Annotated in this window: 40 protein-coding genes (1 of these 40 running past the window's edge); 30 read left to right on the top strand and 10 right to left on the bottom strand. The window is 57.4% G+C overall.

Translation table 11 applies throughout. The features are described from left to right. A partial coding sequence (locus OKC40_RS03990; RefSeq protein ID WP_270794163.1) for an ISAs1 family transposase occupies window positions 1-428 on the bottom strand: 428 nt, incomplete at its 3' end. A 695-nt stretch (window positions 429-1,123) separates the two neighbouring features. Between OKC40_RS03990 and OKC40_RS03985 the strand changes: the two genes are divergently transcribed. From OKC40_RS03985 to OKC40_RS03965, 5 genes are all read left to right on the top strand, one after another. Next, the gene (locus OKC40_RS03985) at window positions 1,124-1,309 is read left to right on the top strand and encodes a hypothetical protein (protein ID WP_270794162.1); all 186 of its coding nucleotides are present in this window, start codon (window positions 1,124-1,126) and stop codon (window positions 1,307-1,309) included. A gap of 6 nt (window positions 1,310-1,315) precedes the next feature. After that, window positions 1,316-2,194, top strand: coding sequence for a GTP pyrophosphokinase (locus OKC40_RS03980; RefSeq protein WP_270794160.1), 879 nt, complete (start codon window positions 1,316-1,318; stop codon window positions 2,192-2,194). 128 nt (window positions 2,195-2,322) lie between these two features. Continuing rightward, the gene (locus OKC40_RS03975) at window positions 2,323-2,787 is read left to right on the top strand and encodes a hypothetical protein (protein ID WP_182937622.1); all 465 of its coding nucleotides are present in this window, start codon (window positions 2,323-2,325) and stop codon (window positions 2,785-2,787) included. 336 nt (window positions 2,788-3,123) lie between these two features. Beyond that, entirely contained in the window at window positions 3,124-4,506 is a 1,383-nt protein-coding gene (locus OKC40_RS03970) for a leucine-rich repeat-containing protein kinase family protein (RefSeq protein WP_270794158.1), read from the top strand. 281 nt (window positions 4,507-4,787) lie between these two features. Continuing rightward, entirely contained in the window at window positions 4,788-5,435 is a 648-nt protein-coding gene (locus OKC40_RS03965; protein ID WP_182937620.1) for a thiopurine S-methyltransferase, read from the top strand. Between the two features lie 320 nt (window positions 5,436-5,755). Here the strand turns inward: OKC40_RS03965 and OKC40_RS03960 are convergent, their stop codons facing one another. Continuing rightward, window positions 5,756-8,542, bottom strand: a complete 2,787-nt coding sequence (locus OKC40_RS03960; protein ID WP_182937619.1) for an insulinase family protein — start codon at window positions 8,540-8,542, stop codon at window positions 5,756-5,758. 162 nt (window positions 8,543-8,704) lie between these two features. On the opposite strand from OKC40_RS03960, the gene sixA reads away from it, so the two are divergent. From sixA to OKC40_RS03945, 3 genes are all read left to right on the top strand, one after another. After that, the gene (gene sixA / locus OKC40_RS03955; protein WP_111808517.1) at window positions 8,705-9,172 is read left to right on the top strand and encodes a phosphohistidine phosphatase SixA; all 468 of its coding nucleotides are present in this window, start codon (window positions 8,705-8,707) and stop codon (window positions 9,170-9,172) included. A 133-nt stretch (window positions 9,173-9,305) separates the two neighbouring features. After that, window positions 9,306-9,512, top strand: coding sequence for a DUF1107 domain-containing protein (locus tag OKC40_RS03950; RefSeq protein ID WP_005336998.1), 207 nt, complete (start codon window positions 9,306-9,308; stop codon window positions 9,510-9,512). A 164-nt stretch (window positions 9,513-9,676) separates the two neighbouring features. Then, window positions 9,677-10,594: a DMT family transporter gene (locus OKC40_RS03945; RefSeq protein ID WP_182937618.1), complete on the top strand. Its 918-nt coding sequence runs from the start codon at window positions 9,677-9,679 to the stop codon at window positions 10,592-10,594. 171 nt (window positions 10,595-10,765) lie between these two features. On the opposite strand, the gene OKC40_RS03940 is transcribed toward OKC40_RS03945, so the two are convergent. Beyond that, entirely contained in the window at window positions 10,766-11,251 is a 486-nt protein-coding gene (locus OKC40_RS03940) for a cell division inhibitor (protein WP_270794157.1), read from the bottom strand. A 229-nt stretch (window positions 11,252-11,480) separates the two neighbouring features. Between OKC40_RS03940 and OKC40_RS03935 the strand changes: the two genes are divergently transcribed. Together OKC40_RS03935 and OKC40_RS03930 are read left to right on the top strand one after the other, a co-directional pair. Next, entirely contained in the window at window positions 11,481-11,678 is a 198-nt protein-coding gene (locus OKC40_RS03935; protein WP_042062288.1) for a DUF4250 domain-containing protein, read from the top strand. Between the two features lie 375 nt (window positions 11,679-12,053). Continuing rightward, window positions 12,054-14,528 carry a glycogen/starch/alpha-glucan phosphorylase gene (locus tag OKC40_RS03930; RefSeq protein ID WP_182937616.1) on the top strand — a complete coding sequence of 825 codons (2,475 nt, stop codon included), beginning with the start codon at window positions 12,054-12,056 and terminating at the stop codon, window positions 14,526-14,528. A gap of 66 nt (window positions 14,529-14,594) precedes the next feature. On the opposite strand, the gene OKC40_RS03925 is transcribed toward OKC40_RS03930, so the two are convergent. Together OKC40_RS03925 and trxC are read right to left on the bottom strand one after the other, a co-directional pair. Continuing rightward, entirely contained in the window at window positions 14,595-15,977 is a 1,383-nt protein-coding gene (locus tag OKC40_RS03925) for an SLC13 family permease (RefSeq protein ID WP_042063238.1), read from the bottom strand. Window positions 15,978-16,138: 161 nt separating this feature from the next. Continuing rightward, the gene (gene trxC / locus OKC40_RS03920) at window positions 16,139-16,573 is read right to left on the bottom strand and encodes a thioredoxin TrxC (protein WP_270794155.1); all 435 of its coding nucleotides are present in this window, start codon (window positions 16,571-16,573) and stop codon (window positions 16,139-16,141) included. Between the two features lie 188 nt (window positions 16,574-16,761). Between trxC and OKC40_RS03915 the strand changes: the two genes are divergently transcribed. The 4 genes from OKC40_RS03915 (at window position 16,762) to OKC40_RS03900 (ending at window position 23,859) form a co-directional block, all read left to right on the top strand. Continuing rightward, window positions 16,762-19,566, top strand: a complete 2,805-nt coding sequence (locus tag OKC40_RS03915) for a hybrid sensor histidine kinase/response regulator (RefSeq protein ID WP_270794154.1) — start codon at window positions 16,762-16,764, stop codon at window positions 19,564-19,566. 168 nt (window positions 19,567-19,734) lie between these two features. Continuing rightward, complete coding sequence (locus OKC40_RS03910) at window positions 19,735-21,471, top strand: ABC transporter transmembrane domain-containing protein (RefSeq protein WP_270794152.1); 1,737 nt, start codon at window positions 19,735-19,737, stop codon at window positions 21,469-21,471. Further along, window positions 21,468-23,219 (top strand): ABC transporter transmembrane domain-containing protein, encoded by a 1,752-nt coding sequence (locus OKC40_RS03905; protein WP_270794151.1) that lies wholly within the window; start codon window positions 21,468-21,470, stop codon window positions 23,217-23,219. Before OKC40_RS03910 ends, OKC40_RS03905 begins: the two co-directional genes overlap by 4 nt. 166 nt (window positions 23,220-23,385) lie before the next feature. Then, window positions 23,386-23,859 (top strand): DUF4442 domain-containing protein, encoded by a 474-nt coding sequence (locus OKC40_RS03900; protein ID WP_019446113.1) that lies wholly within the window; start codon window positions 23,386-23,388, stop codon window positions 23,857-23,859. Between the two features lie 33 nt (window positions 23,860-23,892). Here OKC40_RS03900 and ybcJ read toward each other — a convergent pair whose 3' ends face one another. Further along, on the bottom strand, window positions 23,893-24,126 hold the full coding sequence (ybcJ, locus tag OKC40_RS03895; RefSeq protein ID WP_005361116.1) for a ribosome-associated protein YbcJ: 234 nt from the start codon (window positions 24,124-24,126) through the stop codon (window positions 23,893-23,895). Between the two features lie 260 nt (window positions 24,127-24,386). Here ybcJ and OKC40_RS03890 point away from each other — a divergent pair, with 260 nt between their 5' ends. From OKC40_RS03890 to pdxY, 3 genes are all read left to right on the top strand, one after another. Further along, a complete protein-coding gene (locus OKC40_RS03890; RefSeq protein WP_005333596.1) occupies window positions 24,387-24,950 on the top strand; it encodes a VC2662 family protein in 564 nt (187 codons plus the stop codon). 83 nt (window positions 24,951-25,033) lie between these two features. Further along, window positions 25,034-25,810, top strand: a complete 777-nt coding sequence (locus tag OKC40_RS03885) for a DUF429 domain-containing protein (protein WP_270794150.1) — start codon at window positions 25,034-25,036, stop codon at window positions 25,808-25,810. Between the two features lie 173 nt (window positions 25,811-25,983). After that, window positions 25,984-26,847, top strand: a complete 864-nt coding sequence (pdxY, locus tag OKC40_RS03880) for a pyridoxal kinase PdxY (protein WP_042657930.1) — start codon at window positions 25,984-25,986, stop codon at window positions 26,845-26,847. A 74-nt stretch (window positions 26,848-26,921) separates the two neighbouring features. On the opposite strand, the gene OKC40_RS03875 is transcribed toward pdxY, so the two are convergent. Continuing rightward, complete coding sequence (locus OKC40_RS03875; protein ID WP_182937607.1) at window positions 26,922-27,314, bottom strand: NUDIX hydrolase; 393 nt, start codon at window positions 27,312-27,314, stop codon at window positions 26,922-26,924. Window positions 27,315-27,652: 338 nt separating this feature from the next. On the opposite strand from OKC40_RS03875, the gene OKC40_RS03870 reads away from it, so the two are divergent. The 4 genes from OKC40_RS03870 to OKC40_RS03855 all read left to right on the top strand — a co-directional run bounded on the left by OKC40_RS03870 (window position 27,653) and on the right by OKC40_RS03855 (window position 30,000). Continuing rightward, window positions 27,653-28,498 carry a DUF5718 family protein gene (locus tag OKC40_RS03870; protein ID WP_182937606.1) on the top strand — a complete coding sequence of 282 codons (846 nt, stop codon included), beginning with the start codon at window positions 27,653-27,655 and terminating at the stop codon, window positions 28,496-28,498. Between the two features lie 151 nt (window positions 28,499-28,649). Next, the gene (locus tag OKC40_RS03865; protein ID WP_042063251.1) at window positions 28,650-28,982 is read left to right on the top strand and encodes a YnfA family protein; all 333 of its coding nucleotides are present in this window, start codon (window positions 28,650-28,652) and stop codon (window positions 28,980-28,982) included. Between the two features lie 52 nt (window positions 28,983-29,034). Then, on the top strand, window positions 29,035-29,475 hold the full coding sequence (locus OKC40_RS03860) for an acetyltransferase (protein ID WP_270794148.1): 441 nt from the start codon (window positions 29,035-29,037) through the stop codon (window positions 29,473-29,475). Window positions 29,476-29,589: 114 nt separating this feature from the next. Continuing rightward, complete coding sequence (locus OKC40_RS03855; RefSeq protein WP_182937604.1) at window positions 29,590-30,000, top strand: GNAT family N-acetyltransferase; 411 nt, start codon at window positions 29,590-29,592, stop codon at window positions 29,998-30,000. 177 nt (window positions 30,001-30,177) lie between these two features. On the opposite strand, the gene OKC40_RS03850 is transcribed toward OKC40_RS03855, so the two are convergent. The 3 genes from OKC40_RS03850 to OKC40_RS03840 form a co-directional block, all read right to left on the bottom strand. Beyond that, a complete protein-coding gene (locus OKC40_RS03850) occupies window positions 30,178-30,498 on the bottom strand; it encodes a DUF4377 domain-containing protein (protein WP_182937603.1) in 321 nt (106 codons plus the stop codon). Window positions 30,499-30,591: 93 nt separating this feature from the next. Beyond that, complete coding sequence (locus OKC40_RS03845; RefSeq protein ID WP_042059419.1) at window positions 30,592-31,878, bottom strand: citrate synthase; 1,287 nt, start codon at window positions 31,876-31,878, stop codon at window positions 30,592-30,594. 177 nt (window positions 31,879-32,055) lie between these two features. After that, window positions 32,056-32,256, bottom strand: a complete 201-nt coding sequence (locus tag OKC40_RS03840; protein WP_124929313.1) for a hypothetical protein — start codon at window positions 32,254-32,256, stop codon at window positions 32,056-32,058. Between the two features lie 64 nt (window positions 32,257-32,320). On the opposite strand from OKC40_RS03840, the gene sdhC reads away from it, so the two are divergent. From sdhC to OKC40_RS03795, 9 genes are all read left to right on the top strand, one after another. After that, a complete protein-coding gene (sdhC, locus tag OKC40_RS03835; protein ID WP_182937602.1) occupies window positions 32,321-32,698 on the top strand; it encodes a succinate dehydrogenase cytochrome b556 subunit in 378 nt (125 codons plus the stop codon). Further along, a complete protein-coding gene (gene sdhD / locus OKC40_RS03830) occupies window positions 32,692-33,036 on the top strand; it encodes a succinate dehydrogenase, hydrophobic membrane anchor protein (RefSeq protein ID WP_005333558.1) in 345 nt (114 codons plus the stop codon). Before sdhC ends, sdhD begins: the two co-directional genes overlap by 7 nt. Window position 33,037: 1 nt before the next feature. Further along, entirely contained in the window at window positions 33,038-34,804 is a 1,767-nt protein-coding gene (gene sdhA / locus OKC40_RS03825; protein ID WP_042059423.1) for a succinate dehydrogenase flavoprotein subunit, read from the top strand. Between the two features lie 16 nt (window positions 34,805-34,820). Then, window positions 34,821-35,537, top strand: coding sequence for a succinate dehydrogenase iron-sulfur subunit (locus OKC40_RS03820; protein WP_005333549.1), 717 nt, complete (start codon window positions 34,821-34,823; stop codon window positions 35,535-35,537). A gap of 115 nt (window positions 35,538-35,652) precedes the next feature. Then, window positions 35,653-38,460 carry a 2-oxoglutarate dehydrogenase E1 component gene (gene sucA, locus OKC40_RS03815; protein WP_270693918.1) on the top strand — a complete coding sequence of 936 codons (2,808 nt, stop codon included), beginning with the start codon at window positions 35,653-35,655 and terminating at the stop codon, window positions 38,458-38,460. Between the two features lie 35 nt (window positions 38,461-38,495). Beyond that, entirely contained in the window at window positions 38,496-39,686 is a 1,191-nt protein-coding gene (odhB, locus tag OKC40_RS03810) for a 2-oxoglutarate dehydrogenase complex dihydrolipoyllysine-residue succinyltransferase (protein ID WP_270693919.1), read from the top strand. A 175-nt stretch (window positions 39,687-39,861) separates the two neighbouring features. Continuing rightward, window positions 39,862-41,028 (top strand): ADP-forming succinate--CoA ligase subunit beta, encoded by a 1,167-nt coding sequence (sucC, locus tag OKC40_RS03805; RefSeq protein ID WP_042059430.1) that lies wholly within the window; start codon window positions 39,862-39,864, stop codon window positions 41,026-41,028. Further along, complete coding sequence (sucD, locus tag OKC40_RS03800; RefSeq protein ID WP_005333542.1) at window positions 41,028-41,900, top strand: succinate--CoA ligase subunit alpha; 873 nt, start codon at window positions 41,028-41,030, stop codon at window positions 41,898-41,900. The genes sucC and sucD overlap by 1 nt, the downstream gene beginning before the upstream one ends. 200 nt (window positions 41,901-42,100) lie before the next feature. Beyond that, a protein-coding gene (locus tag OKC40_RS03795) for a 5'-nucleotidase (protein ID WP_270794145.1) crosses the window boundary here: on the top strand, window positions 42,101-42,121 show its beginning. It continues 915 nt past the right edge of the window; 21 of the gene's 936 nt are visible here — the first part of the coding sequence; its start codon is at window positions 42,101-42,103; its stop codon lies off the right edge, out of view.

Genomic DNA, 42,121 nt, shown 5'->3' with positions numbered 1-42,121 from the left:
TTAGGGGTTGCTTTCTGGCTTAACACCAGCCCATTTTCGGTATCGTAAGCCGTGACCAACTGAAGCGCATCCTTGGCATTTCCCCGAAAGGAGCCGCGTAACACCTTGCCATCAAAGGCAATGATGGGTTTGCCCTGATGAGTGCGCTGTTCATTGACCCAGCACAGCAACGCTTCAAGCAAGGTATCGATGACAATGCAGCGCAGAATGCGGGCAACAGTGTGACGCCGCGGGATGCCGTTGGCAAAGGGGCGATGCTGACGGAGCCAATCGATCTTTGAATCGCCATAGGTTTCGATGTCATTCCAGCCCTCGGCACCACTCATGATGGCACTGATGACAAGGAACATGACATCAACCAGGTTATGTTTACGATTGATCTCAGAGCGAGTTTCTTCGACAAGGGTAAGGTGTTCAATCAACGTCATAGCGCGTGCCTCCTGCATGGAGACGCGATTAGATCACAGACGATCTGCCTGTTCAAATTTCATTAACAAAGTGCGATCCCGCCCTGCGATCTGAGTGGGTTGCGGGTCAAGACGGGGAGGTGGAACGCTCCCAACCTGTTGACCCCAACAACCAGCAATAAGAAAGACGCCTTAGGGCGTCTTTTCTTTTTTCATATCTGAAACCTTCTGAGGTTTGGTCGAATTTTATACTTGTTAATTGGTTTGTTGATCTCGCTCAGGAAACTATCATCTCACTCTTTTTCTTATCTGCCTTGCTCGCTAGGATAGTCGTTTGGAGATGTCCTCTTTAGAGTTATCTATGAGTCAGGCCAGAGCTACTGAGTGGATAAAAGGCTACAAGCAGAGTCAAAGTGTTTCAAACTAACGGCAACCTGATTGATATTTTTCTGTGCTTGAGGCTCTAACGAAAGAATCTATGGATAAGGCTAATAATATTATGGGCAGTTTACAGAGATTATACAGGCTCAAGACAACCAAAGCTCGTAGACATATCCGTCGTAGCTGAGGGTTATGAGCAGGAAGACTCAAGAAAAATACAGCCATATGAAACTGTGAATGAGAGCTGGGTTCCGTATGTTTTAGACTGGCAACATGCTGCACCCCGTCAAGCCAGCTTACGCAAGGTGTTATACGATTTAAGCGAGGAATAAACGTTGTCGAAAGAACAATTAATAAAAGAATATGATGAGAAAATAGGACTCTACACGCAGTTTTTGATATCTGTGGAGTCTCTTGTTTCTCGTTTATTGAGTGCTTCTGAAATTACACCTCACTCGATAAGTGCGAGAGTTAAAGATCGTGCTAGTTTAGTTAAAAAAATTCAGAAAAAAGATAAGTGAAAATCATTGTCAGAGTTGACTGATATTGTAGGCATCAGACTGATAAGTCATTATTCTGGCGAGGTTGATAAAATCGCAAGTATAATTGAGCAGGAGTTTAGTGTTGATAGAGATAATTCTATTGGTAAGCGAACTAGTCTAGATCCCGACAGATTTGGTTATCTATCATTACATTATGTTGTGAGTTTATCTGATAGTCGCTCAGGGTTAATTGAATACAGGAAATTTTCAGGGTTAAAATTTGAAGTGCAAATACGCTCGATACTTCAGCACACATGGGCTGAGATAGAACATGATATCGGCTATAAATCTAAAACTGAAATCCCTAAACCTGTACGCCGAAAATTTTCCCAACTAGCTGGTTTATTAGAGTTGGCCGATGACCAATTTATTCAAATTAGAAATGAATTAAATAATTACGAAGCTGATATCAAAAATGTTATTGTCAACTCGCCTCAGAGTGTAGATATCGACAGTGTTACAGTTCTCAACTACTTCAATACTAATACAGCTATAAATGATCTAGATAATAAAATTGCGAAAACATTAAATGTTGATTTAAAAGAATTGAACAAAGAACACTCATCTCGACATATTAAGTATCTTAATTACTTTAAAATTGATAGTTTTTCAGAATTAGATGAGTATATTAATAGATATAGTGAATATATTTTACAGAGGGCTGAAGATATTGGTGCATCTTACAAAGATAGTGATGCAGTAAGTCGAGGTATTTCTGTGTTTTATTTATATCAAGTTTTAGCCTCAAAGTTAGGGTCAGAGCATGAAATATTTGAATTCCTTAACTTTATGGGGTTGTCATTGGAGGAGAGAAGAGAAGACTTTGCCAAGTATTTATATGACTTTGGTCAAAAAATAAAATAACAAAATGTTTGAGGTTAATTAGCTATAGGGGGGTGCCGTTCGTTTTCTCTGATTTTGAAGGTTGTTTGCGACATTTCTAGGAGTTGGTTACTGACATCTTAAAGGGCTGAAAGAAATATGGTGAGATTATGAGAGGTTCATTGAAAGCTGAGGTTTTATATTCATTCTTATTAGGTTCAGTGCCAGTGATTTTAGCGAGAAATCAACCTGGTTTTTCTGCAATAAAAGCACTTGCGAGCTTGGATCCTGGGGATGTTGTTTTTAATTATTTCTTATATCTCCTATGCATACACCTTGTGATTTGGTTTGTAAATGTTCAGGTGCTAAAAACAAATCAGAGTTTATCAAATGTTTTTAAAAAATTACACGGTTTAACATACAATCTCGGTTTTGCTATTCATGGTATATATCGAGCATTAGCTGGGGCTGTACCGGTAGCGATGTTCTTTGAACTAGAAAAACACGGATTAACTCAAGGTTGGCAGAGAGTTACAATATTAAGTGTTGTTTTAGCTATATCTTGTTTGTTTGCAAGCGTAGTCTTGTCTAAGACTACTGAATATACTGCTCCAAGAATCTCATTTTTTGGATAGTAATATTTCTAACAATGGGCCAAAGTAGATTCATGTTATTCAATGCCGTAGCCATAATGTGCAATAAAATTGCACCGCTATTTTTGAGCCTTATACCCCGCACAAACTCCGCTCAGCAAACGGCGCAATGCGCTGCGCTTATTGCACCCTACGTGTTTCGTCAATTCGATGGGGTGGCGGTGCTGAGCGCCATGACCCGTCACCAAGGCAACAAAAGGAACGATCTCTGCCCCGAATTCTTTATAATGCCCCCCTTTAAAACCGCTGGACGCTGGTCCGGCGCGCGCTGATGGCTGGCTACGTCATCAGGCAGATCATCAGGATTGAGAAACGGTTATGCATACTCTGGAACAGTTGCGCGCAGGTGAACTGTGCGGTGCCCGCCATCTGAAGCTTTGTGAAAACCTGGCGGTTTTCCCACCCGAGATCCTGAGCCTGAAAGAGACGCTGGAGGTGCTGGATCTCACCGGTAACCAGTTAAGCACGCTCCCTGACGAGCTGGCCGGGTTTGGCAAACTGCGCATCATCTTCTGCTCCGAGAACCGCTTTACCGAGCTGCCCGAGGTGCTGGGGCGCTGCCCGGCGCTTACTATGGTGGGCTTTAAGGCCAACCGGATTGCCACCGTCTCGGCCAAGTCGCTGCCAGCGAGGTTGCGCTGGTTGATCCTGACCGACAACGCGGTGCAGCAGTTGCCCGATGAATTGGGCCAGTGCGACGCCCTGCAAAAGCTGATGCTGGCGGGCAACCGCCTGCGCGCGCTGCCCGCGAGCCTTGCCAACTGTCGCAATCTGGAGCTGCTGCGCATCGCCGCCAACCGCATCGAACGTTTCCCCGAGTGGCTGCTGTCGCTGCCGCGCCTTTCATGGCTTGCCTACTCCGGCAACCCCTTTAGTGAAGGGGAGGAGGTGCGGGCCATCGATGATGCCCATGTCGCGCCCATTGCCTGGGAGATGCTGGCGCTGGGCGAGCTGCTGGGGCAGGGGGCATCCGGTGTTATCCATCGCGCCACTATTTTTGATGACATGGCTGATAAAAGCGCCGATGAGGTGAGTCAGACGGGCGACAGAGCTGATGGCAGTCAGGTGGCGGTCAAGCTGTTCAAGGGGGCGGTAACCAGCGATGGCTTGCCCCGCTGCGAGATGGCGGCATCGCTGGCGGCGGGCACTCATCCCAACCTTATCAAGGTGATGGGCAAGGTGGCGGATCACCCCTCCGGCATTGCGGCGCTGGTGATGGAGCTGATCGACCCGGCCTTTGCCAATCTGGCCGGGCCGCCGAGCCTGGACTCCTGCACCCGGGATGTCTATCCCGAGGGGCTGCGTCTCTGTGTACCGGATGCGCTGGCGATGGCCCATGGCATCGCCTCGGTGGCGGGCCACCTGCACCGCACGGGCATCATGCACGGGGATCTCTACGGTCACAATATCCTGTTTGCCCGTGGCTCTGACGCACCGGCTCGCGCCCTGCTGGGGGATTTTGGTGCGGCGTCCTTATATGACCGCAGCGACCGCGAGCGGGCCGTGGGCCTTGAGCGACTGGAAGTGCGCGCCTTTGGCTGCCTGCTGGAAGAGCTGTTGGCCCATTGCGATACGCAAGACTCATCGCTCGATGGGTTGCATCAGCTCAAAGCGGCCTGTCTCTCGGAGCTCCCCGCCGAACGTCCCGATTTTGCTTATATCGACCGTCAGCTGGCGGCCGCTCGCGCCACGCTGTCGTGACCTTGTTGGCGTTGGCAGGCACGGTTTGGCCTGTCAACGCCATTCCTTTTATTCATTCATCGCCATACACCCATGACGTTTTTGCATGGATTGGTGTGCTTCTGTTCGTCATCAACGCACCCGATAGCCCATTGCGGCAGCGAGGTGCGCTGCAAGGGGACGTCCCGTCATTCGCCCGATAACAGGCAGGGGCTGCGCGGCAAAAAGGGGAGGGCAGAGGGTTGCGCGGTGCCGGTTAAGTTGTGATATTGATGCATCTTTAGTACAGAAGGGTAATAACGATGGAAGCTGCGTTTTGGCATCAGCGTTGGGAAGAGAACCGGATTGGCTTTCATCAGACGGACTTCAACCACTGGCTGCAATCCTGGTGGTCGGCCCAGCAAGCGGACGAGCCGGTGCTGGTTCCCCTGTGCGGCAAGTCCCGCGACATGCTCTGGCTCAGTGGTCAGGGTCATCCGGTCGATGGTTTCGAGCTATCGAGCCTTGCTGTCAGCCAGTTCTTCAGTGAAAACCAGCTCGCTGCAACCGTCAGTGAAGTGGGCCCTTATCAGTGCCATCAAGTGGATAGCCTGCGCATTTTTCAGGGGGATTTTTTCGCCGCCCCCAGCTTGGGTCGCCGTTACCGGCTGGTCTATGACCGTGCGGCGCTGATCGCCCTGCCGACGGCGATGCGCCGCCAGTATGCGGCCCTGATCAGTTCGCTGGTCGAGACCGGTGGCCAGATCCTGCTGGTGACCCTCGAATATCAGCCGGAGCAGCAGACTCAGCCCCCCTTCTCGGTGGGGGAGATGGAGGTGCGAGCCCTGTTTGAACGGGACTTTCGTATCGAGGTGCTGGGGCGCGCCGCCGAGGTGGATCACCCGCGGGTGTTGTCGGGTCAGCTCTCCTACTTCGATGAGGTTGCGTACCGACTGGTTCGCCGTGGCTAACGGGCGGCTAAAGGGTGATCTGCGCCGACAAATCGTCGGGCCGTGCGCTCTTCGCTACCTCCTTTGACATAGATCAACGTGACTGTCGGGGGGAGTGCCTAATATGAGGCTGTTTCTCAATCACTGTTGGCATTGCAAAGCGAGTATCGGGTCCGTCCCGCTTGCTGATCAGCAACTCAGTGTCTGATTTTCACGCTCATGTTCACTTTTGGCGGCTTTGGTCGCAATTGTTATGGTTTTTCCAGCCGACCCTGATGGGTCGGCTTTTTATTGCCTGCGATTTACCGTGGTAGGGAAAAACGGGGAATAGCGAGGCCTGATCAGGCCTCGAAGGTGGCGGCATTGAGCCGAAATGCCCGTGGATCATCGATAAACTGGCCGGTGATCCGCTCGTCATGTTCGTGCCCCAAACCGTAGCTGCAGAGGATCAGCCGATCGGAGGTGCGCGAGCGCAGTTGGGTGATAAAGCGCACCAGATCGGCGCGACTAAGCTTGCCCACCTCGTCGCAGACCCGTTCCCGTTGATCAAACCCCAGATCCTTGTTGCCGATGCTGACCCACAACCGCTGGCCGCGACTGCGCAGGTTGGCATCCCGCTCGCTCAGCTGGGCTTGCAGCCCGGCCTTGCTCTCCTGCCACTGCTGCTCGGTAAATTCAAGCATGGCGAGCGGGAAGAGATCGATAAACTCCTCCACCGCATCGAGCAGGATCTGCGGCCCCGCCACCGGTGACTGGATATAGAAGATCAGGCCCGGGTGGCGATTGAGGGGCAGGTTGCCGGCACCCACCACATAACCCAGTTGCTGGCGGGTGCGCAGCTCGTGGAAGAAGGTGGAGGACATGATGTGGTTCGCCAGGGTAAAGCAGGCGAGATCCCGCGCCCGGGTGGTGCGGGACTGGTAGTAGACCAGCAGTGCCGAGTCTTCGTGATCGCAACCCTGCTCGCGAATAAGGGTGCCCCTGTCCTGAATGGAGATGAGCGGGCGGCGGGTTTCGCCGCTCGGCTTGCTGCTGGTGCCATGGATATCGCTCAGGTGTCGCTCCATCAGGGCTGCCAGCTCCAGCGCTTCGGCGGCAGTCCAGTCGCCATGCACCAGCGCCTCGACATGCACCTCGCCAAACAGCTTGGCGACGAAGGCGGGCATCTCTGAGAGCTCCACCGTGCGCAGGTGGCGCAGCAGCTGTTCGAACGGCGGGTTGTTCGGCTGCAACAGGCTGGTGAGCTGGTTAAATAGCTGGGAGATGGGCCGCGCCTTGGACTGGTTGTCCCAGTTGCGAATGAGCTGCTCCTTGATTTCGCTAAAGCGGCCCGGATCCGGATATCCCAGGGTGCGGTTGCCGAGGATCATGTCGAGCAAGAGCGGCTGCTTGTCGGCAAAGCCGCTCAGGTTGATGGTAAAGCCCCCCTGATGGGCATAGATCTGGTAGCCCAGTCCCGCCAGCTCCGCCGGATAGGTGAGGGCGTTGAGGTGATCGGCCAAGAGCTCCACGGCGAGGCGCGCCATGGCGATATTGCGCGGATTTTTTACCGCATGTTCGCTGTCGATGGAGATATAGAGATTGCCCTTGGGCACGCTGAACAGGTGCTCATGGAGGTGCCAGAGGCGAAAACCCGGGCGATCGATAAGGCATGCAGGCATGTCGGCAGCAAGCTCGGGCGTGCGCGGATCGAGCCGGTTGCTGATAAAAGGGTTGGGCTTGGGCAGCGCCAGCACCGGATCCGGTTCGCTCTGCTGCCAGCGAATTTTCTCGGCCTCGGTGATGGTCGCCACGCTGTAGGGGGTCTGATACCAGCGGGCCAGCCGATCGGTCGCCACTTCCGGCGCGGTGATGGTGATGCGCAGGTTGTGCGGGGTGAGCTTGGCGAGGAAGCGGCGGATCAGCCCCTCGTCGTATTCGCGCATCATGTAGTCGCCGTAGAGCAGATCCTCAGGCTTGTAGCTAAAGAGGTTGAGCACCAGCCCCGACACCGTATCGAGGGGGCGGCCGCGCTCCTGAAAGCGGAACGCTGATTCGAGCACGGTCCGTTTTTCGTCATAGCGCCAGCTCTGCAGCCCTTCGCGGCCAATCAGTTTCAGATAGCCAAACAGGGCGGCGAGGATGTCATCCACATGTTCAAGGCCCAGAGGAGTGAGGCCGAAGTTGACGCCAAAATCCTTGAAGTTGGCGCCGCTGATGCCACCGCCCGCCGAGAGCTGGTTGACCCAGCCTTTCGCCTTGAGCAGGGAGAGCAGGCTGCCATCCCCCTCGTAGCCAATCAGATGGCTCAGGAAGGTGAGGGGCTTTTTGTCGTAAAACTCGTCCACATTGGGCAAGGGGAAGCTCAGCGACAGCTTGCGGGTCTCCTTGACCGGATTGATGTGGATGCGCACGCCGAGATCATCGAGCCGGTAGAGCGGCATGGTGAGAGTCGGGGTTCCCAAATTGCGATTCAAAATGGGAGCAAAATAGCGACAGCACCACTGCAACTGGGTATCGATGGATTCCGGCGAGATCATCACCAGCGCCATGCGATCCGCGCTGTAGTGGCTTTCGTAAAACCGGATAAGGTCGGAGCGCAGATCCCGTCCCGGCAGATCGGCCAGGGTATCGAGGTTGCCCACCGAGAATTTTGAGAAGGGGTGCGCCGGATTGACCGTCTCTTTATGCACCTGATAGCTGCGGCGCATGTCGTCCTGCAGCTTGAGACGATACTCGGAGTCGACTGCGTTGCGCTCCTTGTCCACCCACTCCGGATCAAACGTGGGGCAGATAAAGAACTGGGCGAAGCGATCCAGCCCCGCTTCGAAGAAGCCGTTGTCGATCTCGAAGAAGAAGTTGGTGAATTCCGTACCGGTCCAGGCATTGTTGCTGCCGCCATGACGGCTCATAAATTGCTGGTATTCACCTGGCTTGGGGTAAGTGGCGGTGCCGAGAAACAGCATGTGTTCCAGAAAATGGGCCATCCCCTGGCGGTCGGCAGGATCGTCAAAATGGCCGGTATTGACCGCCAGAGAAGCGGCGGATTTGTCGGTTTCGGGATCACAAATCAACAAGACCCTGAGCCGGTTGGCCAGCTCCAGAAAATGGTATTGCCGATGGTCATTGGGACTGGCATATGGGCTCATTGGCGTGTGACTCACGTTGGATTTATTTGAATTTAAACATGATTATCGACCCCGCTATCCCGTCAGGCAAACCCTTTTCTGAGAGGTAGCGCAATTGTTTCCACACCCGTAGCGGGGTAAGATCCCCCGGCTATCAAAACAGGCCCGTTGGGCGAGGTTGTAATGAAGATCTATATCATGCGTCATGGCCAGGCTGGCATGAATGCGAAAACAGATGAACAGCGTCCATTGACCGAGCAGGGTATTGAAGAGTCTATCCAGATGGCCCGCTGGCTGGCGCCTCAGCTGATTGGCCCGCTGGATCGGGTGATCCACAGCAACTATCTGCGGGCACGCCAGACCTGGCAAGCCATATGCAGTGAATTACCTGACGCAGCAGCCGTTGAAGAGAGTGGCGACATTACCCCTTATGGTGATCCCGCTTTCGTGGCCAGCTACCTCACCACTCTGGCTGAGCAACATGACCAGATCCTGATGGTCAGCCATCTGCCGCTGGTGGGTTATCTGGTGCAAAGCCTCTGCCCGGCCGCAGGAGCACCCATGTTCGCCACCTCAGGCATCGCCTGTATCGAGTGGCACCATGGCAAAGGAGCCTTGCTCTGGCTCGAAGGGCCGCATACAATAGGCTAAAAGTTAATAAAAAGTTATAGATTGAATTTTTTGGGAAGAGATGGGCGAGTTTTCCGGATTTTTATAAATATTTTACGGAATTAATTCGCAGAAGCTGCTGTCATACGGATACAACTGCAAGAGGTTGCAAACGATGAGAGTGTTCAAGAAGTACCTGCCACTGATGGTGGCAAAGCATGTCAAAACCTTCTTTAAAGGTCGGATTTACATCCATGGTCGGGGGCGGTTTGATTTCCAATCCGGTTTGTTGCTGATGCCGAATCCGGCGGATATTCCCCACCGCCAGACAGTCACCGAGGTCAACGAGCTGATCTCCAGACTGCACATGGATGCCGCGTGATGCGCTTCTGAACGTGTTTCTGCACTGATATGCCCGCACTTTTGCGGGCATATTTGTTTCTGGCCACGGGCTTTCGCGCGATGCACGGCCAGCTCCGCACCTTTGTTTATCTCCCGTCGCCCCCTATACTGGCTCGCTGTTGTCTCTTCGGTCTGGATCGTCTCATGCCCCTTGCCTTTCTGTTTCCCTTCTCCTGCATTGCCATCTGGGCTGGCAATGGCATCGTCAGCAAACTGGCGGTCGGCGTGTTGTCCCCCGCGGCCTTGGCCTGGTCACGTTGGGTGGTGGCAGCGTTGGTATTAAGCCCGTTTCTGGTCCGTCGGGTATGGCGTGTACGCGCTCGTCTTCGTGCTGGTCTTTGGCAGATCGCCATGCTGGCGCTGCTGGGCATGGTGCTCAACCAGACTTTTGGTTACTACGCGGCGCAAACCATGGGGGCCACCGAGATGGGGTTGATGATGGGGCTGACGCCACTGTTGACGGTGTTGCTCAGCATCTGGCTGCTGCGCGAGCGGCCCACCTGGGGTGCCGTGCTGGGGGCGCTGCTCTCCATCTTTGGCTTGTCTATCTTGCTGGGGCAGGGGGATCCGACCCGGCTGTTTACCCAGGGTATTCATATCGGCTCGGTCTACATGCTGCTCTCGGCGGGCACTTATGCCCTCTACAGCGTGCTGCTCAAGAAGTGGGATCTGGGGCTCGACAACTGGTCGCTGCTCTACGGTCAGGTGCTCTGCAGCGTGGTGATCCTGACCCCCTTTTTTCTGCTGGTGGATGGTCAGCTGCCCGAGGGGCGGGCGCTCTGGCTGATCTTTTATGCGGGGATCCCCGCGTCGGCACTCTGTCCCTGGCTCTGGATGCAGGGGATCACCCTGCTCGGCGCCAACCGTACCGCCATCTTTATGAACCTGTTGCCGGTGATGACGGCTGGCCTTGCCATCACCCTGCTGGGCGAGCGGCTGACCAGCTATCACCTGATCGGGGGCGGTCTGACTCTGCTGGGTGTCTTGCTGGCACAGCTGCTGGTGCGTCCGGTGGTGGTAGGTCGCCGCCGGGTGACGATGGCGCCCTGTCCCGAAGAGTAAGCTTGCGCGAACGCGTAAGTTGGCCCAATGGCCCGCTGGTCGCCAATGAAAAAGCGCCTGCAGCAATGCAGGCGCTTTTTCATGTTGTTTGTTTTTTCAGGGATTTTACTGAGTAATGATGGCAATGGCTTTGTCGTTGCAGCCATGTCCAACAATGGGCCAAATTTTAACTTAGTGATTGAGATAGATATCCTGCTCTGCATAGGCCTGCAGCGGCGTGCTGGGGTTAGCGCGTTTCGCGCCAAAGAAGCGGGTCAGTACACCGGATTGTTGCCCCAGACGCTGCAGCTTGACGTGATCCAGCTCGATCTGCTCGGGTAGCCAGGTAAACACAGCGGCGCAGTGACCATTGCCCAGGCTGCGTTCCAGGGTTTGCTGCCAGTTCTTGATTTTGGGGCTGTGCACTACCAGCACTCTGTTGGGATCGATGCCTCGCTCTTCCAGGTGGCTTGCTGTGGGGCGTCCCGGCGGGGCGATCAACAAGATCCAGCCGGTATGAGAGTCACCTAACTTGCTCAGCTCGCTGAGAAACTGATCCTCAGCCTGGATAGTCACACCATAATGAGCCGACTCTGCCTTGCAGGCGGTTCTGGTTGGCCAGGGGTTGCTCATGGCACGATTCATCGCAAAGGGCAGTGAGTGCAGGGGCTGGTTCATATACGGTTTCCTGTATGAATATCCAAGCTGTATGCGCATACAGTAGTTCTATCCTGAGGCAGTGACAAGGTGTTTTTGCTGAAAAATGTGATGGTGTTGGCATGAGCCATTAATAACATCATGTTTTTAAACGTTATTTAATATAAAACTGGCTGGGTGTTTTTCGTACTATGGACAAACCTTGTGTAACCGCCCATGGTTATACAGGTCATTTAAAGGAGGTGCCGCCATGGATATCAGTACCTTGCAGCGTCTGGATGCCAACATCTTGTTGGGCATCATCAATGAGAAGCTAAGGCTTGAGTGTGACGGGCTGGAGGAGTTGCTGGCCTATTACGATATGAGTGAAGAGCAGTTGGCAGGGCGTCTGGATCAGATTGGGTACCATTACGATCCATTGAGCAATCAGTTCAAGGCACATCGCTGAGGGTGCAATGATTGCTTCATATTTATACTGTAATTTTTCAGGCGCATTGAAACCGGTTTCAATGCGCCGTCTTGTTGCCTATTTTCAGGGATTTTCAAGGCTTGGCAATCTCTGAAAACCTATTCATATCATAATATTTTCATTTGTCTGTTAAGGTGTTGATAATAAAGGGGATATTTGTTTTTCTGTAATCAGTTAAAGGAAAGGGTTTTCAAGCTTTCAAGGCTGTTTTTATCGGTTAAAGTGTGACTTGTGTTAACTTTTAATTCTGCCGCTTTAGTTAGTATTCTCACGCCGGTACATATTTTGAGATAACAACAGCGCCGGTCCCGCAAGCGGGATAACAATTTTATTTGTAACGAAGGAATATGGTTTATGGCTACCAAGAAGAAGACAGACCAGGATCTCCAACTGGATAAAGATCAGCTCAAGGCGAGTATCGTGCGTCACCTGCGTTCTACCTTGGGAACAAGCGAACAGAAAGCCTCTCCCGAAGCGTGGTGGAAAGCCACTGCGGCGGCCGTCAATGAACAGGTGTACGAGCGCCTGACCCGCACTCAGCAGACTCATTTCAAGAAAGATACTCGTGCGATTCACTATCTCTCTGCTGAATTCCTGATGGGACGATTGACCTCCAACAACCTGCACAACCTCTCCCTCTACAAGACTTGCGAAGAGGCGCTTGGCGAACTCGGTCTGGAACTGACCGACCTGTGCGAACAAGAGCCCGACATGGCACTCGGCAACGGCGGCCTGGGTCGTCTGGCTGCCTGCTTTATCGACTCGCTAGCCACCCTGAACTATCCGGCGGTTGGTTACGGTATCCACTACGAACATGGTCTGTTCCGTCAGGAGATCCAGGATGGCCGCCAGATCGAGCGCCCGGACTCCTGGCGTGAATATGGCAACCCCTGGGAGATCTGCCGTCCCGAGTCGGTGCAAGAAGTGCCGCTCTACGGCTACGTCGAGACTGTGTTTGGTGACAATGGTGGCCTGAAGAAGGTATGGCACGCCGGTCGCAAGATCAAAGGGGTGCCTTGGGATATTCCGGTGGTCGGTTTTGGTGGCCACACCGTCAACATCCTGCGTCTGTGGGAATCCCGTGCCTCCGAGTTTTTCGATTGGGACGTGTTCAACGCCGGTGGTTACATCGACTCCCAGGCTGAAAAAGCCCAGGCCGAGACCATCTCCAAGGTGCTCTATCCGAACGATGAGACCGATGCAGGTAAAGAGCTGCGGCTGATCCAGCAGTACTTCTTCTGTGCTTGCTCCATCAAGGACATCATGCGCCGCTACAAGCGGGTCCATGGTGCCGATTTCAGCAACTTTGCCGCGCAAATTGCCATTCAGCTCAACGATACTCACCCGACTGTCGCCATCCCCGAATTGATGCGGGTGTTGGTGGACGAGGAAGATCTGAACTGGGATGCCGCCTGGGCCATCTGCTATCACGTCTTCTCCTACACCAACCACACCCTGCTGCCGGAAGCGCTGGAGAAGTGGTCGGTCAGTCTGTTCGAGAAAGTGCTGCCTCGCCATCTGGAAGTGATTTACGAGATCAACGCCCGCTTCCTGAGCGAGCTGGTCGAGCCCAAGTGGCCGGGCAACGATGCCATCAAGGCCAAGCTCTCCATCATCGAAGAGGGAGATGTACGCAAGGTTCGCATGGGTAATCTGTGCGTGATCGGTTCGTCCAAAGTGAACGGTGTGGCGGAAATCCACTCCAAGCTGGTGAAGGAAGATCTCTTCCCCGAGTATGCCGAGCTGTGGCCGGAAAAAATGTGCAACGTGACCAACGGGGTGACTCCGCGTCGCTGGCTGCTGGCCTGCAACCCCGAGTTGGCTGGCCTCTACAACGAAGTGGTGGGCAAGGAGTGGCCGTTGCAACTGGACAAACTGCGTGGCGTGGTGAAATTTGCCGACGACAAGGCGTTCCAGCAGCAGTTCATGACCATCAAGCGTCACAACAAAGAGAAGCTGGTCAAGGTCATCAAGGACGAAACCGGTATCGATGTCAGTGCCGAGGCGATCTTTGACGTTCAGATCAAGCGTCTACACGAGTACAAGCGTCAGCAGCTGAACCTCATTCACATCATGGCGCTCTATCGTCGTCTGCTGGCCAACCCGGACTATGACATGCATCCGCGCGTGTTCATCTTCGGCTCCAAAGCGGCGCCCGGTTACAAGCTGGCTAAAGACATCATCTACGCCATCAACAAGCTGGCGGATCGGGTCAATAACGACGCCCGTATCCAGGGCAAGCTGAAAGTGGTGTTCATGCCGAACTACCGCGTGAGCCTGGCTGAGAAGCTGATCCCGGCGGCCGATGTATCCGAGCAGATCTCCACTGCAGGTTACGAAGCATCAGGTACCGGCAACATGAAGATGGCGCTCAACGGTGCGATCACCATCGGGACGCTGGATGGCGCCAATATCGAGATCGCTGAAGAGGCGGGTGCCGAAAACTGTGCCATCTTCGGTCTGAACGTGGACGAAGTGAAGTCGCTGAAGGCGCGCGGTTACAACCCGTACGACTTCTACTATGCCAACTCCGAGCTCAAAGCCGTGCTGGACTGGTTTGATACCGACTACTTCACTCCGGGTCGTCCGGGTGAGCTGGCCTCTATCAAGCGCTCCTTGCTGGAAGGGGGAGACCCTTACCTGACTTTGGCGGACTTCCAGTCCTACTCGGATGCACACAAGCTGATTGATACCTGGTATCGGGATCCGGCGCTGTGGGCGAAGAAGGCCATCATCAACTCGGCCACCATGGGCAAGTTCAACTCCGACCGCTCCATTCAGGACTATGTGGATCGGATCTGGGCGCTGAAGCCCTGCAACATCGGCTAATCAGATGCAGAAATGAAAAAACCCCCGCAAAAATGCGGGGGTTTTTATTTATCGGGGGGAGATGGATCAGAGGATATCGCCAACGAAGTAGGCCAGCAGGGCGAGCAACACGGTGAAGACCACGTTGAGGGCCATACCGGCTTTCATCATCTCCTTCTGGCGGATATGGCCGCTGGCAAAGACGATGGCATTGGGTGGGGTGGCGACCGGCAGCATAAAGGCGCAGGAGGCACCGATAGCGATCAACACCGCCATCACGATGGGGGAGACACCCAGCGCCTCTGCCACACCGGCGAACAGCGGGATCAGCAGGGCGGCGGTGGCGGTGTTGGAGACCAGCTCGGTCAAAAACACCACGAACGCTGCCAGCATCAACAGGATCACGAAGATATTGGCGTGGGAGAGCACGGCCGACAGATGGCTGGCCAGGAAGGCGCTGGTACCGGTGGCTTTGAGAATGGCACTCAGGGTCAGACCGCCGCCAAACAGCATCAACACGCCCCAGTCGGTGTTCTGGTTGACATCATCCCAACTGGCAACGCGGCTGACCACGATGGCCACAATGGCGCCCATGGCAATCAGAGTGTCGAGTTGCGGGATGCCGCCAAAGGCGTTGGAGATAGGCTGTGAGCCGATCCACAGCACAACGGTGGTCAGGAAGATTGCCAGCGTCACTTTACGTTCGCGGGTCCAGTTGATGGTGACATCCTGGATCTCGACGCGATGGTTGAGCTGTGGCCGGGTCACCAGATAGAGCAGGGCAATGCCGCAGGGCATCAGGATCAGCACCACCGGAATACCGAACTTCATCCAGTCGGTGAAGCCGATCCCCATCTGGGCGGCAGCGATGGCGTTGGGTGGGCTGCCCACCAGGGTACCGATGCCGCCGATGCTGGCGCTATAGGCGATCCCCAGCAGTACGAACACGAAGGTAGTGCGATCTTTTTTGCTATCGAGGCGAGCCAGCATACCGATCGCCAGTGGCAGCATCATGGCGGTAGTGGCGGTGTTGCTAATCCACATCGACATGGCGGCTGTGATGGTAAAGAGCAGGATGATGCCCCAACCCAGATGGCCATTGGCCAGGTGCATCACCTTGCCTGCCATCAGGGTATCCAGTCCCTGCTTGGAGAGGGCGGCCGCGAGGGCGAAACCGCCAAAAAAGAGGAACAGGATCGGGTTGGCGAAGTCGGTGAGGGATTTGCTCATGTCAAACACCCCGAGCACGGTGGCCAGCAGGGGCACCAGCAGGGCGGTGATGGTGACGTGCAGAGCTTCGGTCAGCCAGAGAATGGCGATAAAGACCAGAATGCCCAGCCCCTTGTTGACCATGGGGTCAAACGGGAGCCAGGCGAGCATGGCACAAAGTAGCAGGACATCCAGGATGACAATCCCTGATTTGATGTCCAGCCAGCGAGATGGAGCAGAGGGTACAGCCGATGTGTGCATAATGTTCTCTCGGTTAATTTATGGTTGTTTTTGTGTTGCCGAGATTACATCCATTCACTTGTTTGAAACAGGCTCACATGTTGAAAATCAGCCTCGACTCACACAAGCATTGATAAAAATGAGGAAATTAACACATAAATAAAACATGTCAGAAATATAAATCAAACATCCATGAACTGCTCCAGCCACTGCTTGAACATGCTCTTGGGCAAGGAGCCATTTATCTGGTTCACCAGTTTGCCCTGTTTGAAGACCATCAAGGTGGGGATGCTGCGAATGGCGTAACGGGCGGCAATGGCGCTCTGCTGCTCGGTATCGACTTTGACAAAGCGCATTCTTGGTTTGAGCTCATGGGCAACATCATGAAATACCGGGGCAAACTGCTGGCAGGGGCCGCACCAGCTGGCCCAGAAATCGACCACGACCGGGATATCGGAGTTGATCAGGGTATCGAAGTTATCCGCCTTCCCGAGGCAAGGGGTCTGGCTAAACAGGGGGGCCTTGCAGTGCCCGCACTTGGCGGATGTATCGATATGGGTAATGGGCAGACGGTTCCTGGTAAAGCAGTGGCTACAATAAGTAGTGACAAATGACATAATTGGTTCCTTCTCGATCTGCGCTGGCCGGAGATATGATGAGGGGCCAGAATGACGCAATAGCGAAACAACAGCGAAATATCAGAGCAATAACGGTAACACAGTGACCGGCGGGAGTGGATAATTCCCCCCAAGGTTGATTGCCCAACCGGATAATTCAGCGACCACAAGATGAGAGTCGAGACGGGATGAAAAAAGGATCACGGAAAAACCGTGCTGTGCCGGGGCTGATCGTTGCCCTGCTGCTCGCCTTTTCGGGCTACTGCTGGCAGTCGCTCGGTCAGCAGCAACAGGCCCACGACCTGAACGAAGCGGCCGAGGTGCTGCTGAACCGGATCAACGCCGATACCGTCTATCTGCTCGGGCGGGAGCAGGCCAATGACAGCAATGTCCAGCAGCGTCTGAACCAGTTATCCATCACCCTTGACGGTTTTGTGCGCAAGGTACGCAGCGATCCCGAGCTGGCGCAAGACGAGTTGTCTCAGGCGCTGCTTGAGGATATGGATACCTATCTGATGGCGCTTGCCAGCCTCCATGCCATGGAGATGGCCATCGAATATATCAATGCGCCCCTGCAGGCCCAGATTAAAAAGGTGCGCGAGATCAGCCCGTCAGACAGTGCGCTGCACCGCGATGTAGAGGAGCTGGCGCAGCTGAGCAACTATCTGCAGCGCAGTTGGGACAAACGTGAGCAGACTACGCTGGCCCAGTTGCAGCAGCAGATGGTATCCCGTTACGGCCACCTGCCGGAAATTGCTACCCTGATCCGCCTGAGCAAGGACATGAGCCAACAGGTGGTCGCCTATCACGCTTTGCGTTACCAGCTGATCGATATGCATGTGATCGAGAGCCTGGTGCGCTGGAAAATCGACAAGCTGGAGCGCGCCTCCTCGCTGATGAACCGCTTCTATTTGATGGCGCTGTGCGGGGCCTTGATCTGCTTCGCGTTGGTGGCCTTCACCCTGTGGCGCCGCAATCAGAAGCTGAGCGAATTGTCGCGCCAGACCGGCTTGCTGGCCCAGGCCAAGAGCGATTTTCTGGCCAACATGAGCCACGAGATCCGCACCCCCATGAACGCCATCATCGGCTTCAGCTCGCTGGCACTGCAGACCGAGCTGGATCAGCAACAACGGGACTATCTGGGCAAGATCAAATCCTCATCCGATACCTTGCTGCTGCTGATCAACGACATCCTCGATTTGACCAAGGTGGAGTCCGGCAAGCTGACGCTGGAGGAGATCGACTTCGATCTCAGCGAGCAGCTCGATTCGCTGGCGGGGATGTTTGCCGATCTGGCGGAGCGCAAACATGTGGAGGTGATTATTCGCAAGTCACCTGAGGTGCCGGTCTTCTTGCGCGGGGATCCCCTGCGACTGGGGCAGGTGCTGGTCAATCTGGTGAACAACGCCATCAAGTTTACCGAGCGCGGTGAAGTCGAAGTTTCCATCGAGCTGGCCAATCCCCATCCAATGCGGATCCGCTTCAGCGTGCGCGATACCGGCATCGGCATTGCCGAAGAGAAGCAGAGCCAGCTGTTTCAGGCCTTTACCCAACTGGAGGCGGGTAATACCCGCAAATATGGCGGCTCGGGTCTGGGTCTCAATATCTCCCAGCGGCTGGTGGAACTGATGGGGGGGAGGATCATTGTCCAGAGCAAGCCCGGTGTGGGCTCCCTGTTCCAGTTCGATATCCCGATGGCGCAGGCGGTCTACGGCGTGGCAGGACGGAAGGTCTTCTTCGAAAACCAGCCGCTGGTGATGGTGATGGATGACAACGAGCTGGTGCTGGATCTGGCCCGGGACATTCTGACTCGCGCGGGCGTGCGGGTGCTGCCGGTCAACTCCCTGTCGCGTGCCCGCCAGCAGCTCCGTGAAGAGGGGCCAAATTTGCGGCTGGCGATCCTCGACTGGCGCATGGGTCAGGAGGATGGGCTCGATCTCGCGCTGGAGATGTATCAGCACAGCCAGTGGCGGCGGATCCCCATCCTGATGATCAGCGCCTGGGCCAGAGAGGGGTTGCACGCCCGGATGGACAGCATGGGGCTGACCCATTTTCTGCCCAAGCCGATGACCGAGAACGCGCTGCTGGCCAAGGTGGATGAGTTGCTCAACGGCAGCTCCTATGAACTCAACCTGCGCAAGGCCGAGGCGCAGGGGGATCAGCAACACTTCAAATCCCTGCTGCAGGGTACCCGAGTGCTGCTGGCGGAAGACAACCGGGTCAATCAGCAGCTGATCATCGAGTATCTGCGGCGGGTCGATGCGGTGGTGTGCGTGGTCAGTAATGGTCGGGAGGCGGTGGAGCGGGTCGCCGAGCAGCCTTTTGACGTGATCCTGATGGATTTGCAGATGCCGGTGCTGGACGGGCTCGATGCTACCCGCCAGATCCGCAAGATGGTCGACAAGCACGATGTGCCCATCATTGCCCTCACCGCCAGCGCCATGCCCGGTGACAAGGATCGCTGTCTGGGAGTGGGGATGAATGGCTATGTGACCAAGCCGGTGAGCAAGCTGGATCTCTACAACAACCTGCTGCATTGGGTGAAGCCGCAAGGGGTTGAGCAGGCGGGGATCATGGAGGTGAAACCGCCGGATATGATGGGGATCCTCGATCTGCAGGATGCTCTCAAGCGGCTGGAGCAGGACAAGGAAGCGCTGCAGATCCTGTTCAAGCTGTTCATGTCGGAGCACAAGGACGATCTGTGGGAGATCCGCTCCGCCCTGCGCCGCCAGCAACCCGAGGTGGCCAGCAAGCTGCTGCACACCCTCAAGGGGGTATCGGCCAATATCTCGGCGGCCCGCCTGCAGCTGGTGGCTGGCGAGCTGGAGTGGCGCCTGCGGCAAAACGAGGTGCTGAGCGAGACGGATCTGGAGCAGTTGCAACAGGTGTTCAGCCAGACCCGGGAAGAGGTGTCACACTTCTTGTTGACCGGTGAGCAGCATGAAAATTCGTATAATCCCTATTCGTTAGGGGATGATCGCATGTCACAGTGAATTAAATAGTAATTATTCTCAACCATTCCTGTTCGGGATATGATGAGCTTTCGTTCGAATCGCCTCCAGCCGGAGGCGATTGTTTTCATTCTTCTATTGTTCTGTGTGATCTGTCAGATACCTGCTCCAGGGAGCGGTCACGGGCAGACAGCGCTAAAGGTTGGTGGTGTGAGCGTATTTCTACGATTGAGCTGGTTTTTCAAGGAGCAGTGGCCCCGCTATCTGGCCGCCATCGCCCTGCTGCTGATGGTGGCCCTGTTGACCGTTATTCCGCCCAAAGTGGTGGGCTGGGTGGTGGATGGCATCGCCAAGGGCGGTCTCGACAATGGCACCCTGATGCGCTATTTGGCGGGGCTGTTCGGGCTCGGCGTGCTCATCTATCTGCTGCGCTACGTATGGCGGGTGATGTTGTTTGGCGCCTCTTACCGGCTGGCCTATGTCCTGCGCAATCGTCTGTTCAGCCATTTCACCCGGATGAGCCCTGATTTTTATCAGCGTCACCGTACCGGCGATCTGATGGCCCATGCCACCAACGACATTCAGGCGGTGGAGATGACCGCTGGCGAAGGGGTGCTGACGCTGGTGGACTCCATCATGGTCGGGGTATTGGTGCTCTCCATCATGTGCAGCCAGTACTCCTGGCAGTTGACGCTGGTCTCCTTGCTGCCGCTGCCGGTGATGGCCTATTTCATGAACCGCTTCGGTACCCAGATCTACACCCAGTTCAAGGCGGCGCAAGGGGCCTTCTCCAGGCTCAACAACAAGACCCAGGAGGCCCTTTCCGGCGTGCGGGTGTTGAAATCCTATGCGGTCGAATCACTGGAAGATGAGGGCTTTGCCGAGCTGACCAGACAGGCGGGGGAGCGCAATATGGCGGTGGCCCGCATCGATGCCAAGTTCGATCCGGTCATCTACCTCTGCATCGGTTGCTCCTACTTCCTCGCGGTGGCGGGGGGCAGCGTGCTGGTGCTGCGTGATGAGCTGACCCTGGGTGAGCTCACCAGCTTCACCATGTACCTCGGCCAGCTCATTTGGCCGATGTTTGCCATCGCCTGGCTGTTCAACATCATCGAGCGGGGTAGCGCCGCCTACTCCCGTATCGAGAGCCTGCTTGGGGAGCGCAGCGATATCGAAGAGCCCGCCCAACCAGCGGCGTTTACCTCTGCGTTTCCGCTGCAGATCAAAGGGGTGAGCTATCGACTTGAGCAGCGCACCCTGCTTGCGGATATCGACGTTACCCTAAAGCAAGGGGGGATGCTCGGGGTGGTGGGACGCACCGGGGCAGGCAAGAGCTCACTGCTCAAGTTGTTGATGCGCCTTGCCAATCCGACTGACGGTTCGATTGCCATGGGGGGCGTACCGATTGAGCAGCTGCCGCTCGGTACTCTGCGCAGCCAGTTTGCCTATGTGCCGCAGGAGCCATTCCTGTTTTCTACCACCATCGCCGCCAATATTGCGCTCGGCAAACCCGATGCGAGCCGCGAGGAGGTCGAACGGGTGGCACGCATTGCCTGTGTACACGATGATATCGTGCGTTTCCCCAAGGGTTATGAGACCGAGGTCGGGGAGAAGGGAGTGACCCTCTCCGGTGGCCAGAAACAGCGGCTGGCCATTGCCCGCGCCTTGCTGCTGGAGGCGCCCATTCTGGTGCTCGATGATGCGCTCTCGGCGGTGGATGCCCACACCGAGCAGCAAATTCTGCACGCCCTCAAGGCCCATCGTCGCACCCTGATCCTGGTCAGCCATCGCATGACGGCGGTTGAGCAGGCCGACGAGATCCTGGTGCTGGAGCAGGGGGCCGTCAGCGAACGGGGTCATCACGGTGCCCTGATGGCGCACAATGGCTGGTACGCCGACATGGTGCGTTACCAGCGTCTCGAAGAAGCCGTGGAGGAGAGCCTGTGAATCCGACCATTAAACGACTGCTCGCCTACTGCGCCCGCTATCCTCGCTGGCTGATTCAGGCGGGGATTTGCCTGCTGCTCGCCACCGGCGCTGAAGTAGCCGGGCCGCTGCTGATCAAGCTCTTTATCGATGACTATCTGGCGCCTCGCAATATCGTGCTGCCCACCATAGCCCTGATTGCAGCGGGCTATCTGGGCTTGCAGGTGCTGTCGGCGGCGGGTTTCTATTTGCAATCCTTGCGCTTCAATCGCATCGCTCAGGCGGTGGTGCAAACCCTGCGCGAGCAGGTATTTGCTACCGCCATCCGTTTGCCGGCCCGCTACTTTGACAAGCATCGCTCCGGCTCGCTGATTTCCCGCATCACCAACGACACCGAGGCGATCATGAACCTCTATGTGCAGGTGATCGGCTTGCTGGTGCAAAAGGTGGTGCTGTTGTGCGGCATCCTCATCTCGATGGCGCTGCTGGATCTGCGGCTGATGCTGGTCTGCTCCCTGTTGCTGCCCGCCGTGGGTGGGGTGATGTGGCTCTACCAGAAACTGAGCGTGCCAGTGGTGCGAGCGACCCGCAGTCTGCTCTCCGACATCAACAGCCGCCTCAACGAGTCGCTGCAGGGGATGCCGGTTATTCAGGCTATGGTGCAGGAGCGCCACTTTGCCAACGCCTTTGCCGAGGTGAACCAGCAGCACTGGTCGGCACGGGTCAAGAGCCTCAAGATCAACGGCATTTTGCTGCGTCCGCTCATCGATCTCTTCTACATGATGGTGCTGATTGGTCTGTTGGCGCTGTTCGCCCACGAGGGGGTGAGCCACGCGGGTGCTATTCAGGTAGGGGTGCTCTACGCCTTTATCAGCTATCTGGGGCGGATGATCGAGCCGCTCATCGAGATGACCAACCAGCTCAACCAGCTGCAGCAGGCGATGGTGGCGGGGGAGCGTGTCTTTGCCCTGCTCGATGAAACCCGTGAGAGCACCGATGGCGAGATGATCCCGCTGGAAGGGAGGGTCAGTTTCGAGCGGGTGAGCTTCTCCTACGATGGTGAGCAACAGGTGCTGCGGGAGGTCAGTTTTTCCGCAAAACCGGGCCAGATGCTGGCGCTGGTGGGCCATACCGGCAGCGGCAAGTCCACCATCATCAGCTTGCTGATGGGCTTCTATCCGCTGGATCAGGGGCAGATCCGCTTCGATGATCACGCACTGGATACCCTGTCGCTGGCGGCGGTGCGCCGCAGCATCGGGCTGGTGCAGCAAGATCCCTTTATCTTCGTCGGCACCCTGGCGGAGAACCTGCGTCTCGGCCGCGCCGGAATAGACGAAGCGCGGCTCTGGCAGGCGTTGAGCGAGGTGCAGTTGGCCGACTTTGTGCGCAGCTTGCCACAGGGGATCAACACCCTGATGGAGGAGGGGGGCAAGAACCTCTCCGCCGGTCAGCGGCAACTGCTCTCCTTTGCCCGGGCGCTGGTGGGGGATCCGCGCATCCTCATTCTGGATGAAGCGACGGCCAGCGTGGACTCCCAGACCGAGTTGGCGCTGTCGCAGGCGATCTCTGCCGCCCGTCGTGGCCGCACCACTATCGCCATCGCCCACCGCCTCTCGACCATCGTCGATGCGGACGAGATCCTGCTGCTCTCCCGCGGTCAGGTGAGCGAGCGGGGTACCCATGGTGAGTTGATGGCCCTCGGCGGTCACTATGCCCAGCTGTTCGAGATGCAGAGTCAGGGGGCTTGGCTCGAAGAGAAGCGCGCCTGAGCGGCACATTTGCTGTAACGGCGACATGAACGAAAAGAGGGAACCGATGCGGTTCCCTCTGTTTTGTTGCGTTGGGCAAAGGTCGTAACCGTGATCCCTGTGCTTGTCGAATGGCGCAGATGCAGGCAACATGTCGTTTACATTAACTCATCGGATCAGTTCGCATATGGATTTGCAACGCTTCAAAGCCAATCTGGCGCTCCGGCTGTTTGCCTGGCGCTACATTCCCGTCATCGGGTTTTGTGCCCCGATCATCGAAGAGATGAATGCCAAGGCGCTGCGCATTCGCATTCCCCTTGGCTGGCGTACCCGCAACCATCTGGGCAGCATGTATTTTGGCGCGCTGGCGACCGGCGCCGATCTGGTAGGCGGTCTGCTGGTGATGGAGAAGGGGCGGCAGCGGCGCAAGAAGGTGCACTTCGCCTTCAAGGATGTGCAGGGGGAGTTTTTGAAACGCCCGGAGGGGGATGTGCAGTTCGACTGCGCAGCGGGGGAGGAGATTGACGCCATGATCGACGAATCGTTGGCAAGCGGTCAGCGCATCAATCGCCCCATCCAGGTGGTGGCCACCTGTCCGTCATTGAACGGGGATGAGGCGATGGCGCGTTTTGTGCTGACCCTGTCGATCAAGGCCAGCTAGCGGGTTGCCGGAGAGTGGCTCCCCAAGACGGGATTAGCCAATCTCCGGGCTGACGCCCTCTTTCACCACGACCTTCATGCCGTTGAAGTTGACCACCTGTTCGGCCACGATCTTGCAGCGCTTGCGAGTCTCGACCTGACCGTCCACCTCGACCAGCCCTTCGGCAACGAGGGCTTTGGCGGCGCCGCCACAATCGGCCCACCCCTGATGTTTGATAAGGTCACACAAGGCAACGAAGGGGTGACCTTCGAGCAGAAACGTCTCCATGGGAAATCCTCTAGATGGATGAATGCCGGATACAGCAGGGCGACTATTTTAGGCAGTTCGCTCAGGCAAAGAAAGGAAGAGGGGCCACTCGCTGCGAAAAAGTGGCCGATTGTCCTTAAGGTGACGCTTTCGCAAGACCTGATGGAGAGGTGAGAGGGCCACCCGTGACGTATCGTGACGCACCTCGTCCCGGCTGGTGTGCCCACATTAGCCCCTGACTGTTAGGATCGGGCCACTCTCAATGGCCCAAGGAACTTTCCATGACACTCTCCCGCCTGCTGCTGGCATGCAGCGCCCTGACTCTGTGCGGTGTCGCGCAGGCCAGTACTCCGGTGCAGGTCTCGCTGCCCGGGGTCAATTTGCCCGCGTCCCATCAGGTGGAAGGGGCGCGCGCCTCGCTGCTCTACGGTCGGACCGGTCAGGTGAAGGGCATTGATCTGCCGATCTTCGCCCTCTCCGATGTGGATCAGTTCAGCGGTCTGCAGCTCGGGATTTTCCTCGGTGCTGGTCGGGTGCGTCACCAGTTTGGCGGGGTCGCTATCAACGCCATCAACTGGCACGAAGGGCAGGATACCGGCGTCAATCTGGGGCTGGTCAACCTGACCAACAATGTACAGGGGCTTAACTGGGGGGCGGTCAATATCGCCAAGGGCAATGCGCTGGCCAACGTCGGCTTCGTCAACTATGCCGAGCGTACCACCTTCCAGATTGGCTTTATCAATGCGACCAAGCACCTCGATGGCTTGCAGATCGGGCTGGCCAACTATGCCGCCAACGGTGTTTTCCCCATTTTGCCACTGGTGAACTTCCAGAAATCGTTCTGAGTGGGCGGTTCGCTTTGCGTTAGGGGCCTCTGCTGATTACCCTGTGCCTCTTGCAACTTGTGACAGGCGAACAGAGGTAATTGATGACTGCAGGGCAGATGAGTGCAATCGGGATCGGCTGGGATGTGCGTGGTTGGCAGGGCAGTGCCCAGGCGGTGGCCGTGGTGGGCTGGCAGGCCGAATCCAACCGCCTGCACTGGCTCGGGGTGTCGCCGCTGTTTCGTCTGAGCTCGCGGGTGGCGCCGGATCTGGCCGCTCTGCTGCGTCCCGCCCTGCAAAATGAGCTGACCCAGGTGCAGGTAGAAGCCTGCCCGCAACTGGCGCTCGGTATCGATGCGCCGCTCGCTTTTCCCCGCGCCTTGCGGGATCTGCTCAACGGCCAGCCACATAGCTGTGCCGCTCCCGAGCGGGAGATAGACAACCCCTACGCCTATCGTGACTGCGAGCGCTGGTTGTATCAGCAGTACGGCAAGAAGCCGCTGTCGGCCACCTTCGACCGGCTTGGCAACAACGCCACCTTGGCGCTCTCCATGCTGCCGCGACTCTCGGATCTGCAACTGGTGCCGACCGTTGCCCCGAAGGCCAGTCATGCCGTGCTGGAGGTCTATCCGGCATTGGCCAAAATGGGCGGCAAGGCATCCCCTGCCAGACCCGAGCTGGCGGCCTTGCTGCCCGAGAATGTGCTGATCGGCACCGATCGCTATGATGCGGCGCTCTGCGCCCTGATGGCGCTGCAATATGCCGCTGGTGGCAAGGTGACGGTATTGCCAGAGCTGATTTCGCCACCCAGTGACATGCCGTGTGATGAGGGATGGGTCTATCACTTTGCCCGTCATGGCGTTGAGCACAACGGCATGTGATGACGGGGACGCGGCGCATCATGGCGCCGCTCATCCTGTCGATGCGGGCCAAATGGCGCAAAAAACCTGTCTTTAGTCAGGAAATTGCCTGTTCATCCCGCGCCAAGGTGGCGCATCGTTATCTTCATCCGATATATTGCCCACCTTGCTGATCCTTTGCTGTGGTATTCCCGATGAAATCCGTTCTCTCTATTCAGTCCCACGTGGTCTTTGGTTGTGCCGGCAACAGCGCGGCCGTCTTCCCCATGCGTCGCCTCGGCATGGATGTATGGCCCATCAACACGGTGCAGTTTTCCAACCACACCCAATATGCTCAGGGGTGGCAGGGGATGGCGATGCCGGCGGGTCATATCAGTGCGCTGGTGAAAGGATTGGGCAATATCGAGGCGTTGAGCGGCTGTGACGCCGTGCTGAGCGGCTACCTTGGCTCCGCCGAACAGGGAGACGAGATCCTGACCGTGGTCAACGCCGTCAAGGCGGCCAACCCCGATGCCATCTACTTCTGCGATCCGGTGATGGGTCATCCGGAGAAGGGGTGTATCGTCGCTCCCGGCGTCACCCGTTTCCTGACCGAGCAGGCGTTGCCGGTGGCCGACATGATGGCCCCCAACCTGCTGGAGCTGGAGACCCTCTGCGATACCCATCTGGCTGATCTGGATCAGACCCGCGCGGCTGCCCATCAGCTGCTGGCCCGCGGCGTCAAGCTGGTGCTGGTCAAGCATCTCGGTCGTGCTGCGCAGGACTCCAGCCGCTTCGAGATGCTGCTGGCCACCCCGCAAGGGGATTACCTGATTGCCCGTCCGCTTTATGACTTTGCCCGCCAGCCGGTAGGGGTTGGCGATCTTATCAGCGCCCTGATGCTGGCGAATTTGCTGGCCGGTCACGATGCGGTCAGCGCGTTCGAGCGCACCAACGCCTCGGTGGATGCGGTGCTACAAGAGACCTGGCGCCAACAGGCTTACGAACTGCAACTCATCGCCGCGCAAGATGCCTTCGCTTTGCCGGAAGTTCAGGCGCGAGCGGTGCAACTGCCCTGAGTTGTGCAACTTGTGATGCAAAGAGGTGAGCCATTGGCTCACCTCTTTTGTTTGTATCGCTCCCGGTTATGAGATTAGCGAATAAGCCCCTGCTCAACCAGCCAGGCAAACAGCAGGCGGGAGACGGGGGAGAGTTCATCGAGGTGACTGCTGTCGAGCCAGCGCAGCTCGGCAATTTCGGCCGAGGCGACCGGGGGGCCGCTCGCGTCGCCGGTGTAGCAGCGCAGTCGCACCTCGACCCCAGCTGGCTTACCATCTGCTTGGGCGCTGAACTCGCAGGCAAAGCGCAGGGTATCGGGCTGCAAGATGACGGCCAGCTCCTCCTCAATCTCGCGGATCAGCGCCGCCTCATCGCTCTCGCCCGGTTCCCGCTTGCCGCCGGGGATGTAGTAGATCGCCTTGCCGTGGGAGCGGGCGCAGAGCAGTTGCTGATCTTTAAAGGTGAGCCAGGCGAGTTTGTCGATCATCCGTTTTCTCTCCGATGGGGTTGCCGTGATGAGCCGGGGCGCACTCAAGCGCGCCGCTGTGTTGCATGCAGGCAGCCTAACAAAGATGAAGTTGAGTCCCAAGGGGAAAGAGGGGAGAGACCGGAAACGCACTGTTTCCAGCGCGGTGAGCGCTTAGCAGAAAGAGTGCGCAAGGACTGTCTCGCCACAGCCGCCTCATCCCTAAAAAAGCGGACTGGCGCACACCACGGCAGGGCCGGACTGGGCTAAGGCGGGGCCCTTGTGGTTTAATCTTGCCACTTTAGCGGTAGTGGGCGACGAGCCTGCTACCTTGCGTGGGCAAGATGCAGGTGAGCAAGATGCAAGTGACAGCAGAGAGCAAGTTTATCGGACTCGGGGTGGCGGGCAATTTCGCCGGTCATCTGGAGCAGGCGGGCGAAGCGTCGGACTTCGTGGCGGTCGTGGTGCGCGACACCACCGCGCCCAAGGCGCTGTTCCCCTTCTTCGTGCCGGGTCACCCGGGCCAGCTCGGGGTGTTCCCGTTGAGCGACAAGGCGATCTTCTTGCCGGAGGCGGCGGTCAGCGGTGACGAGAAGGTGCAGATCGAGCCGGAAGTGGCGCTCTGGTGCGAGCTGGAGTATGCCGGCAAGCAGGTGGTGGCGATTCATCCCCGTACCTTTGGCGCCTATAACGACTGCTCTATCCGTCGTCCCAACGCCAAGAAGATCAGCGAGAAGAAGAACTGGGGTGAAGAGAGCAAGGGGTTGGCGGCTAACTTGCTGCCGCTCTCCGGTTTTGCCGCCGGTTGCGAGCTTGATGACTATCGCATCGCCTGCTATCTGGAGCGCGATGGTGAGCTGCACGCCTACGGGGTAGACAGCGCAGCCATCGATTACAGCTACTTCCACGGTCAGCTGCTCGACTGGGCCATCGACAAGTTCAACCATCAGCAGGACGAGGGACCAGCGGAGCATATTCAAGGGCTGCTGGCGCAGGCGGGACATCCTCCCCATGCGCTGATAAGTATCGGTGCCACCCGCTATACCCCGTTTGGCGAGACCCACTTCCTCAAACCGGGCGACACTTCCTGCGTGGTGGTCTACCCGGGCAGCCGTTATAGCGAAGCGGATATCCGCGAAGCGATCCGCAGCCGCAACTTTGGCGCTGATATGTCGGTGCTGCTGCAGGCGGTGCTGGCACGCTAATCAACCACAGTCTGCCCTGCTCCAGCTGGGCAGACTGCTCAGGTTTGTTGCTGAAGGTTTGCTTGAATGGACGGTCAAATAGAGCGCTTGGTTTACGTTATCCAGTGGCTTGCTTTAGTATTCCCCATTTTTCAGGGGGCACAGGCCGCTCATGCTTGAGTTAAAAACGATAGCCTTGTTTCTGATTACGGCTTTTTTCGAGATCCTTGGCTGTTATTTGCCATATCTCTGGTTGACTCAGGGTCGCAGCATCTGGTTACTGATCCCCGCAGGATTGAGTCTCATGCTGTTTGCCTGGCTACTATCGTTGCATCCTACCGCTGCAGGGCGTGTCTATGCGGCATATGGCGGTGTGTATATCTTCGTCGCCATCTTCTGGCTTTGGTTAGTGGATGGTATTCGGCCGAGTATGTGGGATCTTGTTGGTTCGTTCATTGCGCTGATTGGAATGGCCATAATCATGTTCGCTCCTCGTCATGGGTAACGAATGCGAACAACGCTGAAGGTTAGTCATTTTAAAAAGTGGATAAACAACCATGCGGATTGCACACGCAAACGAGGAAGATTATCAAACCCTCATTGAGCTATGGGAGGCCTCGGTGCAGGCAACCCACCACTTCCTGCCAGAGGCCGAGATCCTGGCTCTCAGACCCCTTATTCTGGAGCACTACTTCGATGCGGTGACACTGCACTGTGCCCGCACAGAAGAGGGGCTCATTGCGGGTTTTAGCGGCGTGCTCGAGGACAAGCTGGAGATGCTGTTTGTGGCCCCCGAGGCGCGGGGCTACGGCGTCGGCCGCCAGCTGGTGGAACATGCCATCGGCCAGTGCGGTGCGACGCTGGTTGACGTCAACGAGCAGAACGAACAGGCGGTGGGCTTCTATCTGACGATGGGATTCACCGTGACGGGTCGCTCGCCGCTGGATGGTCAGGGCAAGCCCTATCCGCTGCTGCATATGGTGCTGGCACCGAGCTGATCGCTCCTGTTGAGTTGCAGGATCCATATAACGAGCGGGGAATAGCCGTGAATGTCCTCGTTCGTGTCTGTGCTGACACCGTGTGGATATCGTCGGTCTGGATGGAGAGAAGGGATGGAGATGATCAGAACGTGCAGAGTGACTGACTTGGCCGGGTTGCTGGTGCTCTACGGGGAGCTGCGACCCGATGATCCTCCGCTGGCAGCCGACATGGCTATCGCGACCCTTGAGTCACTGCTGAACGATCCCCGCATTCGGCTTATTGTTGCCGAGGTGGATGGTCAGCTGGCGGCGACCTGTCAGCTGGGGATCGTTCCGACGCTGACCAACGAGGGGCGGCCATTTGGCATCATAGAGCACGTGATCACCGCCAAGCGGTTTCGCCGTCGTGGTTTGAGTCAGCGGGTGTTGGAGAAGGCGTTGGCCCTCGCCTGGGAGCAGAGGTGCTACAAGGTGATGCTGCTATCGGGGGAGGGGCGCGAGGCTGCCCATCGGCTTTACGAGAAGCTGGGATTCAAGGCCTGAATCGAGCGGGGATTCGTGATCAAACGGCCGCAGGAAAATAGCGTATGCCCGGATGTGTGATACTGGGTGCGGGTGAATTAGAAAAAACGGGAGGTCGTAAGGCCTCCCGTTTTTTACAGACGAGATGCGCGGGTTGCCACCCTGCGCGGGGATGCGTTCCTGAAAGAGAGACTGCGATTAACGGGCGGCGACTTTATAGACCACTTTGATCAGCTGATAGCGCAGAGAGGACGCATCGGCCGGCACATCGGTGAGCTGCTCCTTGCTGACGCTGAGCTGGTAGCGGTAGCCCGGCTCGAACTGGAAGCCTTCAATATTCTGGTAGAACAGCGTCCAGGGCTGCTGCTCATCGCTGCGAACCTGCATGCACTGCATCGGACCGACCCCGACGCAATCGACCAGCTGGCTGTTGATATAGAGGGTCTCCCCCTGTGACGGGGCGGGGGCGCTCTGGCAGGCGGTCAGCAGCAAGGCGGCGCTGATAAACAGTGGTTTCATGATGGACTCCTTCAACGCGAAAGGGGGCATTAGAGCGGCAAACAAAAAGGCGGTCAATGACCGCCTTTGTAACAAACCATATCAGCGCAGTGGTTAGCGCTGCTCGAGCGGAGTGAACTCGCGCAGCGGGTGGCCCACGTAGAGCTGGCGTGGACGACCGATCTTGCTGTCAGGATCTGAGTGGAACTCGTTCCAGTGGGCAATCCAGCCGATGGTGCGGGAGATGGCGAAGATCACGGTGAACATGCTCATCGGGATGCCGATCGCCTTCATGATGATGCCGGAGTAGAAGTCCACGTTCGGGTAGAGTTTCTTCTCGACGAAGTAGGGGTCGGAGAGCGCAATGCGCTCCAGCTCCATGGCGACGTCCAGCAGCGGATCCTTGATCTGCAGCTCGGTCAGTACTTCGTGGCAGGTTTCGCGCATCACGGTGGCACGGGGGTCGTGGTTCTTGTAGACACGGTGACCGAAGCCCATCAGGCGGAACGGATCATTCTTGTCCTTGGCCTTGGCGATGTACTCGGGGATGCGATCCACCGAACCGATCTCTTCCAGCATGCGCAGGCAGGCTTCGTTGGCACCACCGTGGGCCGGTCCCCACAGGGAGGCGATCCCGGCGGCGATACAGGCGAACGGGTTGGCACCGGAGGAGCCAGCCAGACGCACGGTGGAGGTGGAGGCGTTCTGCTCGTGATCTGCATGGAGGGTGAAGATACGATCCATGGCGCGTTCAACGATGGGGTTGACCTTGTACTCTTCGGTCGGCACGCCAAACATCATGTGCAGGAAGTTGCCTGCATAGGAGAGGGCGTTACGCGGCTGCATGAACGGTTGGCCGATGGAGTACTTGTAACACATGGCGGCCAGGGTCGGCATCTTGGAGAGCAGACGGAAGGCACAGATCTCGCGATGCTGCTCGTTGTTGATGTCGAGGGCATCGTGATAGAAGGCGGAGAGGGCGCTGACCACACCGCACATGATGGCCATGGGGTGGGAGTCACGACGGAAGCCGCGGAAGAAGAAGGCTATCTGCTCGTGCACCATGGTGTGGCGGGTGACCAGACGTTCGAATTCGGCATATTGCGCCTTGGTGGGCGCCTCGCCGTACAGCAGGATATAGCAGACTTCCAGATAGGTGGCCTGGGTAGCAAGCTGGGCGATAGGGTAACCCCGGTGCAGCAAGACACCCAGATCCCCGTCAATGTAGGTAATGGCAGATTTGCAAGAACCGGTGGCCATGAAACCGGGGTCAAAGGTGAAATACCCCTGTGATCCCAATTTTCTGACATCGATGACATCCGGGCCGATGGTGCCGGAGAGGATCGGCAGTTCGACCGGATCTTTTCCGGGCAGGTGTAGGGTGGCTATCTTATCAGCCATAGCACGTCTCCTTTGCTCTTTATAATTTGGTTCCAGTCCTACTCTATTACGACTTTTATGACGCTGGCAAAGGTTGTTACCCATACCGAGGTGGCTGGAGCGCCTTATTTGAAACAGAGTTCCTTATCAATGTCAATTTTGCTGAAACCCCATTAATGGCATTAATGAAATGTTAAATTAAATATGCGATCGAGTTTGCGGTTTTGTGTTTTCTTTGTAGCTAATTGATTGTCTTCGGTTAAGGCCGCCGATATACTGCGCCACGTGGGTCATGGCTGCGGGTGTTTGAAACGCTTTGGCAAAGCCTGATGTGAAACCGAAAACTCGCGTTTTGGCTTTTTCAGAGTGTTTTGGTAACAAAAAACCAACAATCACCATTCCGTGCCCTCAAGTGTGAGTTAAAACAATAACTAACGTGCTCAATGGAGCTGAGTGGGCAAGCGTGAAAAACAAACAGAGACCGGTCAACCTCGACCTACAGACGATCAGCTTTCCTGTCACTGCCATTGCATCCATCCTGCACCGTGTTTCAGGGGTCATTACCTTTGTTGCACTGGGCATCTTGCTGTGGATGCTTGGTACTTCACTCGCCTCTCCCGAAGGGTTTACAACCGTGGTTGCCATCATGGACAACTTCCTGGTCAAACTCGTGCTGTGGGGGATCCTGACTGCGCTGGCATACCACATTGTGGGCGGCTTGCGTCATCTGGTCATGGATATGGGCTATTGGGAAGAGCTGGAATCCGGTAATCAGAGCGCCCGCGTGGCCTTCGTGATCACCGCGATCCTGGCTGTATTGGCGGGAGTGCTTGTATGGTAACCAATTCTGCAACCTTCGGGCGCAGCGGCGTTCACGATTACATCCTGATCCGCGCCACCGCCCTCATCATGACCTGTTATGTCCTCTATCTGGTGGGCTTTGTCGCGTTCAACGACATCACCTACGAGGTGTGGGCAGGCTTCTTCGCCAAAACCTTCACCAAGGTATTCACCCTGTTGACCCTGCTCTGCGTACTGATCCACGCCTGGATTGGTCTGTGGCAGGTGCTGACTGACTATATCAAGCCGGTAGGGCTGCGCGGGGCGCTGCAATTTGCCCTGGTCGTGGTGCTGTTTGTCTATCTGATGACGGGTTTCGTCGTGCTGTGGGGTGTGTAAGGTGACTATTCCAACTCGTGAATTTGATGCGGTGGTGATTGGTGCCGGTGGTGCCGGTATGCGCGCCGCGCTGCAGATTGCCCAGTCCGGCAAGAGCTGCGCTCTGTTGTCCAAGGTTTTTCCAACCCGTTCTCACACGGTGTCCGCCCAGGGCGGGATCACGGTTGCGCTGGGCAATGCCCACGACGACAACTGGCAGTGGCACATGTATGACACGGTAAAAGGCTCCGATTACATCGGTGATCAGGAAGCCATCGAGTACATGTGCAAGACCGGCCCCGAGGCCATCTATGAGCTTGAGAACATGGGGCTGCCCTTCTCCCGTTTCGACAACGGTTCTGTCTACCAGCGTCCGTTTGGTGGTCAGTCCAAGAATTTCGGTGGCGAGCAGGCGGCTCGTACCGCAGCGGCGGCCGACCGTACCGGTCATGCCCTGCTGCACACCCTCTATCAACAGAACGTCAAGAACAAGACCACCGTCTTCTCCGAGTGGTATGCGCTGGATCTGGTGAAAAACCAGGACGGTCACATCGTTGGCTGTACCGCCATCGATATGGAGAGTGGCGAAGTGGTCTACTTCAAGGCTAAGGCCACCGTGCTGGCCACCGGCGGTGCCGGTCGTATCTACCAGTCCACCACCAATGCCCACATCAACACCGGTGACGGTGTCGGCATGGCGCTGCGTGCCGGGGTAGGGGTGCAGGACATGGAGTTCTGGCAGTTCCACCCGACCGGCATCGCCGGTGCCGGGGTGCTGGTGACCGAAGGCTGCCGCGGTGAAGGCGGCTATCTGCTCAATAAAGATGGCGAGCGCTTCATGGAGCGTTACGCCCCCAACGCCAAGGACTTGGCCGGTCGCGACGTGGTGGCTCGCTCCATCATGATCGAGATCCGCGAAGGTCGCGGCTGCGACGGTCCCTGGGGCCCGCACATCAAGCTCAAGCTGGATCACCTCGGCAAAGAGGTGCTGGAATCCCGTCTGCCGGGTATCTGCGAACTTTCTCGCACCTTCGCCCACGTGGATCCGGTCAAAGAGCCTATTCCGATCATCCCGACCTGTCACTACATGATGGGCGGCGTGCCGACCAACGTGAATGGCCAGTGTCTGGCGCAAGACAAGGATGGCAACGACGTGCCGGTGGTCGGCCTGTTTGCGGTGGGCGAAATTGCCTGCGTCTCCGTACACGGTGCCAACCGTCTGGGTGGCAACTCGCTGCTGGATCTGGTGGTGTTTGGCCGCGCTGCCGGCATGCATCTGGTCAATACCCTGGGCGAGATGGATCACGGTCGCGATGCCTCCGAATCCGATATCGATGCCGCCATGGCGCGCTTCAACCGCTGGGAAAATTGCCGTGACGGCGAAGACCCGGTGCAGATCCGCAAAGACCTGCAGCGTTGCATGCAGAACAACTTCTCGGTGTTCCGCGAAGGGGATGCCATGGCAGAAGGGCTGGCCGAGCTGAAACTCATCCGCGAGCGCCTCAAGCATGCCCGTCTGGACGACACCTCCAAAGAGTTCAACACCCAGCGCATCGAGTGTCTGGAGCTGGACAACCTGATGGAGACGGCGTTTGCCACGGCGGTTGCCGCCAACTTCCGTACCGAGAGTCGCGGTGCTCACAGCCGCTTTGACTTCCCGGAGCGTGACGACGAGAGCTGGCTGTGTCACAGCCTCTATCACCCGGACACCGAGTCCATGACCCGTCGCGCTGTCAACATGTCACCCAAGACCCGTGAGGCGTTCCCGCCCAAGGTCCGGACTTACTGATTGCGGAGCCAGCCCTATGAACGTCACATTCTCTGTCTACAGATACAATCCGGATGTTGATAACGTCCCCCATATGAAGGAATATCGTCTTGATATTCCTGAAGGTTCCGACATGATGGTGCTCGACGCACTGATCCAGTTGAAAGAGCTGGATCCCACGCTCGCCTTCCGCCGCTCTTGCCGCGAAGGGGTCTGTGGATCAGACGGTCTCAACATGAATGGCAAGAACGGTCTTGCCTGTATCACCCCGCTCTCCGATCTGCTGAAGAAGGGCAATAACGTCGTTATCCGCCCCTTGCCTGGCCTGCCGGTGATCCGCGATCTGGTGATCGACATGACCCAGTTCTACACCCAGTGGGAGAAGGTCAAACCCTTCCTCATCAACGATGACAAGTTGCCGCCGGTGCGTGAGCACCTGCAATCCCCCGAAGAGCGCGCCAAGCTTGACGGCCTGTACGAGTGCATTCTCTGTGCCTGCTGCTCCACTTCGTGCCCCTCCTTCTGGTGGAACCCCGACAAGTTCATCGGTCCGGCCGGGCTGCTCGCCGCCTACCGCTGGCTGGCTGACAGCCGCGACACCGCGACCACCGAACGACTGGGGAATCTGGACGACGCATTCAGCGTGTTCCGCTGCCATGGCATCATGAACTGCGTGAACGTCTGTCCGAAAGGCTTGAACCCGACCAAGGCGATTGGCCAGATCAAGTCGATGTTGCTCAATCGGGCTGTTTAGTATCAGGGCCGGCCCCGCGCTGGCCCGACTTCTGGATAGCCATCCCACCCGTGGCAGGATGGCTATTTGACCCCTACAAGCTGCGCAGCAGTAACAAGAAGTACAAGGGATAGAAATGCATAACGGCGTGATGAAGGCCTGGTTGGAGTCATCTCACCTGGCTGGTGCGAATGCAAGCTATATCGAGGATTTGTACGAATCCTTCCTGGAAAATCCTGACTCCGTGTCCGACGAGTGGCGCAGCCTGTTTAGCGAGCTGCCCCAGGTCAATGGCCATGCGGTTGAACAACCTCACTCCCAGGTCCGCGATTATTTCCGTCGTCTGGCCAAGGATCCCTCTCGCTACAGTGCCCCCGTCTCCGATCCGCAAGTGGATGCCAAGCAGGTGCGGGTATTGCAGCTGATCAACGCCTTCCGTTTCCGTGGTCACCAGAATGCCAATCTGGACCCGCTGGGCCTGTGGCAGCGTGAAACCGTTGCCGAACTGGATCCTGCGTTCCACAACCTGCAGGGCGCAGACATGGAGGCCACCTTCAATGTGGGCTCCTACGCCATCGGTCGCGAGACCATGGTGCTCTCCGATCTCTACGCCTCGCTGAAAAAGACCTACTGCAGCAGCATAGGTGCCGACTACATGCACCTCACCTCCACGGAGGAGAAGCGCTGGCTGCAACAGCGTCTCGAATCCATTGAAGGGAAGGGAAGCTACACCCTCGAAGAGAAGACCCGTTTCCTCGAGAGCCTGACCGCCGCCGAAGGGCTGGAGAAATATCTGGGCGCCAAGTTCCCGGGAGCCAAGCGCTTCTCGCTGGAAGGTGGCGACGCCATGATCCCCATGCTCAAGGAGCTGATCCGTCGCGCCGGTGAGCAGGGCTGCAAAGAGGCAGTCATCGGCATGGCCCACCGCGGCCGCCTCAACGTGCTGATCAACGTGCTCGGTAAACGGGCGCAGGACCTGTTCGACGAGTTTGCCGGCAAGCATGGCGAATCCTGGGGTACCGGTGATGTGAAGTACCACATGGGCTTCTCCTCCGATTTCGCGACCCCGGGTGGCAACGTCCACCTGGCGCTGGCGTTCAACCCCTCTCACCTCGAAATCGTCAACCCGGTAGTCATCGGCTCGGTCCGTGCCCGGATGGATCGTCGCGGTGACAAGGATGGCTCCAGCGTGCTGCCCATCACCATTCACGGTGACTCGGCCATGTCCGGTCAGGGCGTGGTGGCCGAGACCTTCAACATGTCCCAGACCCGTGCCTATGGCGTCGGCGGGACGGTGCGCATCGTCATCAACAACCAGGTCGGTTTCACCACCTCTTACCATCGTGATCTGCGCTCCACCGAATATTGCACCGACATCGCCAAGGCGGTACAGGCGCCGGTGCTGCACGTCAACGGGGATGATCCGGAAGCCGTGGTGCTGGTGACCCAGATTGCGCTGGATTACCGCAACACCTTCAAACGCGACGTGGTGATCGAGCTGGTCTGCTACCGTCGTCACGGCCACAACGAAGCGGACGAGCCGAGTGCGACCCAGCCGCTGATGTACCAGAAGATCAAACAGCACCCGACCCCGCGCAAGATCTACGCCGATCAGCTGGTGGCCGAGGGTAGCCTTGCTCAGGAGCGGGCGACCGAACTGGTCAACGAGTATCGCGAAGCGCTGGATCGCGGCGAGCGGGTGAGCAAGGAGTGGCGCCCGATGGAGCTGCACTCCGTCGACTGGACCCCTTATCTGGGCCACGACTGGAACATGGCCTATGAGAGTGCTGTGCCGATGGATCACCTCAAGAGCCTCGGCGAGCGGGTAAGCCAGTATCCGGCCACCCATGTGCTGCAGCGTCAGGTCGAGAAGATTTACGAAGACCGCCGGCTGATGGCCGCGGGCGAGAAGCTGGTGGATTGGGGCTTTGCCGAGACCCTGGCCTACGCCACCCTGGTGGACAAGGGTTCCCGCATCCGCTTTACCGGTGAAGACTCCGGCCGTGGCACCTTCTTCCACCGCCACGCCGTGCTGCACAGCCAGACCGATGCCAGCACTTATACCCCGCTGTGCAACCTGCACGACGAGCAGGGGCCGTTCGAGGTGTACGACTCGGTGCTGACCGAGAACGCGGTACTGGCCTTTGAATATGGCTACGCCAGCGCCGAGCCGGCTGGCCTCACCATCTGGGAAGCCCAGTTCGGCGACTTCGCCAACTGTGCCCAGGTGGTGGTGGATCAGTTCCTCTCCTCCGGTGAGCAGAAGTGGGGCCGGATGTGCGGCCTGACCATGCTGCTGCCGCACGGTTACGAGGGGCAGGGGCCGGAGCACTCCTCCGCCCGTCTGGAGCGTTATCTGCAGATGTGCGCCCAGCACAACATGCAGGTGTGCGTGCCCTCTACCCCGGCGCAGGTGTTCCATATGCTGCGTCGTCAGGTGGTGCGCCCGATGCGCCGTCCGCTCATCGTGATGACGCCCAAATCCCTGCTGCGCCACCCGCTGGCGGTGAGCAAGCTCGAAGAGCTGGCTGACGGCACCTTCCAGAACGCCATCGGCGAGATCGATGCGCTGGATCCGAAAGCGGTCAAGCGCGTGGTGTTCTGCTCCGGCAAGGTCTACTACGACCTGCTCGATGCCCGTCGCAAGGCCGAGCAGCACGATGTGGCACTGGTGCGGATCGAGCAGCTCTACCCCTTCCCGGAAGAGGAAGTGCGCGCCATTCTGGCCAACTACAGCCACGTCACCGATTTTGTCTGGTGTCAGGAAGAGCCGCAGAACCAGGGCGCCTGGTACTGCACCCGTCACCACTACGATGGCGTGCTGCCAGCCGGAGCCACCCTGCGTTATGCCGGTCGCCCCGCGTCAGCCTCACCGGCCGTCGGTTACATGTCTGTCCACGCCAAGCAGCAAAAAGCCTTGGTGGAAGATGCCCTTACCCTGTAAAGCCTCTGGCATAGAAGTAAAAAGGAACTGATTGGATGACTATCGAAATCAAGGTACCGGATCTGCCGGAATCAGTGGCCGATGCCACTATCGCCACCTGGCACAAGAAACCGGGCGATCTGGTCGCCCGTGACGAAGTGCTGGTCGACATCGAGACCGACAAGGTGGTGCTGGAAGTACCGGCACCGCAAGCCGGTGTGCTGGGGGATATTCTGCAAGGGGAAGGGGCGACCGTGTTGTCCCGTCAACTGATTGCCATCCTCACCGCCGCCCCGGTGGCCGGTGAAGAGACCAAAGAAAAACCGGCTGACGCGGTGGCCGATGATGGCGCCGATGGCCTGAGCCCCTCGGTGCGCCGCCTGATTGGCGAGCACGACATCGACGTGGCCAAGCTGACTGGCACCGGCAAGGGCGGTCGCATCACCAAGGATGATGTGGAAGCCTTCATCAAGGCCAAGAGCCAGCCTGCGGCTGCCGCACCGGTCGTCGCTGCCGCGCCTGTGGCCAAGGTTGCCCCACTGGGTGGTCGCACTGACAAGCGGGTGCCGATGACCCGTCTGCGCAAGCGCATTGCCGAGCGTCTGCTGGAAGCGAAAAACACCACCGCCATGCTGACCACCTTCAACGAGGTCAACATGAAGCCCATCATGGATCTGCGCAAGCAGTACGGCGAGATCTTCGAGAAGAAGCACGGCATCAAGCTCGGCTTTATGTCCTTCTACGTGAAGGCGGTGGTCGAATCCCTCAAGCGCTATCCGGAAGTGAACGCGGCGCTCGATGGTGATGACGTGGTTTACCACAACTACTTCGACGTCAGCATCGCCGTCTCCACCCCCCGTGGTCTGGTGACGCCGGTGCTGCGCGACTGCGACAACATGAGCCTGGCGGACATCGAGAAGGCCATCAAGGATCTGGCGGGCAAGGGCCGTGACGGCAAGCTGACCGTGGATGAACTGACTGGCGGCAACTTCACCATCACCAACGGTGGCGTGTTCGGCTCCCTGATGTCCACTCCGATCATCAACCCGCCCCAGAGCGCCATTCTGGGGATGCACAAGATCCAGGATCGCCCGATGGCCGTTGCTGGCAAGGTCGAGATCTTGCCGATGATGTACCTGGCACTCTCCTACGATCACCGGATCATCGATGGACGCGAATCGGTAGGCTTCCTGGTCTCCGTCAAGGAGCTGCTGGAAGACCCGACCCGTCTGTTGCTGGACGTCTAAGCCTGTAGCACGCAGGCAAGGGGTTTGCGCCTCGAGCCGGTGTGTTGCCGGGCGTTTAAGCACTGTAATACCCGAGCGATTGAAAGATAACGAGGGGCCGCCCAGGCCCCCATTCACAGGGGATTGAGAAACACCAGCCCCGGACGGAAATACCTACAACACGGATAGAGCATCTATGAATCTGCATGAATATCAGGCAAAACAGCTGTTTGCCGAGTATGGCCTGCCGGTCTCCGAAGGTTATGCCTGCGCTACCCCACAAGAAGCGGCCGAAGCGGCTGACAAGATTGGCGGCAATATCTGGGTCGTCAAATGCCAGGTACACGCCGGTGGTCGTGGTAAAGCGGGCGGCGTGAAAGTGGCCAAGAGCAAGGATGAGATCCGTGCCTTCGCCCAGAACTGGCTTGGCAAAAATCTGGTGACCTACCAGACCGACGCCAACGGCCAGCCGGTCACCAAGATCCTGGTGGAATCTTGCACCGACATCGCCAAAGAGCTCTACCTGGGCGCCGTGGTGGATCGTGGCTCACGCCGCGTGGTCTTCATGGCCTCTACCGAAGGTGGCGTGGATATCGAGAAGATTGCCCACGAAACCCCTCATCTGATCCACAAAGCGGCCATCGATCCGCTGGTGGGTCCGCAGGCTTACCAGGCCCGCGAACTGGCCTTCAAACTGGGTCTGGTCGGCGATCAGATCAAACAGTTCACCAAGATCTTCTTGGGGCTGGGCCAGATGTTCCTGGATTGCGATTTCGCACTGCTGGAGATCAACCCGCTGGTGATCACCAAGCAGGGCAACCTGCACTGCCTCGATGGCAAGATCAACATCGACGCCAACGCCCTCTATCGTCAGCCCAAGCTGCGCGAGATGCATGACCCGTCACAGGATGACCCCCGCGAAGCGCACGCCGCCCAGTGGGAGCTGAACTATGTGGCCCTCGATGGCAACATCGGCTGCATGGTCAACGGCGCGGGTCTGGCCATGGGCACCATGGACATCGTCAACCTGCACGGCGGCAAACCGGCCAACTTCCTTGACGTTGGCGGTGGCGCCACCAAGGAGCGCGTGACCGAAGCGTTCAAGATCATCCTCTCCGACAGCAACGTCAAAGCGGTGCTGGTCAACATCTTCGGCGGCATCGTGCGCTGCGACATGATCGCGGAAGGCATTATCGGTGCGGTCAAAGAAGTGGGGGTCAAGGTGCCCGTCGTGGTCCGTCTGGAAGGCAACAACGCCGAGCTGGGTGGTATCAAGCTGGCCGAGAGCGGCCTCAACATCATTGCGGCCAAGAGTCTGACCGATGCCGCGCAGCAAGTCGTCAAAGCAGCGGAGGCCAACTGATGAGCGTACTGATCAACAAGGACACCCGAGTCATCTGCCAGGGCTTTACCGGCGGTCAGGGTACTTTCCACTCCGAGCAGGCGCTTTCCTACGGCACCCAGCTGGTCGGCGGCGTCTCCCCGGGCAAGGGCGGCACCACCCATCTGGGCCTGCCGGTGTTCAACACCGTTCGTGACGCGGTCGAAGCGACCGGCGCCACTGCCTCCGTCATCTATGTTCCGGCACCGTTCTGCAAGGACGCGATCCTGGAAGCGATCGACGCGGGCATCAAGCTGATCGTCACCATCACCGAAGGCATCCCGACCCTGGATATGCTGGATGTCAAAGTGAAGCTGCAAGAGACCGGCGTGCGGATGATCGGCCCCAACTGCCCGGGTGTGATCACTCCGGGTGAGTGCAAGATCGGCATCATGCCGGGCCACATTCACAAGCCGGGCAAGGTGGGCATCGTCTCCCGCTCCGGCACCCTGACCTACGAAGCGGTCAAACAGACCACTGACGAGGGCTTTGGCCAGTCCACCTGCGTCGGTATCGGTGGCGACCCCATTCCGGGCTCCAACTTTATCGACATTCTGGAGATGTTCCAGAACGACCCGCAGACTGAAGCGATCGTGATGATCGGCGAGATCGGCGGCAACGCCGAAGAAGACGCGGCCGCCTATATCAAGGCCCACGTCACCAAGCCGGTGGTCTCTTATATCGCCGGTGTTACTGCCCCTCCCGGCAAGCGGATGGGCCACGCTGGCGCCATCATCTCCGGTGGCAAGGGTACCGCCGCCGAGAAGTTTGCCGCGCTGGAAGATGCTGGCGTGAAAACCGTCCGGTCGCTTGCCGATATCGGTAAGGCCCTGCGCGAAGTGACCGGCTGGTAATTCCTGTTAGCCCGTTATCTCTAATAAAAAGCCGCCCAATGGGCGGCTTTTTTATGGTCTGGTTCGTAATTTATCACTCATATCAGAATACGCGTCTCTATTCGAACCTACAGTTCTATAACTTGATTTAAATCAAGCGTCAATGCAATGTGAATGTATTAAATATGGATTTTAACTATTGATAAAAAGGAAGGTGCACCGTGGCATACGATTTAACAAAA

Source organism: Aeromonas sp. QDB11 (assembly GCF_027705265.1).
GTDB classification, from domain to species: Bacteria; Pseudomonadota; Gammaproteobacteria; order Enterobacterales; family Aeromonadaceae; genus Aeromonas; species Aeromonas allosaccharophila.
Note: the sequence above shows the minus strand (reverse complement) of the source record. Positions and strands in the feature narration are given on the sequence as shown.

Coding starts and splice junctions, on each gene's coding strand:
- OKC40_RS03975 (WP_182937622.1), top strand. CDS start 2,323: ATGAGAGGTTCATTGAAAGCTGAGGTTTTATATTCATTCTTATTAGGT.
- OKC40_RS03970 (WP_270794158.1), top strand. CDS start 3,124: ATGCATACTCTGGAACAGTTGCGCGCAGGTGAACTGTGCGGTGCCCGC.
- OKC40_RS03965 (WP_182937620.1), top strand. CDS start 4,788: ATGGAAGCTGCGTTTTGGCATCAGCGTTGGGAAGAGAACCGGATTGGC.
- OKC40_RS03960 (WP_182937619.1), bottom strand. CDS start 8,542: ATGAGCCCATATGCCAGTCCCAATGACCATCGGCAATACCATTTTCTG.
- sixA (WP_111808517.1), top strand. CDS start 8,705: ATGAAGATCTATATCATGCGTCATGGCCAGGCTGGCATGAATGCGAAA.
- OKC40_RS03950 (WP_005336998.1), top strand. CDS start 9,306: ATGAGAGTGTTCAAGAAGTACCTGCCACTGATGGTGGCAAAGCATGTC.
- OKC40_RS03945 (WP_182937618.1), top strand. CDS start 9,677: ATGCCCCTTGCCTTTCTGTTTCCCTTCTCCTGCATTGCCATCTGGGCT.
- OKC40_RS03940 (WP_270794157.1), bottom strand. CDS start 11,251: ATGAACCAGCCCCTGCACTCACTGCCCTTTGCGATGAATCGTGCCATG.
- OKC40_RS03935 (WP_042062288.1), top strand. CDS start 11,481: ATGGATATCAGTACCTTGCAGCGTCTGGATGCCAACATCTTGTTGGGC.
- OKC40_RS03930 (WP_182937616.1), top strand. CDS start 12,054: ATGGCTACCAAGAAGAAGACAGACCAGGATCTCCAACTGGATAAAGAT.
- OKC40_RS03925 (WP_042063238.1), bottom strand. CDS start 15,977: ATGCACACATCGGCTGTACCCTCTGCTCCATCTCGCTGGCTGGACATC.
- trxC (WP_270794155.1), bottom strand. CDS start 16,573: ATGTCATTTGTCACTACTTATTGTAGCCACTGCTTTACCAGGAACCGT.
- OKC40_RS03915 (WP_270794154.1), top strand. CDS start 16,762: ATGAAAAAAGGATCACGGAAAAACCGTGCTGTGCCGGGGCTGATCGTT.
- OKC40_RS03900 (WP_019446113.1), top strand. CDS start 23,386: ATGGATTTGCAACGCTTCAAAGCCAATCTGGCGCTCCGGCTGTTTGCC.
- ybcJ (WP_005361116.1), bottom strand. CDS start 24,126: ATGGAGACGTTTCTGCTCGAAGGTCACCCCTTCGTTGCCTTGTGTGAC.
- OKC40_RS03890 (WP_005333596.1), top strand. CDS start 24,387: ATGACACTCTCCCGCCTGCTGCTGGCATGCAGCGCCCTGACTCTGTGC.
- OKC40_RS03885 (WP_270794150.1), top strand. CDS start 25,034: ATGACTGCAGGGCAGATGAGTGCAATCGGGATCGGCTGGGATGTGCGT.
- pdxY (WP_042657930.1), top strand. CDS start 25,984: ATGAAATCCGTTCTCTCTATTCAGTCCCACGTGGTCTTTGGTTGTGCC.
- OKC40_RS03875 (WP_182937607.1), bottom strand. CDS start 27,314: ATGATCGACAAACTCGCCTGGCTCACCTTTAAAGATCAGCAACTGCTC.
- OKC40_RS03870 (WP_182937606.1), top strand. CDS start 27,653: ATGCAAGTGACAGCAGAGAGCAAGTTTATCGGACTCGGGGTGGCGGGC.
- OKC40_RS03865 (WP_042063251.1), top strand. CDS start 28,650: ATGCTTGAGTTAAAAACGATAGCCTTGTTTCTGATTACGGCTTTTTTC.
- OKC40_RS03860 (WP_270794148.1), top strand. CDS start 29,035: ATGCGGATTGCACACGCAAACGAGGAAGATTATCAAACCCTCATTGAG.
- OKC40_RS03855 (WP_182937604.1), top strand. CDS start 29,590: ATGGAGATGATCAGAACGTGCAGAGTGACTGACTTGGCCGGGTTGCTG.
- OKC40_RS03850 (WP_182937603.1), bottom strand. CDS start 30,498: ATGAAACCACTGTTTATCAGCGCCGCCTTGCTGCTGACCGCCTGCCAG.
- OKC40_RS03845 (WP_042059419.1), bottom strand. CDS start 31,878: ATGGCTGATAAGATAGCCACCCTACACCTGCCCGGAAAAGATCCGGTC.
- OKC40_RS03840 (WP_124929313.1), bottom strand. CDS start 32,256: ATGGTGATTGTTGGTTTTTTGTTACCAAAACACTCTGAAAAAGCCAAA.
- sdhD (WP_005333558.1), top strand. CDS start 32,692: ATGGTAACCAATTCTGCAACCTTCGGGCGCAGCGGCGTTCACGATTAC.
- OKC40_RS03820 (WP_005333549.1), top strand. CDS start 34,821: ATGAACGTCACATTCTCTGTCTACAGATACAATCCGGATGTTGATAAC.
- sucA (WP_270693918.1), top strand. CDS start 35,653: ATGCATAACGGCGTGATGAAGGCCTGGTTGGAGTCATCTCACCTGGCT.
- odhB (WP_270693919.1), top strand. CDS start 38,496: ATGACTATCGAAATCAAGGTACCGGATCTGCCGGAATCAGTGGCCGAT.
- sucC (WP_042059430.1), top strand. CDS start 39,862: ATGAATCTGCATGAATATCAGGCAAAACAGCTGTTTGCCGAGTATGGC.
- sucD (WP_005333542.1), top strand. CDS start 41,028: ATGAGCGTACTGATCAACAAGGACACCCGAGTCATCTGCCAGGGCTTT.